This window comes from Colwellia sp. BRX9-1 (assembly GCF_014077195.1).
Lineage (GTDB): Bacteria > Pseudomonadota > Gammaproteobacteria > Enterobacterales > Alteromonadaceae > Colwellia_A.
Map to the genome: position 1 here is coordinate 1 of NZ_JACGVM010000020.1, position 57,671 is coordinate 57,671.

Below are 57,671 nucleotides of genomic sequence, written 5' to 3' on the forward strand. Positions count from 1 at the left end.
CACACGGTAAAGCAAATGCCCAAGCTTGTTTGAATAGCGCGTAAACATAGCTACATTCAAAAACAGCAAGAAAAATACAGCTACCTTGGGGGAGAAGTAAAGCTTGCCTGAAATTCACTCATTTAGTCAACATCTACAAAAATCGATATGCAAAGGCTTACAAGATGAAGTACATGCCTTGTTGCTGACCAATGGATAGCGGTGTTTCAGTGCCTTATTATTGTGCGGCATTATCATGGGTGGCATAGTAATTACTGCGGAAAGTAATTATGGGTGGCATAGTAATTTCTTCAGTGCCGTTTCAAGGTCGCGAGCCACTTGCTGAGAAGCCGCAGAATCAAAGAATTTCAGCCATGAGAATTCATCGGATTTTTTTAAATCTCGAATCAAACCAGCCATTTCAGGGTAAAACAAAAAAGATTTATCATAGCGATATCGACGTATATTTTCAGATAACAACAAATTCCACAGCCCACGAGCATATGAGCCAAACTCTACGAGTTTAACTTCTTGGTCTACTGTTGGCTTGATCCGATAATTGTATCTGAGTGCCCTTTTAATATACTGTATAGCGTACTGTACAAGCAGATGTTGTCAAGAAATTATCGATTCATCTCGGCAGAGTTTTCTCGACGGTGCTGATAAAAAACCACTCAAATGAGTGGCTTTTATCACTATATTTATAACTACTATATTTATAGCTAAAATAACGCATTAAAATATGAGTTAGTTCAAACTACCACTAGGCAGACGCACGGAGTTGACGATAGTCAATGAGTACTTCTAACAACGTGGTAGGAAGAAATAAACATGCTTTAGCTAGGTTATTAAACTAGCCTACTGTCTAAATCAGTTATCCCTAAAAATAAAAAACCACTCAAATGAGTGGTTTTTATCACTATATTTATAACTACTATATTTATAGCAAAAATAACAAATTAAAATATGAGTTAGTTCAAACTACCACTAGGCAGACGCTCGGAGTTGACGATAGTCAATGAGTACTTCTAACAACGTGGTAGGAAGAAATAAACATAGTTTAATCGTTATTGGCCTTTAACTTCTGACAGGCCATTAAATATAGCTTTATCACCAAGGTACTCTTCAATACGTAGTAATTGGTTGTACTTAGAAACACGGTCTGAACGACAAAGTGAACCGGTTTTAATTTGGCCTGCCGCTGTACCTACCGCTAAATCAGCAATCGTTGCATCTTCGGTTTCGCCTGAACGATGAGAGATAACTGCAGTAAAGCCTGCATCTTTCGCCATTTTAATCGCCGCTAATGTTTCAGTTAAGGTACCAATTTGGTTAAACTTAATTAAAATTGAGTTGCCAATACCTTGTTCAATACCACGTGCTAAGATTTTAGTATTCGTTACAAATAAATCATCGCCAACAATTTGTATTTTATCGCCCAATAATTTTGTTTGGTAAGCAAAACCGTCCCAATCAGACTCGTCCAAACCGTCTTCAATAGAAACGATAGGATATTCTTCACATAACGTTGCTAAAAAATCAGAGAATTCGTTAGCTGTAAATTGCTTGCCTTCGCCTTTCAGATCGTAAATGCCTTTCTCGCTGTCATAAAATTCTGAAGCAGCACAATCCATCGCTAACGTAATGTCTTTACCTAATTCATAACCGGCAGCAGAAACTGCTTCCTTAATAACCGCTAAGGCGTCAGCATTCGAGGCTAAATCAGGTGCAAAACCACCTTCATCACCAACGGCAGTATTTAAACCTTTTGCTGATAATACTTTTTTCAAGGCATGAAATATTTCAGCGCCCATACGTAATGCTTCACTGAAATTTTTAGCACTTACCGGTTGGATCATGAATTCTTGAATATCAACATTATTGTCTGCATGTTCACCGCCATTGATAATATTCATCATAGGTAAAGGTAATGAGTATTGACCCGGAGTTCCGTTTAAATCAGCGATATGTTCAAACAATTGTACTTTCTTTTCCATTGCGGCTGCTTTTGCATTTGCTAATGAAACCGCTAAAATAGCATTGGCACCAAATTTTTCTTTATTTTCAGTACCGTCTAAGTCGATCATGATTTGATCAATAGTGGCTTGTTCTAAAGCACTTTGTCCGATCAATGCCGCTTGAATGTCATTGTTTATCGCCGCAACCGCTTTTAATACGCCTTTACCTAAATAACGAGACTTATCACCATCACGTAACTCTAACGCTTCACGTGAACCGGTTGATGCGCCAGAGGGTGCCGCAGCACGGCCCCAAGCACCCGATGCTAAAAAAACGTCAGCTTCAACGGTTGGGTTACCACGAGAGTCCATAATTTCACGGGCGATAATTTTACTGATATTCGACATTATAATTCCTTTAAATTGAGTGCACTACAGCGAATGAACCGCTATTAAGTTGGTAATAGTTTTTAGTTTACATTTTACTGATAAAACATTTTGCCATAAATAATTATGCCAGAAAGCAAAACCGCAGCACTATGCTACGGTTTTATTAATTTTCAGGTTTAACTTGATTGCTGTTTTTGATGCTCAAATGAAGCAGCAATAAAGCTTTCAAACAATGGGTGTCCATCACGTGGAGTTGAATTAAACTCAGGATGAAACTGCCCAGCAATAAACCAAGGATGATCCGGTATTTCAATCATCTCAACTAATGTTTTATCCGTAGATAACCCCGAGAACACCAAACCAGCTTTGCTAATTTGCTCACGGTAGTTATTATTTACCTCATAACGATGACGGTGTCTCTCATAAATTGTTTCACTGCCATATACGTCATATGCCTTGGTACCTTTCACAAGGTGGCACAATTGTGAACCTAAACGCATCGTGCCGCCTAAGTCTGAATTTTCATGACGGTATTCAACTTGGCCTTCTTCATCTAACCATTCATTAATTAAACCAACCACTGGATGTGGGGTTTCAGGGTTAAATTCGGTGCTATGAGCGTCAGTAAGACCAGCAACATTGCGGGCATAATCAATAAGCGCCACTTGCATACCTAAACAAATCCCTAAATAAGGCACTTTGTTTTCACGGGCATATTTCGCCGCTAAAATTTTTCCTTCAACGCCACGAATACCAAAACCACCTGGCACTAATATCGCGTCAACGGTTCCTAAAACATCAGTTCCTTTGCTCTCAAGATCTTGTGAGTCAATGTATTTAATGTTTACCGTTACTTGGTTTTTCAAGCCGGCATGTTTTAATGCTTCGTTAACAGATTTATACGCGTCTGGTAATTCAATATATTTACCTACCATGCCTATGGTAACTTCACCAAAAGGGTTAGCTTCTTGATAGAGTACTTTTTCCCATTCACTTAAATCGGCTGCGGGTACATCAAGACCAAAACGTTTAACCACTAATTCATCTATACCTTGGGCTTTAAGTAACGCCGGAATCTTATAAATGCTATCAACATCACGCATTGATAAAACTGCTTTTTCAGCAACATTGGTAAACAAAGATATTTTTGCTCGCTCATTAGCAGGCACAGTGCGTTCACTTCGACACACTAAAATATCAGGGACGATACCGATTGAGCGTAGCTCTTTCACTGAATGTTGAGTTGGTTTTGTTTTAATTTCGCCGGCTGTTTTAATATAAGGCACTAACGTTAGATGCATATACATCGCACGCTCACGTCCTAATTCGGTACCTAACTGGCGGATAGCTTCTAAGAAAGGTTGTGATTCAATATCACCAACCGTGCCGCCAATTTCAACCATAGCAACGTCATAACCTTCAGCACCCTCGATAACGCGACGCTTAATGTCGTTAGTAATATGAGGAATAACTTGAATAGTGGCACCTAAAAACTCACCTTTGCGCTCACGTGCAAGAATATCTTGATATATTCTGCCGGTGGTGAAGTTATTAAGCTTGGTCATTTTGGTACGAATAAATCGTTCATAATGCCCTAAATCCAAATCAGTTTCCGCGCCGTCTTCGGTAACAAATACTTCACCATGTTGAATAGGACTCATCGTACCCGGGTCAACATTAATATAAGGGTCAAGTTTTAACATTGTGACTTTTAAGCCGCGTGCTTCAAGAATTGCAGCAAGAGAAGCCGCGGCAATACCTTTACCAAGAGACGATACAACGCCGCCGGTTACAAAAATATATCTAGTTGTCATGTGATACCAAAAGTCAGAGTGAGCAGGAATTTTGTGTGTTTTACTTAAGTTGTTTTGCTAGCTTATTATACGAATTAATTAGCGAATAATGAGGTAAGTTTAGTCATGATTTTGAAAAACACACCAACCTAGCAGGACGGGAAAACATTATACTTAAAACTAGCTACCACGACAATATGATCTACAGATCAATTTCTGTTATTTTGACAAAAATATTTAATGACTGTGTTTATTTTATCGATAAAAAGCTAACATATTGTTTTAATTCACCCTAGGCATTGGATACCCCTTATGACTTCATCTCGTTTAACCGCCGTACTTTGTGCTATCGATAAAATAAATAGTGAAGATCCCAATCAAACACTTGTTAATGGGCATCCTCAAGCCAATGAATTACTTTATGGTCAATACATGACCTCTTGTCTTGAGCAGTATTTTCCTCAGTCAAATGAATTATTACAAATAGCTGTGCGGGCACAGCATATTAAACGCTGGGACTTAAAGCGTACCGAATTTGATGAAGGCAAAGCTGGCTATTATCAGTGGCGGATTTCCCAAGGAAAGTTCCACGCTGAGCTCACTAAGTCATTAATGTTAGAAAATGATTATTCTGAGCATGAGGCTGAATTGACCGCTTGTATTTTAAGAAAAGAACAGCTCAAAACAAATGCCAACACGCAAACGTTAGAGGATGTCGCTTGCTTAGTCTTTTTACAATATTACTTTGACGCTTTTGCCGCTAAATATACCGAAGCAGACAACGAAGCTAAAATCATAAGGATAGTAAAGAAAACTTGGGGAAAAATGTCAGCGCGTGGCCACGAAATAGCACTTTCATTAACACTACCTAACCATTTAGCGACCTTAGTGGGTAAAGCACTCGCTGATTAATAATTAACAGTTAAGTTTGCTGTTCCTCTGCTGAAAGAGGTAAACGCCATAGAAAAATAAAGGGCCCTGCAACTAAAACGATGACCAACACTCGCAGTAGGTTATTGTCTAATTGATAGCAAGAACCCATGGTGGCTAAGATAATAGTACTTAAAGCGATTGTTTTAGCCCTTTTAGGAATACTGCCTGATGTTTGCCAATGGCAAATCAAGGGGCCAAAAACTTTATGTCTAAGTAATATTTTATTCATACGTGGCGAAGACTTAGCAAAACAACTCGCCGCAACTAACAGAAAAGGTGTGGTAGGAAGAATCGGCAGTACCACACCCAGTAGAGCAAGACCTACAAAGAACAAACCAGTAAGTTTTAAGAGCCTCTGTGCTAGCAGTTCGTTCATTCTATTTGCCAATCATTATAGATAAAGTCAACTGAGGATAATAACTGCTGTAGCTCTCCTGACAAGCGCATTTCATTAACAATTACACTAAGTGCTTTATTAAGACTTTGTCCTTTCTCTGTCTTTGGAAAAACCATTTTAACTTCAAACTTTTTATAAAGTTGACGTTTAACAGCAGCTAACAACGGCAAATTTTCACGTAAAAGAGGATCGGTGGAAGAATCAGCAAAAATATAACCGTCGGTCATTTTGTGCTGCACTTTCTTTAAACTACAAAGGATACAACTAGAACCCATCTTTAATTCACTAAAAAAAGGCAGGTGAGCAGCATCAGTTTCAATCTTATAATTTACCAGTTTAGTGAGATCAACAAACCTATCTTTATGGGTATAAAGTACAAAGTTGACATGAAAAATAGTTTCGTCTGAGTAAATAAAGTTATCTTGAGGCGAATTCTCAGCTTTGGGCTTAATAAAGGGTAAATGAAAATCAACTTGATTAGTAATAACATAATAGATAGAACGCGAAAAAGGCACTATCTGGATTTCTATATTTTGGTCTAGTTTCTTGGCAAGCACTTTAACAAAATCGACCAAAATCCCTTCATCTTTACTTACCGCATGAACTGGCATTTGAGGAATACTGACACGTAATATATCTGTCGCAATACTGGTATTACAGTAAAACAACACACTTAAAAGGCAAATAAACTTAATAAACACACGATTGGTAATCACTAATAACTATCCTTAACTGCTATGAATTAAGCATAATATATTTTATCTAATAAAAAAATATTTTTTAAGCACTTTAAATTTCACTGATTTATAACAAGGTTATCTTTGCTCAACAGCGAGGTATTATCGATAAAACTCCTAACGATGAGGGGTGTTATCGATGGTTTTTGTCACGCAACGAGACCTAGTATAATTATTGATAGGTCTCGCTATAAAACAGCAACCGCTATTATCGCTCGGTATTCCAACTAAATAAGTAAGAGCCTAACGCTAAAAAAATAGTACTCATAATCAAAAGTGCGCTCAGGTGATAACTGATATCAGCTAGGGTTGCACCTTCGGTGATCACTTTTCTCGCTCCAGCCACTAAATGAGTTAAAGGTAAAAAGTCAGCAAAAACTTTTACCGCATTGGGTGCACCTTCTAGACTAAACCAAACACCTGATAACAACATCATTGGCCATGAGGTCAAATTAAGTAAACCGCCAATAAGCTCTTCACTCTTACTTCTGCTCGCGACCAGCAAACCTAAAGATATTAAGCTAATAGCACCTAAAACGGCGATGATAAATAGATCAAAATAGCTGCCCAGCATGTAAAAATCAAAAAAGAAATTACAGCCAATATAAACAACACTCGACATAAACATCACAATAAAAATACGTGACACTAATTGTGCTGATACAAATTCAAACGCTGAAAGCGGTGTCGCTTTTAAACGTTTTAATACCGCATTTTTCCGATAACGTACTATCACGTAGCCAACACCAAATAGGCAACTAAACATCATGTTCATTCCAAGGATCCCAGGCAGAACCCAGTCGACATAACGAATTTTCTTCCCATAGGTTTCTAAGCGTTGAAAGTTATTGTGTTGTCCTAAAAAGATTTTTTCAACCAGGTAACTGTTTGGCGAACCTTGGTTAACCCAATAGCTTTTTTGGCTAAAGTCGACTAAAAAATCAATAGCATGCTGTTCTAATTTTACGGTTGCTAACGCCTTATCTTGATAGTCAATAAAGTCAACGTAACGTGTTTCCATAAAACTCGATTGAACGGTTTTACTGTCGATAACCCCCACTTTATAAACAGCTTTTCCGTCACCAGAAAAAACAAAAGATAAACCCGCTAACATGAGAATAGGGAAAAATAAATTCCACCCTAACGATGAACGATCGCGAAAAAATTCAATATTACGGGCTTTGACTACCGCAAAAAAACGTTTGAAATTCATATGTTTTACTCTCTCAACGAATGGCCGGTTAATTTTAGAAAAAGATCATCAAGATTTGGAGACTTTACTTGTAAACCTTCTAATGGAATTTTCTCAGCAATTAACAAGCTAATAGTTTCTTCCACATGTTGCGTCGTTATTTCGACCCGCTCGTGTTCGATAGTCCACTGATGTTTTTCAATTAATGGCTGCGGTACTTGCTCTTGAGGTAAATAAATAAAAACCTCTTGAAAATGCTTGGCAAGTAATCGATTAGGTGTGCCACTTTCAATAATTTTACCATTGTCCATAATAACTACTTCATCACAAAGTTGTTCCGCTTCGTCCATGTAATGAGTGGTTAAAATAACCGTCTTATTTTGGGCTTTAATATTTTTTATTAACTGCCAAAAATTACGTCTCGCCTGTGGATCAAGCCCAGTGGTGGGTTCATCAAGAAAAATAATATCGGGGTCATTAATTAACGCCAGTGCTAATAATAACCGTTGGCGTTGTCCACCCGACAACAAACGATTATCTCTATCTAAAAAATCTTTTAAGCCACAGAGCTCAATTAATTGCTGATGAGGTACAGTGTTGTCATAAAATGCGGTGAATAAATTTAAGGTCTCTTGTACCGTTAAAAAATCTTGCAAAGCAGTACTTTGAAATTGAATGCCAATTTGCTGACTTATATCCTTACCTATGCTTTTTCCTGAGTAAAGCACTTCACCACTGGTCGCTGGAATTATCCCTTCCATTATTTCAATGGTCGTCGTTTTTCCTGCACCATTTGGTCCTAACAAACCAAAACAGTGCCCTTTAGTAATGGTGAAACTAATATCATCAACCGCTTGCACGCCTTTATAACTTTTAACTAAATGATTAACTTCAATAACATCGTTTTTTGTTTGACCAACCCGTTGCTGACTCTGTGTCATAACTTTCCTAATAATACCTAATGCTTGCTCATTATTGTAATGGGATCTGTGTAAAGATCACATCACTAAAAACAATAAAATACCGCCACAATGCAAATGATAATAATTATCATTTGCATTGTGGTAACTATTACATTAAATTAAATCTAACGTTATCGACAAAGCAAAGGAGTTTCATCATGGGTGCGCAACAATATTCTATCAATAGAAAAAATATTCAAGACAATTATCACCACATACACACTGAAAAGGCAAAAGTTGAATTACCCATCATATTATTAGAAAAGTTAATCTTGTCTGGCGCTTTGCCCGGTAATGAGTGCAGGTGCTTAGATGATGCTGCGCGTAAAACATTGTGGCAATCACTCTTACTAAGCAGCTTACAGGGAGAGCAATCAAGATGCCGTTAACTTATTCCGCGGGTTCTCACAAAGATAGTATTCATTGCGCTATTGCATATTCAAGTGAGCTTTATCAAATAGAAGATTGGTTGAGCGTATTGACCAAGACTTATGCGCAGCATCCCAGTAATGGATTAGCAAAGGTGATCAGCTATTATTTAACTCGCCTTATCAAACATGACGACTTCACCGCTTTCGCCAGTCAGCCTTGTCATTATTTTACTATGCTTAAATTTTGGCAACAACAGATTGCCTAGGCGATTGAATAGCTAGTGCGCTTGAGCCTGCGCAATGTAGTCAATTAATGCCTGATTTAGCATTTTTTTACCGGTTAACTGATGATTTTTACATACTTCATCAACGGGCTTTTTCTGCAAAATACGCTCGATTAACACGAGTATACTTGCTTGATAATTTTCTTTACAGTGTAAAAGACACCAATAATGTAACGCTTTTACGCAATGACTAAACTGCCGTTTTTGTTGAATAAAATCGCTAATGCTGCTCAGCTGATGGGCGCTTAACTGCGGTAAACTTTTATCAGGGCAATGATGTAATATTTGCCACACTAACTTAGGCGATAAACCTTTGTATTCATCGGTGAGTAAATAATCGAATGAACTATAAAATTCACTGGCAATTTTTCGTTCAAAAAATTGCCCCCGGTCGCTCATTGCAGAAACCACCAGCGCGGAATGCTCACCACTGGCTTGGTCTTTAGTAAAACCTATTCGAGCAACTTGATAATCAGCATCTTGCCAAAACTTAAGTAACTGCGCATTGGCACCAAAACTCGCGCCAATAAAATCAACGTGCTGCTTTTTTGCAAAATTTTCTAGCGCTTTAACAAAACAACGGCCAAAACCATATCCTTGATATTGTGGATGAATAGCTATGCGTAAAACCCGCAGATATTGATAACTAAAGCTTTCACTAAAACCACAATGAGTTAATAAAGATTGGGGAATAAACTGATTTTTTAGTCGACGTTGATTTGTTGCTATCGCTTGAATATCGGCTGCTTTATTACACCCTTCTTCAAGAAGTAAGGCAACACCGACAATATCATCACCTAATTTGGCGACAAATAATTGTAGCGCTTTATTGTCAAGTAATAGCGTAATATCGTTCGGTGACGTTTGGTAATGAGCGGTGACCAGCACAGCAAAAACTTGCTTTAATAACGCTGTGTCTTCAATCAACGAAGTTGATGACACTTGGCTAAAAGATAACGATTCTTTAGCCAACTGCACTGTTGATGATTGGCTTAAGGTTGCTTTATCCAAAGAAATTTCGCTTACAGGCTGAGTTAGTAACGGCAACTCTGTTAACTTGGCGTTGAGTAAACAACTTTCAAAAACAAAGACTTCTAGCGGATCGTCTTGACGCCAGCGAATAGGCTGATGCATATGAAAGCTTCGCCACTGCGGCACTTGCTTTGTTAACGCTTGTTGAAACTTTACCGTAAAGCCCCGCCCTGCTCCTTCATAACCATGAACCGTACTTGAAAAAACAACACGAGAAAAAAGAGCCGTTAAGCTTGTTAATAAAGGCACAGGAATGGCAGCTGCCTCGTCAACCAGTAATAGCGAAACATTCAATAAATCATCGCGGCGAATGAGTTGATCGACCGCAACAAAAGTTATCGAACCCAAGGGGTGAACCAAAGCGGTTTTGCTGGTATTAGCATAGTCAAATTTTTCGCCAAGTGCCGCTAATGAACAAGCAAGTTGGCGGTAAAAAACCGATAAAGAACGAACATGGGGTGCGGTAATAACTATATTAATTTTTTCATGGCCCATAGCGGTGTTATTTGCAATGAGCTCAACACAAGCAATAGCAAGCGCTGATGATTTTCCACGACCACGATCAGCGGTTAACACTAATGGGCGGTTTCGATGACCTCGGCTGACCTTAATAATATGTTCAACGGCTATTTGTTGTTCTTTGGTTTTACATTGATATAAAAAATCACTAGAGACGGTCGATATTACTGGTGCAATACCATCTAACAACGGAAACGTTTGCTCGTCATTTTGTGTAATCGTCATTAAGGCTTTATTGTCGAGTAGTTGTCGATAAAAATACTTAAGTGAAGCTGCCTTTGTTTGCTCAATCGCTTGTATTAATGGTTTTTCAAGCCATAAACACATAACACCGCCAGCGACTAGCGTGCCAGAGAGCGCCGCAAAAGCATCCAAATTGATACTATTAAGCGCAGAACAGTCGCTATTTTCAACACCTGAAAATAATATTCGACTATGCTCACTACCGAGTTGCTGAGCAAAGTGTTTGTTGTTGATCGTGGCAGAAATTTCGGGGTGGTGACTAAACACCAGCCAAGCGTCTTTACTCTGGTTTTGTTCATTAAGTTGCAGTAACTGTTTGACCCAGCAAGCATCACCGACCAGTAACACCAGTTGTCGCTGAAATTTGGTCGAAGCCTGACATTGCATTTCTTCAAGCCATTCGACGAAATTATGGTTAGACATAAGCAGGCGCTAAATTCAGTAAAACTAAAGTGAAAGCAGTTTATCAATGTGCTCCCGCAATTCAAATAGTTTATTTTTATCTGCGGTTATTTACTAAAAATAATGCCATTAATAGTAGGCGATTAAGCTAATTTATTGAAATTTTCTCAGTTGTTGCCTATCTTGAAATTAATCCTTATTAATAAAAATACTTAACCGTGAGAAAAACACGATAATGGCAGATGAATATAAAGCAAATGACGAGTCTGATAACTACGACAAAGATCTCGCCACCGGTAAAAAAGCAGATAAAAATAGCAAGGTGCGTAAACGTATCGATGATTTGCTTGAAAAAAAACGCCTTCGTGAAGCATTAGACTTCAGTGATGATTGGGAAATATAGTCATCACTGCATTAACTTTTGATTGCATTAAGCCGATAATCTCTTATTGTCAGATAAAACATTCATGCTACTATCTAACGAACCTATTCTCCCTACATCATTTAAATTTACCGTTATGACATTATTTGAAAAATTACGCTGCTTATTAACATTTGGTCAAGGTGTTGCCTTACCACTGCCCGATATTTCTGAACAAACAACACCCATCGAATTGTTTGGCCAATGGTTTGATGACGCAAAAAAATCAGGCATTTTATTACCTGAAGCGATGTCTGTCAGCAGTTGCGATCAAAACGGTCAACCTAGCTCACGTATGGTGTTGTTAAAAGAGTTTAATGACGATGGTTTCGTTTTTTATACTAATTACGGCAGCCGAAAAAGCCAAGATTTAAATGAAAATAATAAGATAGCCTTATTATTTCATTGGAATGTACTGCAACGCCAAGTCAGGATAGAAGGCAGAGTCGAAAAAGTAACGGCTGAACAATCAGAACAGTATTTTCATAGCAGAGACCGCGGTAGCCAAATTGGCGCATGGGCGTCAAAGCAAAGCTCACCACTGGCGAGTAAAGAAGCACTAAAGCAGAGCGAAGCTTATTACACTAAAAAGTTTGCTGGCCAAGAAGTTCCCTTACCTGAATTTTGGGGCGGTTGGCGAATAAAACCTCATTATCTTGAATTTTGGCAAGGTCGAGCTAATCGTTTACATGACCGTATTTGCTTTGAACAAGAGCAAAATCAAGATGACAAAAAGGTACTATGGCATCAATTTAAATTGAATCCTTAATGGCTATATTTAAATATTCAAACAGTATTTATAAGATGTCTATTTCAAACAACATATCAGTGTTATATAAAGTTGTCGGTGTTGCTGTTTTATGTGCTTTATTTAGCGTTAAATCATTAGCCAACCCTACTAATATTTTAGTTGGGTTGGAGCCATTTCCTCCTTTAGTAAACGAAGACGGCAGTGGTTTTGTTATTGATATGCTTAATGGCCTGCAAGAAAATTCGACACTAACGTTTAATTATCAAATAATGACCTATGCTCGGGCGAAGCTGGAATTAAAAAGTTACCGTATCGACATGGTAGGTTTAACGCCCAAAGATAGTGAAACAGAAAGCTTTTACCAATACGCACAAGAGTTATCTTGGCACTTTGACACTACCGTTGATCTTTATTCAACATCCCCCGCTAACTTTGACATCAAAAATTTGCCCGAAGGGAGTATAGGTACACTAATTGGCAATGCTGATTTTTTCGCTGAATTAGCGCAAGTTCCCAGAGAAAAGTTTGTTGAAGTAAGCAGTTTAGCGCAATTAATTATGATGATGGCACGCGGGAGACTTAAAGTGATACTCTTCGAGCGGGTGGCTATGATGTCAACGATTAAAGAATTACAAGACGACCTCTCCACCAAAGTTCCAACAGAATTCAACTCCCCAGAAAGCCCACAAAAAATTTATTATCAAAAGTTTAAAGTTATTGCAGCAAGTCTTGCTGTTGCAAACGATTCAGTAGGAGCAAAGCTAAAAAAACAATTAGATGCCTTGCTGTCTGACGATACCGCTCACTACTTTAAAAAAATAGCCCCTTACGCCAAATTGCCAGATAACGGTATAATTGAGTAAAAGATAGCTAAGCTAGCAAAGATGTCATTTGTTGTCGTACCTGGGCATTAGCGCAGCTAAAATGAAAAAAACGGGAAGCAAAGCTTCCCGTTTTTGTTAGTTAACGCGTTAAGCGTACCGCAATTCCTATCCCACTAATGCCAGTAAGATACCTGCCGCAACCGCTGAACCAAGCACACCGGCAACGTTAGGCCCCATCGCATGCATTAATAAGAAGTTGTGTGGATTAGCTTCCAGACCCACTTTATTAGCAACACGTGCCGCCATAGGTACTGCTGAAACACCGGCTGCGCCAATGAGAGGATTAATAGGTGTTGATGAAAGTTTATTCATTAACTTAGCCATTAATACCCCAGAAGCAGTACCAATTGAGAATGCCACGGCACCTAAACCTAAAATACCTAAGGTTTCTATATTCAAAAAGGCTTCGGCACTTAATTTAGAGCCAACCCCTAAACCTAAGAATATGGTGGTGATATTAATTAACTCGTTCTGCGCTGTTGAGCTTAATCGTTCAACCACGCCACATTCACGCATCAAATTACCCAAACAGAACATGCCAACTAAAGGTGTTGCTGATGGTAAAAAGAAAATAGTCATCATGAGAACACCTAACGGGAATACTATTTTTTCAATTTTTGTTACTGGGCGTAATTGCTCCATTTCAATTTTACGTTCAGCATCAGTGGTTAAAGCGCGCATAATAGGTGGCTGAATAATTGGCACTAAAGCCATATAAGAATAAGCAGCAACGGCAATGGCACCTAATAATTCTGGCGCTAGTTTTGATGCTAAAAATATCGCTGTCGGACCATCTGCACCACCAATAATAGCAATAGCTGATGCATCTTTAAGCGTAAATTCAATACCCGGTATTGCGTTTAAAGCAATAGCACCAAATAAGGTGGCAAAGATACCGAATTGGGCAGCAGCACCAAGCAATAAGGTTTTAGGGTTAGCGATTAATGCGCCAAAGTCGGTCATTGCACCCACCCCCATAAAGATAATCAACGGGAATATCCCCGTATCAATACCCGCATAGTAGATGAAATGTAATAAACCACCAACTTCTGAAAATCCAGCTAATGGTATATTGGTTAATATCGCACCAAAGCCCATAGGTAATAACAATAACGGTTCAAAGTTACGTGCTATTGCAAGATAAAGTAGCAAACAGCCAACTATCATCATGATCACCTGACCTGACTCGAAGTTAGCTAAGCCAGTAGACAACCAAAGTTTATTTAACGAATCCATTATTATCTATCCTAAACTCAATAAAGCTTGACCAACAGTTACAGAATCGCCTTCTTTAATATCCACTGAAGTGACGGTACCTGAGTTAACTGCACGAATTTCAGTTTCCATTTTCATTGCTTCCATAATGATAACAACTTCACCGGCTGCAACTTCATCACCTTCATTAACTAACACTTTAAATATATTGCCAGCAAGTGGTGCATTTAACGCTTCAGAAGTTGATGAAGACGGTTTTGATGACTGACTGCTACTAGGCTGAGTAATTTGGCTAATATCGCCTCCAGGGCCTACAACGACGTCAAACACCTGACCATCAACACTAACGGCATAACTTTCTGGCGCAGTTGAACTTTTAGCGGGTGCAGAGGCTGCTACCGCATCTTCAATCGTAGGTACAGGTTCGAATGCATCTGGGTTATTTCTATTTTCTAGAAATTTCAGTCCTATTTGCGGGAACAATGCATACGTTAAAACGTCATCAATCACTTCATCGGCTAAATCAATCTGTTTCTCTTTAGCAAGTTCTTCTAATTCTGCAGTAAGATTATCAAGTTCAGGTTTAATTAAATCAGCGGGACGACAAGTTATCGCTTCAGCGCCATCTAAAACACGCGCTTGCAATTCGGCATTAACTTTATCGGCAGTTGCGCCATATTCACCCTTTAAAACACCGGCTGTTTCTTTAGTGATTGACTTATAACGCTCACCCGTCAATACATTTAATACCGCTTGCGTACCAACAATTTGCGAGGTTGGTGTCACTAATGGGATATAACCTAAATCTTTTCTTACTTTTGGAATTTCAATTAACACTTCATCAAGCTTGTCTGCAGCGCCTTGTTCTCTTAACTGCATTTCCATATTTGTTAACATGCCACCAGGAACTTGAGCAAGTAAAATACGCGCATCGATACCTTTTAAGCTACCTTCAAATTTGGCATACTTTTTACGAACTTCACGAAAGTAAGTGGCAACTTCAGCAAGCTTAACCATGTCTAAACCGGTATCTCGTTTGGTACCTTCAACTATCGAAACAATCGTTTCTGTCGGTGAATGACCATAAGTCATACTCATTGAAGAAATAGATGTATCGATAACATCTACATCGGCATCAATAGCCTTCATGTGAGTAGCAATACTTAAACCTGTGGTCGCATGACAATGTAAAGCAATAGGTAAAGAGACCGTTTCTTTTAGACGACCAATCAATTCTTCAGCGTCGTAAGGTTTTAATAGACCAGACATGTCTTTGATACATAAAGAATGCGCGCCCATATCTTCAATTTGCTTAGCCATCGTCAGCCAACCTTCAAGAGTATGCACTGGACTCTCGGTATAGCTTAATGTGCCTTGCGCATGAGCGCCGACTTTTACTGCTGATTTAATCGCTGTTTGTAAATTACGTACATCATTCATTGCATCGAAAATGCGAAACACGTCAATACCGTTAACATGAGCACGCTCAACAAACTTCTCGACCACATCATCAGCATAATGACGGTAGCCTAAAATATTCTGACCGCGAAATAACATTTGTTGTTTAGTTTTTGGCATCGCTTTTTTTAATGCGCGTAAACGTTCCCAAGGATCTTCACCTAAATAGCGAATACAAGAGTCAAACGTAGCACCACCCCAAGACTCAATTGACCAAAAACCAATTTCATCAAGTTTTGGCGCAATGGGTAACATATCCTCAAGGCGTAAACGAGTGGCGAGCAATGATTGATGACCATCTCTTAAAACAACTTCAGTGATACCTAATGGCTTTGTCATGAGTTTATTCCTATTTAGTTTTATGGGTGCTTGAGCTTTGATTATGTTGTTTGCGGTATTGCGATACAGCAGAAGTAATTGCTGCCACCACTTTAGGTGAAACACCATCAACATTTTGTTTTGTTTTTTGATTTGAGCGGGTAGATCTTGTTTGGACAACGGCATCTGGAAATTTGATAGCGAGGCGTTTTAAAACGACATTAATAAAAACAATCATTAATCCCAAAAAGATAAAAACGAAGACCATGCCAGCAAACATTAACGTGCCCGCTTCTACAAATAATTGGTTTAGGTGTTCCATGAAAAGTCTCATTCAAACAAAAAGTTTTATTAGAATAATCACTCCAATGCCTAAAAAGCAAACTAATTATTGCAGTTTCATAAAAATAATTTCGTGTCAATCTAGATTAGAGTAAATATTCAGTATTTTTAGCGTTTTATTAAGAAAAAACTGTATATTTACCATATTGTATACAATATAGTATTCTTATATTGCTGAGCTAGCGAGATAAAAGTCAGTATAATATACAATATACACATAGCTTTGATTTATTCTAAATATGTGCATAAATATATAAAGGGGGTTTAATTAACAAATAATCAACTGCTTTAGCATGTGTATGAGATAGCTATTTTGAACAAAGCAAACATAAGATACCACAGTCAAAAATCCTGAATGTTACTCCGTCATCCAGAACACATCTCCGTCATCCTGAACTTGTTTCAGGATCTGAACTTAGAACCAAAAAAGCAGATACTGAAATAAATTCAGCATGACGACAAGAGTGTTAAGCGAACACCGTTATCCTAAACACAACACCATCATCCTAAACACAAAACCGTTATCCTGAATAATCTCCGTCATCCTGAACTTGTTTCAGGATCTGTACTTAGAACCAAAAACGCAGATACTGAAATTAATTCAGCATGACGACAAGAGAAATAAATTCAGCATGATGAAAATTGTGCTAATAATTATAATTCGGTCTATTTTTCATCGTAAGTTTAGTTGTTTTCTTGTCTAACGCCAAAAATAAAACCTTTATAATTCATTCAATTTTTTAGCAAGTTTGGTCGCTTGTTTACAAACTAAACTATAAATAGAAAGTTGCGGGTTAGTACCAATAGATGTGGGAAAAACAGAACCATCAAATACCCATAAATTATCTAAATAATGGTACTTACAATCACTATCGACTAAGCATAGTGCTTTGTTTTCACCCATCGCTAAGCCTCCCATAACGTGAGCGCTACCAATTAAGTTGTTGCTGACTTTATGCTCAAGTTCATTAAAACCGGCTTTAAAAGACTCAAAGCTTTCAAACCATTGTCCGTGTTGATGTGCGGGGCGAACTCTTTTAGCACCAGCAGCAAACTGCACTTCAGCCATAGATAAATAAGCGCGTTTAACCCCATCAAATAAATAATCATTCATCGGATAATCAACAATCGGGCTACCGTCATCAGAAAGCGTTATTTCAGCGCCTTCACTATCAGCGTCAAAGCCATCACGTAACAAGGCTAACATTGCATGGGTATTATTCAGCTTTGCCATATCCTCAACATGTTTAGTGCCGTGGCCCATTAACATAATTGAAGACATAGCCGGATGTAATGGCGGTACCTCTAACTTATAACTTAACGGCCCGGTAGCACCATTTTGCCATTGATAATGATCACTATAAATAGTTTGTGGCGCACCATAAAAAGGCGATATTTCTTTATCAAATTGAGCAAAGGAGAAAACAGTTGGATGCAAGAAGGTTCTTTTACCAATACGATTATTCGGATCTGGCGCTTTAGAGCGTAACATCAGTGCTGGGCCGTTAATCGCGCCAGCTGCTAAAATAATATAAGGTGCTTTGGCGATGATTTTTTTCGCTGTCTTTTTCTTATTATCATCGAGCGCAAAACATTCTACGGCTGTTATTTTTTTATTCTCAATAATTAACCGTTCGACACGAGCTTGATAAAGTAATGTGGCACCATGTTCAAGCGCATCTGGGATAGTGGTAACTAGCATCGATTGTTTTGCGTTGGTCGGACAGCCCATACCGCAGTAACCTAAGTTCCAGCAGCCTTTGACATTGCGCGGAATAACTTTCCATGGAATATTGAGTTGCTCACAACCTTCTTTTAGCACCGCATTATTTTCATTCGCTCCACCTTGCCATGGCGTGACATTTAGGCGCTTTTCCATTTGTTCAAACCAAGGGACCATATCGCTGCTGCTACAGCCTTTTACCTGAAATGTTTTTTGCCAATAATCTAGGGTTGGTGACGGTGTTCTGAAGCTTGAGGTCCAGTTGATTACCGTAGTTCCACCAACACAGCGCCCTTGCAAGATACCAATGCCACCATCTTTTGTGGCTCGCCCAGCATTTTCTTGATACAAATCGGCATAGGCAGTTCGTTCATCCATTTTAAAGTCACGGGTCGACTTTAATGGCCCTTCTTCTATCATCAACACCTTTAGCCCTGCCTGTGCCAATATTTCAGCACTTGTACCACCACCAGCCCCAGTGCCAATAATAATGACATCGGCGCTAATAATATTGGTATCTAGCTGATTAGCATTTACCGTTTGCTTGGTGATCGCTTTATTTGCTGAGTACGGATCGCTAATACCACGAATTTCAGAGACTATTTTCACGTTTTATTCCTGCGATGGATATATTTTAGGAGGGCCTGGGTATCCCGCTTGTAAATAATTTTCTGACTGAGCATACCAACTCATAATAATCAGCTTACCTAAAGAAGCGTAGCCAGTACGTTTTAATGAAAATAGGCTATTTTTCCAACCTTGTAGGAAGCTTTCAATTTCTTTCGCTGAGGTTACGTTCCAATCACTGGTCGGTGCACCAACAAGATAACGAAATGTCGTCGATGACATTAAATCAAACAGCTGCCGTAATTGCTTTTGGGAGTGTTCACCTAAAGTAATTATTTGTTGGTCAACAGCCATTAATAAGCGCATTCCAGCGTCTTCAGCTAATACACCAGGATAGTTACTCTTTAACATAACAGGGGCAAGTGCTAATAAAAAATCAGCATCAGATGCCTGAAGAAAATCAAATTTTTGTAGGTTTTCTGTACCTGGGTTGGCAAGTGCTATAGCAGACAAGCTACTGCCAACCAACAAGATGGCACTGCCAAGCAGACTAACTTTAAAGAATTCTCTACGACTTGTATTCACACAGCCACCAAAATTATAAAAGATAATACCAACTGGTATTACCTGTTAATTAATCATCAAAAGATAAAGGATAATAGCGACAAAGTCTAGTGGCTTAAATTGAGTGCTGTTTTTGATGTGTTTATGTTAGCGTGACTTTCTGCCCGATCATCACGGTCTCATTCGCTTGGACAACTTGCCTGTCAGTATTAGCTGCCTCTAAACAAACAAATTCTTTTTCAGCGCCAACATGAAGATCTTTCATTCTCTGAGCAACCTCAACGCCGGGATTCCATAAAACCCACTGCTGACAATTTGTGGACGATACATTAAGCGTTCTTTGCCATTGTTTATCTTCGATTAAGCATTGTTGGTTAGTGTAATAAATACGATCAACTTCACCCAGACAATTTTCTAAAGCAGCAAGCTGCTGTTCTTTACCCGTAACTTTGTCATCAAAGGGAAACTCAGCTAACGGTGCTACCGTAATATTTTCTGGTGCACTAACGGCAAAGTAACTGTGTAATGCCGCTGAATATTCAAACGCCTTGGATGATAAATTACTAATAAATAATTTTTGTTCAAATTGATCAGAAAAAATTAACTGCTGCTTCAATTGGTATTGATGAGGCCATAATGGGTGCTCATTTTCTCCAGACAAAGATAAAGTTACCGTAACCCTGTCTTTAGCAACGATCACGTCATCAAGTTGCCAATTTCGTTGACGAGCAAAACCATGATTACCCGCTTTTTCACCGCTAGGTGCTTGATATGGACCAAACCATGGCCAACATAAAGGGATCCCACCTCTAATAGGCGTTCCCTGTTCAAAAATAACGTCATCACTAAGCCAAAATACCGGCTTTTGGTTAGCCGGTTGCCAAGCGAGAACGTGACCACCATATAAACTTATTTTTGCTGTACAAGTATTATGGATAATTTCTAGTGCATTTATCTGATCGGTAAGCGAAACTTGCTTAATTTGACCAAATTCATTTTCAGCAATAATTGATGACATACAACCCCAAGCGGTATTTAGACAGTAATAAATAAATCATTATAACGATAATACAAATAACCGTCATCTTGAATACTACTTCGTCATCCTGATACCAACTCCGTCATCCTGAACTTGTTTCAGGATCTGTACTTGATCTACAAAGACCAGATACTGAAATAAATTCAGCATGACGACTAGAGAAATAAATTCAGCATGACGACAAAAAGGCTACACGATTACCTACTCCCTGATACCAACACCGTCATCCTGAACTCGTTTCAGGATCCGTACTTACAACAACAAAGACCAGATACTGAAATAAATTCAGCATGACGACAAAAAGGCTACACGATTACCTACTCCCTGATACCAACACCGTCATCCTGATACCAACACCGTCATCCTGAACTGGTTTCAGGATCTGTACTTATAACCACAAAGACCAGATACTGAAATAAATTCAGTATGACGGCATGGGAGTGAGACAATGCGAATAATAAACAAACCACTCTCCGTCATCCTGAACTCGTTTCAGGATCTGTACTTATAACCACAAAGACCAGATACTGAAATAAATTCAGTATGACGACTAGAGAAATAAATTCAGCATGACGACTAGAGAAATAAATTCAGTATGACGACTAGATAAATAAACTCAGCATGACGGCAATGGTGCTAAACAACAAAGCGCAAAAAAAAGGCATTAAACGAATTATCGTTTAATGCCTTTCGCTATCGAATAGCAAACTGCCAATAAGGGTTACTTCGTGTAACCTCTTGGCATATCACTCTCAGTGGTATAGCGTTTACGCAGTTTGTCTTGGCGACTCTGCGTTGAGGTCTCTTTGCCATTAATCCACATTTTATCTACTTTCGTACTAAGCTCGAAAGGGTCAGCACTCCATAAAACTAAATCGGCTTTTTTACCAACGGCAATACGACCCGCATTAATGTTAAAAGCATCGGCAACATTGGCAGTAACAGCGGCAAGTGCTTGGTCTTTAGTTAAACCATTAGCAATTGCATTACCCGCTTCAAAACGCAGCTGATACAAGTTATGTGCATCGCTTATGGCTAAAGCAACATTGATACCTGCTTGGGTTAATTTCGCCGTATTGTCTAGTGAAGAATGTAGCGAATCAAAACTACTCGGTAAGTTATCTAAAGCGCCAAATATAACAGGGACTTTCGCTGCAGCTAATTGCTCGGTAATTAATATCGCATCAGCACCGCCAGCAATCACTAAATCAAGATTAAACTCAGCTTTTAATTTCAGTAATTCGAGTAAGTCTGTGGCGCGGTCAGCATAAGCTACAAGCGGTTTATCACCGGCTAATAAGGCGTTGATAATTTTTTCATCACGCTTTAGTTCTTTTGGTTCTTTTTGCTTCTCGTCAGCCTTTTTGTCTTTTTTCGCTGTTTTAGCGTCTTCAGCAGCTTTGGTTAAGGCTTTTTGGGCGTCTTCAAGCGTGTAACGCAGTTTTTGTAAGTTTAGAGCGCGTGAACCACTGCTTTTAGCACCAAGATCTATGATGACGGCATTTTCTTTAATGTAAACACTGTCAAACTCGCCTGAGAGGTCTGTTACAAAGGTTTGCCCTTTGAACATACTATCACCACCGCTAGGCACTGAAACGTTACTGGTGATACCACCTTTGCGTGTATAAGGCACAACCGTTGAGCGTGGGTTAAAAGCGATTGATGCATCAAAAGTGATGTCTGCTTTTTTATCACTAGCATCACGGGTTCTTGATACTGCATTTACCTCAACCAAACCTAATGAATTCATAGAACCAATTAAACCCGGTGTCAGTATTTTCCCCATCGCATCGAAGGTTACATCAGCAACAATTTTTTCAGGGTTAATCGCAATAATTTTTCCGTCATCAATAACAACCGTGGCATTTGTTAAAACACCCTGTTCAGTAACCGTATGAATAGTGGCATTGGTTATTGCTAAACTTTCTGCGTTAGCATGGCTTATTGCCGCTAAAGCAAGTGCAACTAACGAGGCTTTAAATAATTTAATATTTTTCATGATTACTGCCCTCCCTTTTTAGGTAAAGCAGGAACTTCAGCTTGCCCTAACATAAAGTCACTTGTTGCTTGGTATTTATCATCAAAACGGTCATACACTTTTGCACCATCAACAAATACTTGTTCAGCTTGTGCATAAACGCTGAAAGGACTTTGGTTCCAAAGCACTACATCCGCATTTTTACCCGCTTCTAAACTACCGGTTTTATCATCAATACCTAAAGATTTAGCTGCATTTAAAGTGATCCAACGAATAGCTTCTGCTGGTTTTAAGGCAAAACCATTCTCGTTAGCACGGTACATGACTTTACCTGCTTCTTGATTTAAACGCTGAATAGTACTGTTTGAGTCTGAGTGAACAATCGCACAAGAGTTTTTCACCGCGTTAACAACCGCAACGTTTTCGTGGATCATGTCGTAAGCTTCCATTTTGAAACCCCACCAATCAGGCCACATGGCTGCACAGTTTCCATTTTCAGCTAATAAGTCAGCAATTTTGTAACCTTCAATCGCATGATGAAAAGTCCCTGACTGGTAATTAAACTCTTTACCCAGATCAATCATCATCGCCATTTCTTCAGCTTTGTAACAATGATTGTGAATTAAAATTTCACCGTCGAGCACGCCACGAAGGGTATCAAGCTCTAAATCTCGTGCTGGCGCTAAAGGATTTTTCCCCGCTTCATAGTCACGGTCGTATTTTTCCCAGGCATGTTTATACTCAGTCGCTTCTGCCCAAGCCATGCGGTAACCTGCCATGTTGCCCATACGAGTTGAGGGTAATATTTTACGGCTACCGTAAACACGCTTAGGGTTTTCACCACAAGCCATTTTTAAACCATAAGGCGCTTCTGGAAACTTCATGCCTTGCATCGTGTGGCTTGATACATTACGAAGCGTTACACCACGACCACCAAATAAATTAGCAGAGCCAGGTAAAATTTGCATTGTAGTAACACCGCCAGCACGGGCAGCATTAAAACCAGGATCTTGTGGCCAAATACTATGTTCAGACCAAACTTCAGAGGTATTGGGCGAACTCATTTCATTACCGTCTGAATGTGACTCAGCCGACGGGCTTGGATAAACCCCTAAATGCGAATGCACATCGATAACACCAGGCGTAACCCATTTATCTGTTCCATCAATTTCGACAGCACCCGCAGCGGACAAATTTTTGCCCACTTGAGATATTTTTCCATCAGTCATCAACACATCAGCATTATCAAAACGCTCACCATTACCAATTAATACCGTGGTATTTTTGATTAATGTCGTTTGCTTAGGTAGAGGTTGATAAGTACTCGGATAAGGGTTTTTATTAATAGACACTTTTGGGTCTTGCTGCTCAGACTCTAAACAGCCAGATAACGCGAGTGATACGCTAAGCGCCAACAACGTAGGCGCGATGCTTTGCTTGATATGCATTTAATGCTTCCTGTGCGGATTATTATTTTGGGGTTTAATAGTCAACAATAAAATGATTTGAACAATACGGCAAGTGAACCTGAGCCAATTACGTCCAATGGTTATACATTCACGGTGAATGGAGAATGAAGCAAATAAATAAGAGTATTTCAGATACTAAAAGCACATAGTAAATTTGCCTTCTGGTTTTTGCTCACTCCCATGCCGTCATACAGAATTTATTTCAGTATCTAGCATCTACTCACTTCCATGCCGTCATGCTGAATTTATTTCAATAGCTCGTCTTTGTAGATCAAGTACAGATCCTGAAACAAGTTCAGGATGACGGTGTAGGTATCAGGGAGTCGGTGATCGTGTAGCCTTTTTGCCGTCATACTGAATTTATTTCAGTATCTGCTCTTTGTAGAGCAAGTACAGGTCCTGAAACGAGTTCAGGATGACGGAGAGTGGTTTGTTTATTATTCGTATTATCTAACTCCCATGCCGTCATGCTGAATTTATTTCAGTATCTGGTCTTTGTAGAGCAAGCACAGATCCTGAAACAAGTTCAGGATGACGGAGAGTGGTTTGTTGATGATTCGTATTATCTCACTCCCGTGTCGTCATGCTGAATTTATTTCAGTATCTGGTCTTTGTAGAGCAAGCACAGATCCTGAAACAAGTTCAGGATGACGGAGAGTGGTTTGTTGATGAATCGTATTGTTTCACTCCCATGTCGTCATGCTGAATTTATTTCAGTATCTGGTCTTTGCAGAACAAGGACAGATCCTGAAACGAGTTCAGGATGACGGTAGTGGTTTGTTTATTATTCGTATTGTCTCACTCTCATGCCGTCATACTGAATTTATTTCAGTATCTGGTTTTTGTAGAACAAGTACAGATCCTGAAACGAGTTCAGGATGACGGAAAGTGGTTTTTTATGATTCACATTTTCTCACTCCCGTGCCGTCATGCTGAATTTATTTCAGTATCTGGTCTTTGTAGAACAAGTACAGATCCTGAAACGAGTTCAGGATGACGGAAAGTGGTTTGTTGATGATTCGCATTTCTCACTCCCATGCCGTCATGCTGAATTTATTTCAGTATCTCGTCTTTGTAGAGCAAGTACAGATCCTGAAACGAGTTCAGGATGACGGAGAGTGGTTTGTTGATGATTCGTATTATCTCACTCCCATGCCGTCATGCTGAATTTATTTCAGTATCTGGTCTTTGTAGAGCAAGCACAGATCCTGAAACAAGTTCAGGATGACGGAAAGTGGTTTGTTCACGATTCGCATTGTCTCACTCCCGTGTCGTCATGCTGAATTTATTTCAGTATCTGGTCTTTGTAGAACAAGTACAGATCCTGAAACGAGTTCAGGATGACGGAAAGTGGTTTGTTCACGATTCGTATTGTCTCACTCCCATGCCGTCATGCTGAATTTATTTCAGTATCTGGTCTTTGTAGAGCAAGTACATATCCTGAAACGAGTTCAGGATGACGGTGTTGGTATCAGGGAGTCGGTAATCGTGTAGCCTTTTTGTCGTCATACTGAATTTATTTCAGTATCTACTCACTCCCATGCCGTCATACTGAATTTATTTCAGTATCTGGTTTTTGTAGAAAAAGGACAGATCCTGAAACGAGTTCAGGATGACGGAGAGTGGTTTGTTTATGGTTCGCATTTTCTCACTCTCATGCCGTCATGCTGAATTTATTTCAGTATCTCGTCTTTGTAGAACAAGAACAGATCCTGAAACGAGTTCAGGATGACGGAGAGTGGTTTGTTTATGGTTCGCATTTTCTCACTCTCATGCCGTCATGCTGAATTTATTTCAGTATCTGGTCTTTGTAGATCAAGGACAGATCCTGAAACAAGTTCAGGATGACGGTATTCGTTCATGGCTGAATTATTCGTGAAAAGTGACGGTATTCGTTCAGGACTGAATTATTCATAAAAAGTGACGTATTCGTTCAGGATGACAGAGTATTTTCTAGGCTCAAGAGTCTGTTCAGAATGATAGTCTTAGAGTTCAAAATCACCAAAATCGAGATCTGTTGAGGGATCTAGCTTTGCTTTTGATTGGGGATCAAGTAACGAAGGTTGCTGTGTTTCTATCTGGGTTGGAATAACTTTAACTTTCGGTTTGGCATTTTTACGTTTTTTGCGTTGCAAGCAGCGCTTAACTACTTTTTGTTTGTTATCAGACGTTAAGTTTATCCACGTTTGGCGTTCTTCACGCGTACGGTAGCAGCCAAGACAATTGCCTTTTTCATCAGACTGACACACACCCATACAAGGGCTGGGAACATCAAAAAACTCTAATTGCATAAAAACCTTCGGCCAAACTTAAAAAGCCTATACATAATGTATAGGCTTGTATCATATTAGTCTAATTTATCAGTAGCAATATGATAGTCAGGGTCTTCAATCACGTTTATTTCAACTAGACTACCCGCTTTGGTTAATAACTTTGTACATTCACTGCTTAAGTGTCTTAAGTGCATGGTTTTGCCGCGCGACAAATAACGGTCAGCTAAGGTATCAATCGCTTCGATAGCCGAATGGTCAACAACGCGTGAATTTTTAAATTCAACGATAATGTCGCTACTTGCTTCATCCATATCAAACTGCTCTAAAAAGTTTGCAACCGAACCAAAAAATAACGGTCCCTTAACATCATAAACGGTTGAGCCATGCTCGTTAGTAGAGCGATGCACAGTAACGTGTTTTGCATGTTCCCAAGCAAACACTAGCGCTGAGACAATAACACCAACAACAACAGCAATAGCAAGATCTGAATAAACAGTCACACCTGAGACAAGAATTATCACAAAGGCATCAGCCTTAGGCACTTTGCCTAAAATGCGGAAACTCGACCATTCAAAGGTACCAATAACAACAATAAACATAACGCCGACTAAGGCCGCTAGAGGGATTTGTTCAATTAAACCTGAGGCAAATAAAATAAAGCCAAGTAATGCTAGTGCTGCAGTAATGCCTGATGCTCGACCTCGACCACCTGAGTTCACGTTGATCATTGATTGACCAATCATTGCACAACCACCCATGCCACCAAAGAAACCCGTAACAGTATTTGCTGCACCCTGTGCAATACATTCCTGGTTACCACGGCCACGAGTACCGGTTAACTCATCAATAAGGGTTAACGTTAATAATGATTCAATTAAACCAATCGCTGCTAATACGATAGCGAATGGAAAGATGATTTTTAACATTTCTAAATCAAATGGTACGCTAGGTATGCTAAATGTTGGTAATCCGCCGGCTATAGAGGCAACATCACCCACTAACTTAGTATCTAGGTTAAGGCCGAAAACTAAGAATGACACAGCAACTATCGCAACCAATGTTGAAGGTACCGCTTTAGTTAACTTAGGGAAAAAATGAATAATTGCCATGGTTAAAACAATTAAGCCTGCCATGGTATAAAGAGGTGCTCCTTGCATCCATTCTAATTCACCCGCGTCATTAGTAAATTTGAATTGACCAAGCTGAGCTAAAAATATAACGATAGCTAAACCATTAACAAAGCCAAGCATAACCGGATGGGGTACTAAGCGGATAAACTTACCCAGTTTAAAGATACCAGCAAGAATTTGCAGTAAGCCAGTTAATACCACCGTAGCGAATAAATACTCAACACCATGAATAGCCACTAGACTCACCATGACAACAGCCATAGCGCCGGTTGCACCAGAAATCATGCCAGGGCGTCCACCGAAAACAGAGGTAATTAAACCCACCATAAAAGCAGCATATAAACCAACAAGAGGGTCAACACCAGCAACAAATGCAAAAGCAACAGCTTCGGGCACTAGCGCTAAGGCGACGGTAAGTCCTGAAAGAACATCGTTCTTCAGGTTAGAAACTTTACTGGCATGTAATTCGAACATTGCACTCTCATTTTATGGATAGTGGGGTGTAACCTGACGACGTCCTAATAATAGGAAAACTTAACAAGAAGCGTTAATTGACTTATTTGAGGGTATATCAAGGTAAAAGCGCGGGAATACTATAGATTTGCCGTGAAAAAGTCAATAACTAGCCACTTTTATGACTAGTTATTGTTCATATTTGAATGCTATTTATTAGTAGAACTATTAAAACGTTTGATTAGGTTTTGGCTTGAAGCTGACAGCATTGACATTTCGCCACCATTGATTGCTGATAAAATACTGTTGCCTAATTGTTTACCTAATTCAACACCCCATTGGTCAAAAGAATTTAACTGCCAAATAACACCTTGCACAAAAATTTTATGCTCATAAAGTGCAAGCAACGCCCCTAAATTTTCGGGTGTCATTTCTTCAAGTAATAACGTGTTACTAGGCGTATTACCTTTCATGGTTTTATGTGGCGCAAGTGTAGAAATTTCGTCAGGTGTTAAGCCAGCAGCGTCAAGTTCACCTTCAACTTCATTTAAGGTTTTACCGCGCATTAACGCTTCACTTTGCGCAAAACAATTAGCCACTAATACTTGATGATGCTCAGGCAAATTGCTCGCGCCTTTTAAACAGACAATAAAGTCGGTAGGAATAATATCATCACTTTGATGCATTAATTGCATAAAAGCATGCTGACCATTTGTCCCCTCTTGACCAAAAACAGTGGGGGCGGTTTGCCACGCTAACTTCTCGCCAGTATTAGATACTGACTTACCATTACTTTCCATATCTGTTTGTTGTAGATAACCGGGTAAAGCCCGCAAAGAATGGTCGTACGGTAAAATAGCAAGGCTTGAATACTGCAAAGCATTACGATTCCAAATACCAAGCAGTGCCATTAACACCGGCATATTCTGCTCAAAGGGAGCATTTTGAAAATGCTGGTCCATTTGATAAGCGCCCTGCTTCAGCTTATTGAAATTTTCATTGCCAATCACTAAAGCCAGCGGTAAACCAACAGCAGACCAAAGCGAAAATCGTCCGCCTACCCAATCCCACATCGGAAGAATGTTTTTTTCTAAAACACCAAACTCAGTCGCTTTAACGATATTAGTACTAACCGCAAACCACTGTTTTTCAATAATATCAGCATCACAAGAATGCTTAAGCATCCAGTTTTTAACCGCAAGCGCATTTAATAATGTTTCTTGGGTGGTAAAGGTTTTAGAGATAACAACAACCAAGGTGGTACCAACATTCAGCTTAGCGAGTTTCTCTTCAACTGCAGCGCCGTCAACATTGGCAATAACATGCGCATTCAAGCCGGTGGTATGAAAAGTACTTAATGCAGAAAGCGCCACTTTAATACCGTAATAAGAGCCACCAATACCAATAGCGATAATATCAGTAAACTTTTCACCAGAAGCTGAAAGTAACGTTCCCGAACTAATATCATTAACGATGTCGGCCATGTGCTGCTCAGTGGCAATAACTTCGTCAGCTTGTGCACCTAATATTGCTTGTTTTGTTTCGTCAGGGGCACGAAGAACGGTATGAAGCACGGCACGTTTTTCAGTGTTATTGATAACTTCACCACAGAACTGCGCGTTGATTTTTTCAGCTAAACTAGACTTTTCTGCTAATTCAAAAAGCTGATTAAGTTCTGTTGCGTTAATGTTTTGTTTAGAGAAGTCGAGGTATAGACCGGCATTGCTAGTTGAGTATTGATCAACACGGGTTTGGTCAGTGGAGAACAATGAAATAATTGCCCGAGACTTAGCCGCTTTCGAAAGCGCTGATAAAGAAGATATATCCATATTTATACTTTTCTTATAGTAAATTTAAAATAGGTGAAGGCTAGTCATGCTGGTACTAATACCGTTATTCTGTGAGATAACCGTTATCCTGATACCAATAACGTCATCCTGTGGGATAACCATCATCTTGAACACTACTCCGTCATCCTGAACTTGTTTCAGGATCTGTACTTATAACAACAAAGACCAGATACTGAAATGAATTCAGCATGACGACAAGAGGACTAAACAATCACCGACTCTCTGATACCAATACCGCCATCCTGTTGGATAACCGTCATCTTGAACACTACTCCGTTATCCTGAACTTGTTTCAGGATCTGTACTTACAACAACAAAAACCAGATACTGAAATGAATTCAGCATGACGACAAAAGTTCAAAGTTCAAAGTTCAAAAGTACAAAAAATAGTTGTTACTTCATCAAGTCGGTTAAATATGCTCTGAAATCATCAGCTAATTCTGGGTGGCGTAAACCGTATTCAACATTCGCTTTCATATAGCCCAGTTTAGAACCACAGTCATGTGACTTACCTGTCATATGGAAAGCTTCAACCGTTTCTTTTTCCATTAACATCGCAATAGCGTCAGTTAATTGAATTTCATCGCCAGCACCTGGAGGTGTTAGCTTTAATAAATCCCAAATTTTTTCAGAAAGGACATAGCGACCAACAACGGCTAAGTTTGATGGCGCGTCTTCCATCGCTGGTTTTTCAACAATAGCCGTCATAGTTTTTGACTCGCCGGGGGCAAGCTCAACACCACCACAATCAACCACACCATAACTACTTACTTGCTCCATTGGTACAGGTTCAACCATAATTTGGCTGTAACCACCCACTTCATCATAACGCGTTAACATCGCCGCTAAATTTTCGGTTTTCAAATCGGCCGTAGCATCATCTAAAATAACATCAGGAAGTACCACAACAAAAGGTTCGTTACCAATAATAGGACGAGCCTTCAATACAGCATGACCCAAGCCTTTCGCTTCACCTTGACGAACATGCAGTATGGTAACGTCTTTCGGGCAGATCGCTTGAATCTCTTCAAGCAACTGACGCTTTACGCGATTTTCTAAAGTCGTTTCAAGTTCAAAAGATTTATCAAAATGATTTTCAATGGCGTTTTTTGAAGAATGGGTAACTAGCACAATTTCTTTAATACCCGCCGCAACACATTCATTAACGATGTATTGGATCATCGGCTTGTCTACAATTGGCAGCATTTCTTTGGGAATTGCTTTAGTTGCTGGCAACATACGAGTACCAAGACCCGCTACTGGAATTACCGCTTTTGTTATTTTATTTGTCATTTTCGTCCCTAAATTTTTACGATAACTAATATTAAAGGGACTTTTAGCAATTGTCACGGTGAAATAAACATTTCCCCCCAACAAATAAAAAATGACATCAATTGATGTCATTTTTATCGTGAAAAAATTTTAGCCTGATATTATTTATTTTTTGTAGAACTCTCTATACCAGCTAATAAATTCAGCAACACCTTTGGCGACAGACACTTGTGATTTGTAACCTGCAGCGTCAAATAAGTCATCAACTTCTGCATAGGTTTGATAAACATCACCCGCTTGCATTTCACGAAAGTTTTTCGTAGCTTCAATGCCCAGTTCATCTTCAATGGCCTTAACAAAACCCATCAAATTAATAGGTGAACCATGGCCTATGTTATAAATAGCATAAGGTGCAGAACTAGAAGCAGCAGAACCACTTTCCACTTTCCAAGTAGGATCACGAACAGGAACAACATCAGCGATGCGAACAATACCTTCAACAATATCGTCTACATGGGTAAAGTCACGCCACATATCACCATTATTGTTAATATCAATCGTATCGCCATCTAAAATTTTCTTAGTGAATATATAGGGCGCCATATCAGGTCGTCCCCATGATCCGTAAACCGTGAAAAATCTTAACCCCGTAGTTGGTACGTCATAAAGATGTGAATAACTATGCGCCATCAACTCATTAGATTTTTTGGTTGCAGCATAAAGCGATACTGGGTGGTCAACTGAGTCGCTCGTCGAAAATGGCGTTTTATTATTCAAACCATAAACCGAACTAGAAGAAGCATAGATCAAATGTTTAATATTATTGTTTCTACACCCCTCAAGAATGGTTAAGTGACCAATTAAATTTGAGTCAGCATAAGCCATAGGATTCTCGATTGAATACCTAACACCCGCTTGTGCCGCTAAGTGAACAACACGATCAAACTTTTCATCGGTAAATAATGTCGCTATCCCTTCACGTTCGGTGAGGTCTAACTTTATAAATCGAAAAACACCATTATCATTTGTGGTATTTTTAACAGTAAACTTATCTAATTCCGCTAAACGAGCGAGTTTAAGGTTTACATCATAATAATCATTTAAATTATCAATACCAACAACGTCATGCCCTTGTTCACATAATCGTTTCGTTAGATGAAAACCTATAAATCCGGCTGCACCGGTTACTAAATACTTCATAATTATCCCTTAATCCGAAGCAAACTAATCATTACCAAAAAGGTCACGTGTGTAAACTTTGTCAGCAACAAAGTCTAATTCTATACACATTCGATTAGAAACAATAACATCAGAAATTGCAGCAAACTCATTTAAATCAGTAATAACTTTTGAGTGAAAGAATTCAGCTTCGGTTAATTCAGGTTCAAAAATAACAACTTCAATACCTTTCGCTTTTATGCGTTTCATAATACCTTGAATAGAAGACGACCTAAAATTATCAGAACCACTCTTCATAATAAGGCGATATACACCTACTACCTTCGGGTTACGCTTGATAATAGAGTCAGCAATAAAATCTTTTCGGGTGCTGTTAGAATCAACAATAGCGCTGATAATACAGTTAGGTACATCTTTATAATTAGCACGTAGTTGCTTGGTATCTTTGGGTAAACAATAACCACCGTAACCAAAAGAAGGGTTATTATAATGGTTACCAATGCGTGGGTCTAAACTAACACCTTCAATGACTTGTTTAGAATCTAAGCCATGTGCTTCTGCGTAGCTGTCTAACTCATTAAAATAGGCAACACGCATAGCAAGGTAAGTATTTGAAAACAGTTTAACAGCTTCAGCTTCTGTTGAATCCGTGAACAGAATATCAATATTTTCTTTTATAGCACCTTGAGCAAGTAAATTAGCAAAAACTTTTGCGCGTTCACTATTTTCACCAACAATGATTCTTGACGGGTGTAAATTGTCATACAGCGCCTTACCTTCGCGAAGAAACTCAGGAGAGAATATTATATTTTGACAATTAAACTTTTCTCTTACGCTTTGTGTATAACCAACCGGTACAGTCGATTTTATAACCATAACCGCATTTGGGTTAATGGCTAAAACATCTTTAATAACAGCTTCAACTGATGACGTATTGAAATAATTAGTTTCAACGTCATAATCTGTTGGTGTTGCTATGATTACAAAATCAGCATTTTTATATCCGAATTCTTTATCTAAAGTCGCGGTAAAGTTTAAGTCTTTATTTAATAAAAAATCTTCAATCTCAACATCAGAAATTGGCGATCTTTTATCATTTAACAGCTTAATTTTTTCTTCAATAATATCAACCGCAACCACTTCATTGTGTTGTGCTAATAACATAGCATTTGATAATCCTACGTAACCTGTTCCTGCAATAGCTATTTTCATAACATTTCCATTTTATTTTGAATACATACATCAACAGCAGCTAAATACTTATTGATCACTATTTTTTCGTCAAATTCTTTTTGAATCTTTTCTCGGCTCTTTAGGCCCATTTCAAGTCGTTGTTCATGAGACATCTCAATGATCAACGATAATTTTTCAGTCAAACTTTCACTTGAACGGGGTTCACAAAGATAGCCATTAATTCCGTCATCTACAGTTTCACGGCACCCAACACTGTCAGTTGTTACAATAGGCTTGCCCATGGATCCCGCTTCGAGTAACGATTTTGGCACGCCCTCACGATAATAAGAAGGCAACACCATACAATCGACTTTTGCTATTTCTTGTTCTACATTATCAGATACACCAAGGTAGTTAATGATCCCCTCCTCGACCCAGGAATTCATATCAACAGTAGATACGGCCGAAGGATTATTGACATCTAAAAAGCCTAATAAACATAATTCTACATTCGTGCCATATTTTTGTTTTAAGTTACGCGCCGCATCAACATATTGTTGAATGCCTTTGTCATATAACATACGTGCAATAAGCAAGAATCTAACTTTGTTATCATCCGGTGCAGGAGTGAGTGTGAAACGTGACAAATCAACACCTGAACCAGGTAACCTATCAGTTGGCACCATTGTGGTTATCTTGTTTTCTAAAAAAAGCTGGCGGTCCTCTTCATTCTGAAAAAATAATTTAGAGGCTTTAGATTGGCTAATCTTATACAAAAACTTTGCTATTTTAGAAGTAATACTTTCATTGATAAACAAAATACCTAATCCAGCAATATTATTAATAGCTTTAGTGTTATTAAAATGAGCCGCTAAAGTACTGTAAATATTATTTTTAGGTGTAAAGTTTAAAACAACATCAATATTTGTGGTTTTATAAATATGATAAAAATCGAAAAAGGTTTTGATATCACGGACAGGATTTGTACCACCTTGATCGATTTTAATATCAATAAACTTACAACCTAATGCAGATAATTTAGCTGAATACTCATCTTCAGGTGCTATTGCGATAACTTGGTAGCCCTGTTGTAACAAAGCCGTTATTGTGTTTTTTCTAAAGTTATATAAATACCAACTGGTGTTAGCACTGATAGCGATAGTCGCCATAAAAATTAAACCTTATAAATTGATCTATTAAGGAGCATGATTTAATGCAAATTGTTTGTAAAAAGAAATTCGCTTAATTAGTATCAATTTCTTATCGTATTCCTTTGCCTTCTGTAGACAACTGATTGATTGGACCTGATAGTTATTCTCATCCTGTATTGTCATTAATAAAGAACTTGAAAGTGAGCCAGAATTACCAGGTTTAAATACATATTTTTTCGATAATAATTCAGGAATTCCTCCAACATCAGACCCAAAACAGGGTAACCCTCTGCTCATAGCCTCAACCAAAGCACGCGGAAGACCTTCCGTAAAGCTAGGTTGAACATAAATGTCTAAATCATCTAACCAAACATTGACTTTACTTTCTCCGATTAAGACATTAGTAAAAGAGCACCATGACGGTAAGTTACCATTGTCCAGTATGAAATTTTTTCCTTCTCCACCCAAAACTTTTAAAATAATATTTAAACCCGATATTTTTCTTGCTTGGGATACAGCATCTAAAGCAATTTTTATTCCCTTAAGTTTTACATCAGGGTTACCAATAACACCTATTGTAAATGTATCAGACGTAGGAAATTTCCGAGCAGGTAAGACTTCATTAATACCAGCGTCAGAAATTGCCGCTTGCATTCCATTTGAAGGATATTTTTTCTGTAAATATTTACTAGTTACATATGTAATAACGTCTGCATTGAGGCAAGCCTTACGCATACGCCACTCTAAAAATGGTGCATATATTTTTGCTAATAAATCGCCTCGATATTTTAAGCAATCATAAGCATTAGCAACGACCTCAACCAACACCGGCTTATTGGTTTTTTGTGCTATATCTAACGCCATAAGACCAATTTCACTGGGCAAACGAACAATTACAGCATCATGTAATAAGATTGACTGTGCAAGCCGTTCTCTTATTTTCCCTCGGTGAATTAAACCGGTAACACTAGCCAAATTAGGCAACGTTTCAACATCTAAATTAGGTCCATTAACAATGGATACTCCTAGATCAAGCTTGCTGACTGATTTCCCACGAGTAACGAGAGTTAGGTTTTTAAAAATGTCCAAATAAAATTTAAATTTAGAATAATCCAGCTTGCCCGCTGAGTAATATTTACCTTCAAATTCTGAAAGTAGATGGTCATGGCAAAAAAGTACATTTTTTAACATATTTTTTTTATTTTCTTAGCAGGTACACCTGCATAAATAATACCTGGAGACTTTTCTACACTTTTTGATGTTACAACACTACCCGCTGCAACAATACTACGAGATGGGATTGATACTCCTGACAAAATACGGGCACCACAACCCACCCAAACGTCTTGTGCAATATGAATTGGAGAAAGTAGAAGTTTATTATACTTTATAGGTTTATCAATTTCTCCCCAAGAGTGTTCAAAACTAATCAGGGAACAATTGTGCGCTAAAGAGGTGTCATCTCCTATCGATATACCTCCTTTGGCATCAATATAGCTAAACTCATGAATACTAACATTATTGCCAATCTCAAGTTTACTTGGACTTTTAATCACTACCCAACGAGCAATATAAACATTATCCCCTATTTTTGGGGATATTGACTTTAATAAAACATACCTTATACCCACACCGATTAAAGTCGGCATTGATGATGCAATGGAAAACAGTGTATTCAATAATGAGCTAGGTAATACAGACAATACCTTTGCTAATATCAGTAATATAAAGTTAAAATATTTAAAAATAAATCTTCCCATCAATCCCCCTTTAATTTAATCGATGACTTTCGCGGTTTTATTATTTTATATTTTTTAAATATAACTAAGCAAACACCAATACTAAACAAAACAAAAAGAACGTTGCCAAAGTAATTAGCCCCATACCATTGGATCCTAAATTGTTGTACAAAAAAAGCAATAAATACTACTGAAAAATAAGATTTAAGCAAAAAGAGTTTTTTAAATAGGTAACCATATAAAAAACCTAAGATAATTACTCCGATTGGACCAGATACCATCATACCAACCGAGTAAAAAAGTCCCCCTCCAACATTGTGGATATGCTTCTTTGTTACCAAAGAAAAATTGAACTCAGAGCTGGCACCGCCCATGGGAGACATAGGGATATATGAAAGAATAAGGTTAACCAGTGGCATAAGGTCTAAAGGTTTATTGTAAAAGAACCAAACAGAAGATAAGTATACATGCACAACATCCACCGCAGTTCCAAAATTTGTGATTGCAAAAGAAACCGAGAGTAACAGTTTTTCAAAAGTAATATCTCCACCTGCACGCGATAGTCCGCCATAAACCCCAACAAACATAAAGATAGTGACGACAAAAACTAAACGTGTGATAGAGAACACTGTCTGTTTCTTATTAATCATAAATAAGGCTAATAATGCCAGGATAAAATCGACTCTTTCCCCTTTCGATAACATAAATAAAATGATAATAAACATAATGATGTTTATAGCATCGACTTTATATTTAAAATTACGTGAAAGTGTGGTCAAAGCAAATAAGACTATTACCAAACTACCAGCAGATCCAAAGCGACCTTCAGTGAACCCAAATGCACCTGGATAAGCTACAAATAATGATAAAATAAATAGAAAAAGGCAAATCGTTCTTAAGAGAAAAGAAAAAGGCACCCGAAAGAAGGTAAATTCATTGTTACGAATATTCCAAATCATAATAATGAAGGCAATATATGAGCCTAAGCTAGAATAAAAACCAATTCGTATATAGTCAGAGTAGTAGCTCATTCCTACATTACCAATTATCCTCGTTGCAGGGAGCCCTAGGTAAAGCCCTGCCATTATCCAAATAGGATAAGCATATATTAGTATAGGTAGCCTTAATAGAAAGCTTTTGAAAAAAAATAGTGGAGCAAAAACTGCCAAACCAATAGCAAAAAAAACAACTTGCAAAAGCAAAATACATCCCTCACATTAAACCTAAGTACTAACGTCTAGTAAATAGTAGATAAGCTTTTAACAATAACCGAGGGTAATTGCGAAAATTACAAAAAAAACTGTATACAATGCCAAATTTTTCTTCTGAGTTTTTACACTTTGAAATTAAAGATTGAAATAATACATAATTTTTCGAAAAAAGAGCTATACGCGCTCCTACATAATACTCATGCATTAGAGCATACTCCAAATCTCGCTTGTGTTCCGCTGGTATAAAGTCAGCTAGCTCTTTAATCGAAGATTTATGCTGTCCAAGCAGCTTAAGGATTTTTTTCTCTGTTGAATGGCTCATAGATTCGCTCCAAGATCCCTCATTACCTTTTCTATAAGCAGATTCCAGCCCTGATATATATAGTGCCCCATTAGCCGCTGAACCTAATACTTGCATGTAAAAATCACCTACTGGTGCATTAGCAAGTACCTGATTAAAACTCTCCAACAATTCTTTTTTAAACATTAATGACGCTGTTGGCATGTAAGCACCACCGCCACGAATTACAGTAGATAACAAACAAATTTTATTTAAATCACCTAATGATACACCGACTTGAAAGCTTCCATTAGGATAAATATTTTGTGATGAGTGAAAACTAATACATAGGGATTTATGTTCTTGCATTGCCAAATATTGGCACTTTAATTTATTTGTGCTGATCCAGTAATCGTCGCCTTCGCAAAGAGCAATATACTCGGCCTTTGTATTGTTAAGTGCTATCAAGGTAGGCAATGTTGGTTTTTGAGAGTATTTATTATCTACTTGTTGAATTACTCGAATTATCGATGGATAGTTTTCTGCATACTCTTTAATTATTTCTGTCGTTGTATCTGTTGAAGCATCATCATGGATTATTATTTCAAATTTATAATCACATTCTTGTTGTAGAAATGAGTTGATTGCCGTTTTGATGTATTGCTCTTGATTATATGTCATACATACAACGGAAATATAAACTTTATCAATATATTTCCAGCTATTAATGATTTCTTGTTCAGATCTTAATTGCAACTTATCTATTACCTAATTTAAATTTTTTATTCAATACTAACTTATAACTGAAAAATGTAATGACCAATATTGTCATATAAAATCCAACAAGTTGAACTAGCAGTGTTACTTTATTTTCAATAATATCTTCATCATATTCTTTTAGTAACGCATAAGCGACTATAGACACTAATAGGGACGGAAGTACTGCTTGAAACAACCAGTGTGAATATTTTATCGTTTTCATTTTCCCATGTATATATGGTACCCAAAATATAAAAGCGATCACTCGAAAAAACAACCATATAATAGCTACGGCGATTACCCCGTATTCGCTACCAAAAAACATGATTAATGGTAATGAACAGAGCAGTAGGGCCATGCTATACCTTACATGATATTTTAAGTCGCCTTTGGCAACTTGCTGATAATATTGAAAACCAGCCACAATTAAAAACGCATTACCGAGCGTGTAATAACTTAAAATATCTTTTCCCCAGTTTGCTGCTTCTGTACTTCCTGTGAATAAGTAAATAATATTTTGCGAAAAGCCTGCTAATACAATTGCACCTGGAACAATAAAAATACAAACGAATTTTGTGAATTTTATATATATCTGTCTAAATTCATCTAGTTTACCATCAGCGTATAACGCTGTTAACCTAGGAATTAACACTGTGCCTATAGGAAACCCTAATAGTAAAATACCGTTCGCTAACATAATACACACGGTAAAATACCCATATTCAGATAAGGTTAATAATTTTGACATTAACACTTTGTCAGCTTGTGCAATAACAACCGAAATAACAGCAGTAATCGCAACCGCTTTGGCAAAACGACCTAACTTTTTAACATTATAAAAACTAAAATGATCTGGTAACCAAAAATTAATCCCCAGTAACTTTCCTATTCGATATCGCATAACAAGTAGTTCAACCATTGCTATAATAAGGTGAAAACCGAAGTAAAGTTTTAAACTTGGGTAATAGATAACTAGAAGCAAACTGATGGGAAAGCGTAAAGTATTTATAATAATGCTTACGCTGTTTATCCATAAAAAGTCTTCAGAGCCCCTAAGTGCAGAGAGATAAAGCACCGATTGAAACCGTACAGCACAAACAATAAAAATAAGTAATACAATACTCGAAAGTAATTCAACAGGTAGATCAGATTCAAACCACTCAATTGCAAACCAATTATTTGCAAATAATGCAACAATAAGAATAAGTAAGAGGAAACAGAAAAAAATCAACTCAAAGGACTTGATTACGGATATAAGGTAAGTATTTTGATACTGTATTTTTTCTTTCGCTATTTCTCTTGATAAAGTAGGATTAAAACCAGAACCGAGCAAATTAATAATGACTTGAGCTACGGTAAAAAAACCTATGAGTCCAAAAGCATCACTGCCTAATGTAGAAAATAAAAAGGGCATCACCGCAATGCCAATTATTGCCGCGTATCCTTGCGAGAGATACGAAGTAATGGTGTTTGTTTTTAAACTCGCCATTTCCTAGTCTTTTAACTTTTCTGTAATAGCATAAGTCTCTTCATAGTGTATCCATGACTCTTTTTCTTCTTCTGATGGAATCCTTTCCCAATCACCATATCTAGTTGATAAAATTTGTTTACTCTCTTTTGGAATTTGAACATCTAAGTGTTCAAATTTAGCAGGGACTTTATCACTAATTTCTTTGAACGAATAAAACGTATTATAATCTGCCTTAGTAAAAACGGTATCCCCTTTCACTCGAGCAAGATTTATATCAAGAAAGTTAACTATAAATTTCCCAAACATACTTCGTCTAGAAATAGAACGGCCACGGATCTTAGAGCTTACTTTATGTATAAAAAGAACAATTTTCTTTAAACTTTCAGACTTAGGTAGGTGATATATAGGATATATATCAAGGCATAAACCTAATTCATTAACATCAAAATCTTCATGATTAGCCTGCAGACAATCATCATTTATTTTTACTATTGTCGTTGGATCTGCAATTCTAACAACCCAATCAAAATAAGATTTATGGTATGAATCATAATATTTGGCCTTTTTTGATTTAAACACAGTTCTCAGTTTTTTGATATCCTTAGCATCAACGATGATATCAATATCATCGTCCCATGGAATAAAACCTTTATGCCTAACTGACCCTAATAAGCTTCCATAAAAAATGGTATAGTCGATTTTGTTTGCTTCTAAGACATCAATAATAACTGTAGTTAGCTTAAGTAATCGCTCTTTTACATCTGAAGAATTTAGTAGCTCAAGATTTTTTTTATTCATATTAATCCATTCTTATTTAAACTAACATTCAACTAAGGAGATTTCCCTTAACAAGTCAAATTTTCATGTTAGCTAACTTATTTTAACGAGAGACTTTTTACTATACTAATAAAATCATGTAGAGAATTTTCAATTCAGTCTCATTCGTTATGATCTATGTTTGCTAAAGCACTCTTAATATATGTGGTAGAGACGTCTTTTGTGCGAGGTAAATACACGACTTCACAACTATCGGCGAGATCATCAACCCCCCTTTCCAATCATCTCCCATGGCAAAACGTTGGCCAGATATTTATTGATATCATCTCTTTTTGTTCCTAATTATACTCAGGGAAGACCTTCGATACATACTTACAACTTCTGAGGTTCTCGACTCTTTCCTCGTATGAGAAAAAGGACTCTACACCTTTTAAAATATTGAATTCATCTGATAAAACACCAACAATGAATTTATCTCCAAGCAGAGATAGAAGCTTTAACAACCGAATATGGCCAACATGAAACAGATCAAATGTTCCATAAGTTAGGACTACTTTCATTTGTGTCCTACTTCAAATACCATAGTTATAAAAGAGCTTCTACACAATCCACTGAAAATGATGGGATCCCTTTAGATATAACATCTTCTCTTTCTCTAAAAGAGTCATCAATAAAAATAGCATCGGTGTGAGTCATTATTGCAGATTTTGGTGATTTATCAGTGATATGAAAAATTTCATCAAATAAACCAGTCAATCGATATTTTTTCAGTGATACCGATAAATTATATTCATGACGAGTAACTAAATAAATTGAACAATTGTTATTAATTGCCTTATATAAAAAAGCGACTAGCTCTTCATTTACCTTATCATCAATTATCAAGCAATCATCAAAATCAACATACACATGCTTATATTCTATATTTAATTTATATTTATTAGATAAAGCTCTTTCTTGCTTAACTTGAAAAGTATTGATAGCTAACTCAACCGATGTAGCATTATGAACATATAGTGATAGCTCCGCAAAGTTAACACCTCTAACCCTATTGGTTGACATAGAGCCCGCTATTCTGGTTGCAGCTTCCATTAAAACGAGTTCACCCGCATTATTTTCTTTAACTTGAAAGAACCACATACCTTTAAAGGATAATTTTTTACTGATATTTTTAGCAAAATTTAAAAATAGCCCATCAACATCCTTAATGGTGGAAGTACTTACAGAAATGCCATTTAAAACCCTACTTCTGATTCTAGGTCCTGCATATAATAATTCACCCTTGTGATCTGTAAAACAATCAACCGTGTATTCATTACCAGGTAAGTACTCCGTAATAATATTTTCTTGAAAGTCTGCATGAGAAAGCTCTGAAATTTCTTTAATTATACGAGCTCCTTTACTTCCTTGACCTACGTCCGGTTTTAGGAACAATGGAAAATTCACATTTTCAACATCTTTAATACTGTTATAAATATAAGGTGTTGCTACAACATTATTTAAACAATCATATGTTAATTTTTTTGAACGACAAATACGATTAGTTTCAGCACTAGATGTAATAACCTTTACATTTTCCCCAAAGCACTCCGCGTTTTCAGACAATAGCAAAGCTGCAGAATCATGTGCAGGAAAAACATGAGTCACTGAATGCTTGGAGATAAATGATTTTAAGTAATCTAAAAATTCAGGTTCATCAATGAAAGGGGCATCTGAATAAAATTCTTTATACACAGTAGAGGAGTAATCGATAAGAGAGTTTAATCCAATTAACTCTATGTTTTTAACACCTTTTAACGATCTAGCAATTTCAAGTCCAATTTCTGTTCCACAAGGAACAACTAATACTTTCATATTTCCCCCACCACTTTTTTAACTACTTTAACAACTGCATCAACATCAGAAATTGTCATATAAAAATGCAATGGTAAACAAAGTACACTTTCAACTATCTGCCTGCTATTTTCAACACCATAATCTTTCGATTTGTTAAAAATACTTTCTAAAGATGGAGAGAAATAACTACGACTTTGTATATTGTGTATTTTGAGTTCATTGACCAGTAACTCTTTTATGTCTTTATTCTTTAAAGAAATGGCCATATAAGCACCATTAAAACTTGAAGAGTCAAACCATAATGGCATGTCTACGTAATGCTTTAATTCGTCACGATAATACTCAAAAAGTGTAGCTCTATGCTCAACTATATTATCTATTTCGTCCAAAAGGCTTAAACCAACTGCACATTGATACTCATTTAATTTTGCATTAATTCCTGCTTCAGTGATATTGCCATTATCATCTATACCAAAATTAATTAAGCGTTTAGCTCGTTCAAAATCAGCTTTACGTTTAAAGACGATAGCTCCACCTTCAACGGTATGAAACACTTTAGTCGCGTGAAAGCTTAGCGTACTAGCATCACCAAAACTAAGCACGGATTTACCGTCAACATTGACAGCAAAAGCATGAGAAGCATCATAAATGATATTTATATTATATTTTTTTCCAATATCATCAAAACGATTAATATCACAAGGGTTACCATAAACATGGGTTGCTACAATCGTGTCGACATTCGAATCATTATCTAATACTTTCTGTACTTGTTTAGGACATAGGTTATAAGATTTTTTATCAATGTCACTAAAGGAAGTTTCTATACCCTGCCAAATTAATGAACTGGCGGTAGCAACAAAACTAAAAGGGGTTGTTAAAGCACTTTTGACGTTAAGGGCTTTATATGCAACCTGTAATGCCAATGTGCCATTAGAAACTAGCAATAAATTTTCAACCCCTAAGTAAGCCTCTAATCTTTGAGTTAGTTGCTGATGTAGGGGACCAAAATTAGTATACCATCCGCTATCATTAACTTGTTCTATGTATTTAGTTAGCTTTTCTAAATTGGGTTTAATCGGCTGATTTAATTTAATTGTCATTTTACTAAGCTCATTAAATACTTACCATAACTATTTTTCATCATTGGTTTAGCGAGTTCTGTTAACTCTTCTCCTGACAACCAATTATTATTAAAAGCAATTTCTTCTAAACAAGCGATTTTAAAACCTTGCCTGTGCTCAATCGTTTGAACAAACTGCCCGGCTTCTAGCAGCGATTCATGAGTCCCTGTATCTAACCAAGCAAAGCCACGGCCCAATATTTCTACACTTAATTCTTTTCTTTCAAGGTAAGCATTATTTATACACGTGATTTCTAATTCCCCTCGCTCAGAAGGTGTGATAGATTTTGCAATTTCAATTACATTATTGTCATAAAAATAAAGGCCAGTGACGGCATAATTTGACTTGGGCTTATCTGGTTTTTCTTCAATTGAAAGTACAGTCATATTATCGTCAAAATCGACTACTCCAAAACGTTCAGGATCTTTTACTTGATATCCAAATACTGTAGCGCCTAATTGCTTTTGTGCTGCATTAAGTAACTTAGGAGAAAACCCTTGTCCATAGAAAATGTTATCTCCCAATACTAGGCAAACATTATCATCACCAATGAATTTTTCACCAATAATAAAAGCTTGTGCTAAACCATCTGGGCTTGGCTGTATTTCGTAGCTAATATTAATACCAAACTGAGATCCATCTTTTAATAAACGTTGATATCCACCAATATCATCAGGAGTTGATATAATTAATATATCCCTGATTCCCGCAAGCATTAATACTGATATAGGATAAAAAATCATTGGCTTATCATAAATAGGTAATAACTGCTTTGATACACCTTGAGTAATTGGATATAGGCGTGTACCTGACCCTCCAGCTAAAACTATTCCTTTCATTTTATCTATGCTCCTAAGCGCTCTCGTTGATAAGAGCCGTCTTGAACTCGTTTACACCATTTAGCATTAGCTAAGTACCATTCAACCGTTTTTCTTAAACCAGTTTCAAATGTTTCTTTTGGTGTCCAGTTTAATTCCTTTTCTATTTTACTTGCATCAATGGCATAACGAATGTCATGACCTGGACGATCTTTAACAAAAGAAATTAGTTCTTTATAGTCACTTTTCTGTGGCACCAGTTCATTTAATATGTCACAAATAGTTTCAACGACTTCAATATTTTTCTTTTCGTTATGACCACCTATATTATAGGTTTCACCAACAATTCCTTCAGTAACCACTTTAACTAATGCTCGCGCATGATCTTCAACGTAAAGCCAATCGCGAATTTGATCACCTTTACCGTAAATAGGTAAAGGCTTCCCTTCTAAGGCATTTAAAATGACTAATGGAATTAGCTTTTCTGGGAAGTGGTAAGGGCCGTAATTGTTTGAACAGTTGGTAATAATCGTAGGTAGACCATAAGTACGGAGCCACGCCCGAACTAAATGATCACTTGAGGCTTTAGAAGCAGAATATGGTGAGCTTGGATCATATGATGTTTCTTCAGTGAATAAATCATTCGTTCCGCCTAAATCACCATAAACTTCATCAGTTGAGATGTGGTGAAAGCGGAAATTAGATTTGCAATCATCATCTAATCCTAACCAATACTGTCGTGTTGCTTCTAATAAGGTGTAAGTACCTACAATATTGGTTTCAATAAATGCAGCAGGACCATCAATAGAACGATCGACATGAGATTCTGCAGCTAAATGCATAACTGCATCGGGCTGATGTTCAGAAAAAACTCTATCAAGTTCAGCTCTATTACAAATATCAACTTGTTCAAAGACATATCTTGCAGAGTCAGATATGTCTGACAATGATTCTAAATTACCCGCATAGGTGAGTTTATCTAAATTGATCACACTATCATTGGTATTATTAATGATGTTTCGAATAACGGCTGAGCCAATAAAACCAGCACCACCTGTAATTAAAATCTTAAACATAAATCTCTACTTATAAATTAATGATGTTGATTATTTTCAACATCAAAACTCAGTTATTTTAACACCCTGAGACAAGACGGTCATCATTGAGACACATATTGATTGTCTCAATCAACATCAACCTATTAAAAAAGCCCTTATCAATAAGGGCTTAATTATTAAAACCTTCTTTCATACCAATAGGTTTGCCTATTTAACTTTTTCAAATTTTGTTATTTTTCGAATAACGAATACATAACATGCAAAGACAAAAATAAACCCTGTCAGCATAATTACATCTGGTGTAGCAAAATATTCACCCGCTAAACCAATTATCGACATTACTACTGCAAATATAGAGATAATAAGCAAAGTTTGACGAGAGCTATAACCAACACGTTGAAGTATATGATGAAGGTGGTCTCTGTCAGGCTTGAAAGGTGATTTACCATTTTTATAACGTCGTACCACTATTGCTAACATATCCATTAATGGTACGGCGCAAATCCACAGTGCGGTTACAGGCCTAAATGAGGCGTTTTCATTTTGAGTCCCCATAGTAAGCAACCAAATAACACTCAAGCCAATGAACATGCTTCCTGCGTCACCCATAAATATTTTTCTTGCTTTGGACGCTAAACCTAAATTAAAAATTAAATAGGGAATAGTCGCCGTAGCAAGTATTAACGGGTAACTCACGTAATCGTTTTGTCCACTCATGATAAATAGAATAGCGATAGCAGTAAAAGTATTAATGCTTAAACTACCGATCAACCCATCAATACCGTCAACCATATTAAAAGCATTGATAACAACAATAATACCTACATAGGTAAATATAATACCTACAGGGCCTAGTGTTACATCACCTAAACCAAACAAGTTACCTAAGTTTGAAATATAACCACCTACACCATAAATCATTAGACTAGCAACAATAAGCTGGCCAATAATTCTAATACGTACTTTCAAGTCAAATTTGTCGTCTACCGCACCAATGAAAACCATCATTGCTGAGGCAATGAGGTACATACGAAGTTCTAAAGTATTAGGAAGCCATAAAAGACTAGCCATAAGTACCGCTATAAAGATTGAAATTCCGCCAATAAGCGGAATATGTCCGGCATGCAATTTTCGTTCGCTTGGTTTGTCAACTAAGCCAACTTCTATTGCTACCGGTTTAAAGAACTTAATTGCGATAAAGGCAAAGCAAAAAGCGGTAAGTGCAGAGATAAATACTTCCATCATAATTTCATATTAGCTTACGCTAAATTTTCGTCCTTTGGTTTAGTCGATTTATTATTCTTAGTAAAGTGTCTGATTAATACGATAAGTACCGACAATATACCACCCAGCATTGTACCTAGTACTACAATTAATGCACGCTTAGGGCCAGACTTTTTTTCTGGTACTTGAGCAGGGTCAATCGTTTTTAAAACATATTCTGCTGAAACCTTAGTTAGCATCATATTTTTTGTTTGCTCTTCAATCAATTGATAAAAAACAGTTTCCATGGCACTTACTTCTGTGTTCTCAAGTTGTTTCGTTAAATAATCAATAGAAGATTGAGCTTCTTTTTCATCTTTTTCACGCATAAAGTCATTAACGTCTTCAACTAACCAAATTAGCCATTGTTTTGCTACTTCAGGTGAATAGAATGCAACATCGATTGTTACTAGCGAAGTTGCTTTATCTTGTGTAATGGAAAGTAATTTTAAAAGTTCTTGATAGGCTTCCCAAGAAGACGGTTCAGACTTTTTGGGGTATGAGGCTTCTCTTAACCATTTTTTATTTTTACTATCATAAAGTTCTTTATTAATAACGAGAGAGTCTGTTGCTCTATCCCAATTTTCACTTGCCATTAATGGCACTAACAATTCGTGTTTAATAATAAAGGTTTCAAGGAATGCACGTGACTTTATAATTTCAAGAGCTAAAGCCGTTTTATCAGTACCACCGCCACCTAAGCTAATTCCAGCAAGACTAGCTAAGCCACCAAACTGTCCAGCAAGAGCCCCCATTCCACCGGCAGAATCTGATGAGGCTGGCGCTAATAAAATTGATGCTTTATAAATATCAGGTTTTGATAAGGCAAAAGCTATAGATGAAACAGCAAATATAAATGAAATAACGATGATAATATATTTCCCTGACCATATAGCACGCCATAATTCTGCTAAGTCAATATCTTCATCTGAGTTATTATTTTCGGCAAGTTGCTGAGCAAGCAAAAGCGCTTCTGGAGAAAACGGTGTAGTGGATTGCTGAGTACTATTATGATCCGGTTGATTCTGATTTGGCACTTGCAGATTTTCCATTCTTAACTATTTGAATAACAATAGGACACTTTCCTATTAAAGGTTGCGAATTATACGGTATTAAATGTTGTTAAGCCACTGTTTTGCTGATATTCAATGATGGTTTGCCATTGCTCTTCGCTGCGTATAATTCTCATGGTTATCTCGGAATTGAACTATGCTGCTATAGATATCGGAGCTAGAGAATTAGAGAAAGGTATCGTTAACTATAAGTTTAAGTTTAAGTTTAAGTTTAATGAAATCATATAAGGTACTCAGATCTAGCACGAAAAAGAGTAATGATAATTCAAATTATTGATTGCCAAAAAAAACGGCTACATAGCCGTTTTTATCTGTATTTACAACTTCATCTCGCTCCCAGCAACTCAAATTGTCACTGGGTTTTATTAAAAATGGTAAACATATTAACGCGCTTGATAATACACCTCTTTTAAGCGATTCGAATTTTCATAAACATACTCACTGCCTAAACGGTCATGATTATAGAAGGCACTATCAAGATTATAAAACTGCTTAGTGTTATCGCCAGTTCCTGGTGTTAGTCTATTCTTGCTTTCCCCAACGAGCGTACTCACTGAATAATTCCACTTAGGCTTACCTCTTACTTGAAAGTATTTATTATTGTAATCTTTACGTGGTGTTAGCGGTATTGAAAAGCCAAGACCAATAAATTGATTAGCTTCTTCACCATCAATTTTTGTATTTTTATAGGTTAAATTTAACGACACATCACCAAACATTCTCTCTACTTTAAAGATTAAACCTTTATCGCGTTGCCAGTACTTCCCTACCTGTAGTTCAGCGGTCGCATTAAGATGAGCGTTATAATATTTATACGTACCAACAAGAACCTCTCTTGGTTCAGGTTCTTTTGGCGACCTACAACGCAAAGCTAAAATATTACACCCCGCGTAAGCCCTGCCTGTTGGTACTAATTGGTTTTCATATCTTGCAGTGAACAGGTTTAATTTATGAGCACCACCAACACTTTGCCAACGAGCTTCATTCGCTACATAGCTATAAGTATCACGATAGCGACCAAAAAAAGTCATGTTTTTTACCGAATACGGTAATGAAAAGGTCTGATGAAAGCTATATTCTTTTAGTCCAGTTGTTTGCTTATCATCAGCGAAATATTGACCATCTTCAAAGTTCTTGGTTTCAGCAAACTGTGCAACATGTGCGGCGGTTAAAGCAGCACCAGGCCATAAGGGTAATTCAACGTGGCTAATTAAGGCTACAGACGCATCAAAGGCGCCAAGCTCTGTACCCACTCTAGAGGCTATACCAGGCCAAAAGGTAAAGCGTGGTTTTAGCCAAAAATTATTACTATTATCAGCATCTTCCGATGTCAACCGCTCAGTGGCAAAAGTATCGGTTGATATATCAATTTTTAAAGGCTTATCATCTCTTAAGAAGGCATCATATTCAGCAATACTACCTTTTACGACTAAAGTTGATATTTCTCGCTCTTTCAGCACTAACGTAAAGTGCGAGTAATTATGATGTATGTTTTTACTTATAATCCCTAGAATAACGCCAAGCCCATCTATTTGGTTACGATTATAAATGTGATCTTCAAGTTCTACATAGACCGTATTTACATCAGCTTCAGCGACCCTGATTGATTCAAAACCTTCTTTAACCAGTAATTTTCTTAACCGTAATCGTTCAAGTGCTCCTGAGCGATAAGCATCATCTAACTCAACATCATTTATAGCTAATGCTACATATTCACCCGTTCGTTCTAATTCACCATCACCTTTACCATGGTTTATCGGCTTACTTTTTTGGTGCGATGAATGAGTACCTGCGTCATAATCAAGCGGTATAGTTAACCCTATGCCATAATAAACATCATCTTTTAATGCTTCGTTACTACTAGAAATAAGTAGTTCAGTAGTTAATTGGATACCGCTGCTCAACCACTGTTTAGGTGAAGATAAATGCATACCTAATTGAGTATCGGCTGCATCATATTCTGCTGAAAGCTTTACCCATTGATAAGGCTGCCATTCAACACCCGCAAAAACACCATCAAGGCGCCCTTGGTTTGAGTCGCTTTGTCCGATACCCAGTGAAATATTAACGTCTTCTAGGATATTTTTTGTCGCCACAGCATACTTAGCATCAAAATAGTTAGCTGCGCCACCCAGATCCTGAATACCTACCGCTAAACTAAACCAGTCCTTTGGGATAAAAGGAATACCTATTTTAATGTTGGCCGATAGATCTGTCGGGCTATTGCCACCATTGGGGGCTTGATAATCAGCTAACCGGGCTGATACTTCAACATACTTCCATAAACCGACACCAAAGTTATAATTATCACCGTTTCGATAACCATCAATTGTTTCAACTTGGTTACTGTATTTCAGGTAAAGCGTACCTTCATCAAACAATGTTGCTGTAGGGGTATTTATTAGTCCGCTATACCCTTGAAAAGACATAGTTGCCTCAGGTTCAGCGGCAGTAATAAAACAAGGCAGTAAAGCCAAGACAAACAAAATACGGTGCTTCATTTTAATAAATCCTAACAAGGTTAATTCTAACTATTGATAATAAGAGGTCGTAGAGCAAAATAGTTCCAGGTGCTGTGTAACTTGGCTCGACAAAAATCATAGGGTTTGTGTTGCTATAACTAGAAAAAACCATTCTGAGCATTCAACCCCGAATGGCTTTTAAATCACAATAACGAAAAACATCCACATGTTAATGACCACTTAAACAGCAAGTCACTAGTTTTCAAGTATTGGCATATTAAGTAACTTTTTTCAACGCGATAATTTCAGCTGTTTTCAACGACCCTTTTTCTTTTTGTAGCCACACTAAATCACATATTCCAACGGTGGGGTTAAATCCTGTTGGGGCCTTAAGCAATATCTCACGAATTAACTCATGGTCAAACGCATGACAGGCATTATCGAGTTTTTTTAGCAAAGGTTCTAGTTCATGCCAATCAAGCATGACTTCTTGCGCACTCATTATACGCTCATGAATAGTCCCAGAAACGTTATTCCCTATAAGAAGTTCTTCATAGAGCTTCTCACCCGGCCTTAACCCTGTACATTTAATAACAATGTCACCGTTAGGCTTGTTATCAGATTTAACCGAAAAACCACTCAAGTGAATAATTTTACAGGCTAGGTCATAAATTTTTACTGGCTCGCCCATATCAAGTACAAATACATCTCCACCTGTGCCCATAGCACCGGCTTGTATAACAAGTTGAGAGGCTTCAGGTATCGTCATAAAATAACGAGTAATGTCGGGGTGTGTTAACGTTACCGGGCCACCGTCCTTAATTTGCTTTCTAAACAAAGGAACCACTGATCCAGACGAACCTAAAACATTACCAAAGCGAACCATACAAAAACGTGTGGTATCTTGTGTTTTAGACAACGCCTGTAGTACCAATTCAGCCAGACGTTTAGTCGTACCCATTATATTCGTGGGTCTAACGGCTTTATCGGTAGAGATTAATACAAACGTTTCAACATTGGCATTTATGGCAGCACGCGCTGCATGGTAAGTACCAAAAACATTATTTCTAACACCTTCAACAACATTATGCTCAACCAATGGTACATGCTTGTATGCGGCAGCATGGTAAACAGTTTGTACGGCAAAACTTTTCATAACAGTTTCAATGCGATTAACGCGTTGCACTGAGCCCATAATAGGCAACACTTCTACGATTAAACCATGTGTTAATTTATATTCATTAAGCTCTTTATCAATAGTATATAAACCAAACTCAGACGACTCAAATAAAACCAGTTTAGCTGGCTGTAGCCGAATAATTTGACGACATAATTCAGAGCCAATAGAGCCACCAGCGCCAGTAACCATGACAATTTTACCCGCGATATTAGCATTCATTAACTCAGGTTTAGGTTTTACTGGGTCTCGGCCTAATAAATCTTCAACACCAACATCTTTAAATTCTTCAAGCTTAGCCTTTCCATCCAAAACATCAGCCATACCAGGAATAGTTAATATCTGCACGCCAAGTGAATCAATTTTACTCAACACTTCTTTGCGACGTGATCTTGAAGCACTTGGCATTGCTAATAATATTTTTTCTATCTTTTTACTTTTAATAAGGCTTGGTATTTCTTCGGGGGCATAAACATGGATACCTTGAATAACGGTTCTTTGCAATGCAACATCATCGTCAACAAAAGCAACAGCATGATATTCAGGCCCCTGTGATAAAGCGGTTGATAACTGACGTCCTGCAGAGCCCGCACCATAAATTAAGACTGAGTTTTTTTTATGCCAACGTGGGTGGCTAATGACCGCCCTTACGCCAACTCTTGAACCACCAATCAATATCAAACATAAACTAAAGAAAATAAAAGGAACTGTACGAGGCATAGCAACGGTAAATAAGAATGAAAAACCAATGATTAATACCGCAGAAAAAACACTGCCTAGGCCAATAGCCCAAATAGCTTGCATATTCATATAGCGTAGAACTGCACGATACAGACCTAATTTTACAAAAACGAGTAAACTAAGCGGCAACACACAGAAAAAAACTAACCAGTAGTCTTGCTTAAATAGAGGAGAGAAACTTTCAAGACGCATAAACAAGGCGAACCAAAAGGCTAAAAATAAAAATACTGAATCTATTAATAGTGAAATGGCACGCTTATAAGTGCGTGGTAATTTCAAAACTGATTGAATCAAAGTCATTAACTAATTCCTTTTATAAATTAAAATACATTTTCCTTTTACAGAATGATTTAGTATAAACTAAAAAAAACAAACTTTAACTGAAAATAAATGTACATGTGTGCATTTATTATAATAATTAACCTTCTGTATTAATGGAATGCAAGGGTCTCCTCGGTAAATTTTTTACTCTGAAGTTTCACTTACTGTTTCGGGTAATATAGTTCAATCACGACTTTTACCTGCAAAATTACAAACTGTCATATTCGAAGTACCTGGTCGAAGATGACAGTTTTTTAGCTTTAGCTGTTCAGGCTATCACTTAAACCGGAATCAAGTTTATTCTCATTTAGGCTGAATCTTAGGCCTGAAACCACAGATTCAGAACTTGAGAACAGTAATCACTGACTATTAACAATATCCTGTAAATAAGCTTTAAAGATCATCGCCTAGTTCAGCATGACGTAAGCCATACTCAACATTAGCTTTCATAAAACCAAGCTTAGAGCCACAATCGTGAGACTTACTTGTCATATAAAAAGCCTTAACTGTTTCAAGCTTCACTAGCATTGCAATAACGTCAGTCTACTGAATTTAATCACCTGCACCAGGGGGCGTAAACTCAAGTAAATCCCGAGATTTATTTGATAATACATTGCGTCCAACCACAGCTAAGTTTGAAGGCGCTTCATCAATAGATGGTTTTTCAATAATAGCAGACATTGCTTTAGATATACCTGATTCTAATTCATAGCCAGCACAATGGTTCAGGTATCGTATTATCAAACACACTAATGATAAAGAAAATAACTTGCTAGGGAATACAGACTTGGTAAAGATGCCACATATTAGAGAATGCAATGTGCACTTTTCTTGAATCTGAACCTGTAGGCGGGAATTTATTCGTGATTCTTTTACGGAAATTTATCCACACTTTGGTCATACCGTCATTCCCGAAATCTCTTGTCGGGAATCCAGCTATACCTATTTTCAGCACTATCAAATACCTGAAATCAAGCCCCCTTCACTCTATCACCAGACCCTTTACCCGTTACTGTCTGCAATATAAATTTAAAGTAATTCTTCAAGTTTAGTTCTCGAATCATTTTAGCATCTGTGTTTGCAAGCAATACAGGAGTAGACATATCTATGTTATTGACTTGTGCCTCGCCTGTAATACCAGGACGAACCGAATAAACATTTTTAGCTTCTCTAGCTTCAGTCAACTCTTGCTGATTAAACAAACCAGGACGAGGACCAACTAAGCTCATTTCACCTTTTAACACGTTCCATAATTGCGGCAATTCATCCAACTTAGTTTTACGTAAAAAATTACCAAGTGGCGTAATTGAAGCCGAACTAGCTAAGTGACTAGCCACTGACTTAGTATCAACAGTCATAGTTCTAAACTTAATAAGAATAAAAAGTTTTTTATTACGCCCAACACGCTCTTGTCTAAATATAGGAGAGCCAGTATCAAACAAACCCAAGATAAATAATATCAATAGAAATGGCAAAGCAAAAAGCAAACCAAAAAATGAAAAAAACAAATCTAATAAACGAATCATCAATATACCTTAATTTCTAAAATTCTAATTTTACTATTTCTTAACTGATAACTTAAAACCATGTTCAACACTATAAGCTGGCTGAAAGTTTAATGTTTTTTTTGTGTATTCAATATCCAACTGTAATGAGCCTGTTAATCGATCCACAACATCTTGCTTATTGAGCAATTTGGCTGCCAAATTAAATAACCAAACAGGTACCGGTAAAGCAAAGTTAGGTTTACCTTGTACTTTAGCCATTAAAGCAACAATTTCTGCGGTTGATAAATCATTATCATCAGAAGCTAAAAACACCTGATTAGCTGCATTAGGATGCTCAATACAAATCTGAATCAGATCACACAAATTATAAACAGAGACTAAACTGCGCTTATTTTTATTGATCCATCGAAAAGGTAGAGGCACACCTTTTTTAACTAACTTCATCAAGAATGCAAAGTTAGCTTTAACACCTTCGCCATAAACAAGTGGAGATCTAATGATGACAAAATCCATATCAGATTTATCACATATACCTTTCAACGAATTCTCAGCTGCAAGTTTAGTTTTAGCCGCCAAAGAAGTAGGGGCAGCACTAGAGTTAGAATCAATATTTCCAACATCACCGTTAACCAATACCGTACTTAAGAATATAAACCTTTTCACTCCAGATTCTTTAGCTTTTCCCGCAAGTTCTGACGTTAATTGATGATTAATTTCTTTATAAGATTTTTTCGAAAAACTATCATGAGCACAACCAGCTAAATGGATTATAGTATCAAAGCCATTTAAATCTTGAATAGTTAAATCAGAGATTTTTTCAATTAACCGTAGTTTAATATCATCTTCATTGAAATTAAACTTACACCTTGATACACAAGTCAAATTCAACGCATGTTTTAAGGTAAGTTTATTTATTAAATGACCACCGACAAAACCGCTTGCACCTGTTAGAAGTATATTCACGTTTTTAAAGAACAATGGAACTTGAAGAGTCGACTCTTCTCAATACTAATCGATACAACGATGGATATTTTTTCTTTATTATTGATAAAAGTGAAAATCTCACCGTATAACAAATAGAAGTGATTTTATTAATTCCTTCTATGTTATGTAGAATATAAAAGTAAGATTGAAAAGCATCTTTTTTGTTTGAAGATAAGGAATTACCATGCACTCGATAATTAGCTAGTGACTCATCAACATTATAGGCGTAATCAAATTGTTTCAGCATAGACAACCAAAGAGCAAAATCATGGCGTTTTTTAGTAAGAGGAAAATAAAATTTACCAAATTCCAGTACATCATATACCACGGTCAAACAACCTATGTAATTGGCTTTAACAAGTTGAGAGTAAGTAAGCTTCTTCGGAGCGAGTATATTAACATTTGAATTTACGACATCACCAAATTGAGAGTAATTTGTATAGGTAAAACCTACAGCGTTTATTTTCATATACTTTATTTGCTTTTCTAATTTATCTTTAGCCCATATATCATCACTATCTAGAAAAGCGATAAAGCGACCTTCTGCTATTTCAATACCGGAGTTTCTTGCTTTAGCAGCACCACCACTTACTTTGTTATTGATAATTTTAAAACGTGAATCTAATGCCACAAATTTATTTGCAATATTTAATGATTTATCTGTCGAGTTGTCATTAATCAGAATAGACTCCCAATGGCTGTAACTTTGATCGAGAATAGACTGCAGTGTTTCTTCTAAGAATTCTTCTGCATTATAGATGGGGGTGATGATTGTTGTTTCGGGTATCATTTTATAAAGCCTAATAGAAAATAAGTTGATGTAATCGGTGTACTATACTCTGAATTCAAATAATCTTTATCCTGAAGCTATGTTCAATTTATTAAACGGCTAAAAATGCTTTTATCTTACACTATAGTTAAACAGCCTATAAAATTTGACTTTAACATTGCTATATAATTAACTTTAGTAAGGGCAATTATTAACGTATTATTTTTATTGTTATATACAGCAGGGCGCGCCACCTAAATTTGTCTTATTATTAACGTAATACGCTCTTCATTTAGGTAAAGTGTTAAATATCAAGAATGAAACCATTAGAGTTGTCATTAACTATTGTAGGTTCCCTATCCAACCAGCTCTGTCTTTTAACTCTTTCTATTTATTCTTCAATTAGTCAGCTGCATTGTAATAGTAACAAATTGTTTATTGGATCTCATATACTTACTCTAATTAGGTGAGGTGGGGGTATTTTATTTAGTAAATACTGTATTAATATCTATAAATTTACCCAAAAAAACTACTGTGAAAAATAAAATAAAAATAGGGTCTAACAAATAAAAAATATTTATTGGAGATTCAAATAAATTAAGTAATAAAAAGGGTAAAACTATACAGCTTAAAAGATTTAATTTGATATCCTGATTCATATGATATGCAAGAGATCTATACAAAATAAAAACATAAACAGGGATAATAACTAATGTCAATGGAAATAAAGGTGTATAAAAAACTGATGATATTATTCCAGGAGAAGCTCCTGCTCTTTCAGCGTGGTTTGCAAAAACCACCATATAGTTCAAACGATTTACAGTATTAATAAGTGACGAGTCAAAATTGTCCAAAGGGAGTATTAATGAGAACCTATTATACAATGTTGATGTAATTGCATCAAATATATCATTTGAATAAGAAATACCATCGAATGAATGTTGCAACATTATTACTGAGGAAAATAAAGAGGTAGACATTCTAGGAAATAATATATCTCCATATCCCTTCAAGAAAACTATACCTTCAGCCGAAATAAGGTAAGCATAACCCACTTTATTACCTATACCTATAAAAATGACTAAAGAAGCAACAACTGGCACAAAAAACATAGCTACTAACATATTACGCCAATTAATATCTTTTGAGGTTAATAAAAAGACTTTTGGTTTGAACAACATGCATAGAAGAATTGGAATAGCTAAAAAATGCAATGATGAGTTTAAGGATAATACAGACGCAATTAGTATCAAAAACAAAGCGAACCTACTTTTACCTCCTAATTGACTACCATTAAGTATATGGATTAGCATTAAAGCTACTATAAAAAACATCATGGGCTTCATAAGAAAAAGTAATGATACTAATGGCCCTGCATTAGATAATCTGTTTATATGTCGGAAACTTGATGTAAAATTAAGACTAAAATTTACACTAAGCAGAAAATAGCAGAATGATACAACAAATATTAAAAATAAAGATAGGTTAGAGTTTAACCTTGAAAATCTTATAATTGGTATTTTCCCCAGATAATAAAAACAAAGAAATACAATTAAATTAAACAAAGGAAATAAAATAATAAAAGCAGAATACAACCCCCCATCAAAATTATAGTATTTCATATATCCTTTTTCAAAACCAAGAAAAAACAGTAAGCCAGGTAAGTAAATAATACATACAAAAATAAAAAAAGATTTAAAGCAAGCATAGTTTAGCGTTGTCATCAGTAGCTCACTCGCCTTTAATAAAAATAAAAATCATCAGATTACCGCAACATTATAATCTTTAATTACAACGGCAGGACAACCAGCCGCAACGGTATTACTGGGGATGGATTTAGAGACTACACTATTGGCACCGATTAAAACATTATTGCCTATATTTACACCTGGACAAAT

The 57,671-nt window shown here is 37.1% G+C and carries 50 protein-coding genes and 1 pseudogene (1 of these 51 running past the window's edge); 7 read left to right on the forward strand and 44 right to left on the reverse strand.

Annotation, left to right across the window (positions count from 1 at the left end; translation table 11 throughout):
* Window positions 1-267: 267 nt before the first annotated feature.
* From H4J76_RS15910 to H4J76_RS15920, 3 genes are all read right to left on the reverse strand, one after another.
* Entirely contained in the window at window positions 268-588 is a 321-nt protein-coding gene (locus H4J76_RS15910) for a helix-turn-helix domain-containing protein (protein ID WP_220466047.1), read from the reverse strand.
* Between the two features lie 458 nt (window positions 589-1,046).
* Window positions 1,047-2,345 carry a phosphopyruvate hydratase gene (gene eno / locus H4J76_RS15915; RefSeq protein ID WP_146800278.1) on the reverse strand — a complete coding sequence of 433 codons (1,299 nt, stop codon included), beginning with the start codon at window positions 2,343-2,345 and terminating at the stop codon, window positions 1,047-1,049.
* Window positions 2,346-2,503: 158 nt separating this feature from the next.
* A complete protein-coding gene (locus H4J76_RS15920; RefSeq protein ID WP_070374523.1) occupies window positions 2,504-4,141 on the reverse strand; it encodes a CTP synthase in 1,638 nt (545 codons plus the stop codon).
* 291 nt (window positions 4,142-4,432) lie between these two features.
* Between H4J76_RS15920 and H4J76_RS15925 the strand changes: the two genes are divergently transcribed.
* Window positions 4,433-5,032 carry a DUF4202 domain-containing protein gene (locus H4J76_RS15925; protein ID WP_070374524.1) on the forward strand — a complete coding sequence of 200 codons (600 nt, stop codon included), beginning with the start codon at window positions 4,433-4,435 and terminating at the stop codon, window positions 5,030-5,032.
* A gap of 10 nt (window positions 5,033-5,042) precedes the next feature.
* Here the strand turns inward: H4J76_RS15925 and H4J76_RS15930 are convergent, their stop codons facing one another.
* From H4J76_RS15930 to H4J76_RS15945, 4 genes are all read right to left on the reverse strand, one after another.
* Window positions 5,043-5,429 carry a YbaN family protein gene (locus H4J76_RS15930; RefSeq protein ID WP_182230921.1) on the reverse strand — a complete coding sequence of 129 codons (387 nt, stop codon included), beginning with the start codon at window positions 5,427-5,429 and terminating at the stop codon, window positions 5,043-5,045.
* Window positions 5,426-6,166 carry a transporter substrate-binding domain-containing protein gene (locus H4J76_RS15935; RefSeq protein ID WP_182230922.1) on the reverse strand — a complete coding sequence of 247 codons (741 nt, stop codon included), beginning with the start codon at window positions 6,164-6,166 and terminating at the stop codon, window positions 5,426-5,428. Before H4J76_RS15935 ends, H4J76_RS15930 begins: the two co-directional genes overlap by 4 nt.
* A 229-nt stretch (window positions 6,167-6,395) precedes the next feature.
* Window positions 6,396-7,400, reverse strand: coding sequence for an ABC transporter permease (locus tag H4J76_RS15940; RefSeq protein ID WP_182217357.1), 1,005 nt, complete (start codon window positions 7,398-7,400; stop codon window positions 6,396-6,398).
* A 5-nt stretch (window positions 7,401-7,405) separates the two neighbouring features.
* Complete coding sequence (locus H4J76_RS15945) at window positions 7,406-8,320, reverse strand: ABC transporter ATP-binding protein (RefSeq protein ID WP_182176050.1); 915 nt, start codon at window positions 8,318-8,320, stop codon at window positions 7,406-7,408.
* Window positions 8,321-8,499: 179 nt separating this feature from the next.
* On the opposite strand from H4J76_RS15945, the gene H4J76_RS15950 reads away from it, so the two are divergent.
* Both H4J76_RS15950 and H4J76_RS15955 read left to right on the forward strand, forming a co-directional pair.
* Window positions 8,500-8,730: a hypothetical protein gene (locus tag H4J76_RS15950; RefSeq protein WP_182217353.1), complete on the forward strand. Its 231-nt coding sequence runs from the start codon at window positions 8,500-8,502 to the stop codon at window positions 8,728-8,730.
* Window positions 8,721-8,978 carry a hypothetical protein gene (locus H4J76_RS15955; RefSeq protein ID WP_182230923.1) on the forward strand — a complete coding sequence of 86 codons (258 nt, stop codon included), beginning with the start codon at window positions 8,721-8,723 and terminating at the stop codon, window positions 8,976-8,978. The genes H4J76_RS15950 and H4J76_RS15955 overlap by 10 nt, the downstream gene beginning before the upstream one ends.
* Window positions 8,979-8,990: 12 nt before the next feature.
* On the opposite strand, the gene H4J76_RS15960 is transcribed toward H4J76_RS15955, so the two are convergent.
* Entirely contained in the window at window positions 8,991-11,213 is a 2,223-nt protein-coding gene (locus tag H4J76_RS15960; protein ID WP_182230924.1) for a GNAT family N-acetyltransferase, read from the reverse strand.
* Between the two features lie 214 nt (window positions 11,214-11,427).
* Between H4J76_RS15960 and H4J76_RS15965 the strand changes: the two genes are divergently transcribed.
* The 3 genes from H4J76_RS15965 (at window position 11,428) to H4J76_RS15975 (ending at window position 13,227) form a co-directional block, all read left to right on the forward strand.
* Complete coding sequence (locus tag H4J76_RS15965) at window positions 11,428-11,595, forward strand: PA3496 family putative envelope integrity protein (protein ID WP_157470838.1); 168 nt, start codon at window positions 11,428-11,430, stop codon at window positions 11,593-11,595.
* 115 nt (window positions 11,596-11,710) lie between these two features.
* Window positions 11,711-12,382, forward strand: coding sequence for a pyridoxamine 5'-phosphate oxidase (pdxH, locus tag H4J76_RS15970; protein ID WP_182230966.1), 672 nt, complete (start codon window positions 11,711-11,713; stop codon window positions 12,380-12,382).
* Complete coding sequence (locus H4J76_RS15975; RefSeq protein ID WP_182230925.1) at window positions 12,382-13,227, forward strand: transporter substrate-binding domain-containing protein; 846 nt, start codon at window positions 12,382-12,384, stop codon at window positions 13,225-13,227. The genes pdxH and H4J76_RS15975 overlap by 1 nt, the downstream gene beginning before the upstream one ends.
* A 126-nt stretch (window positions 13,228-13,353) precedes the next feature.
* Here H4J76_RS15975 and H4J76_RS15980 read toward each other — a convergent pair whose 3' ends face one another.
* From H4J76_RS15980 to H4J76_RS16015, 8 genes are all read right to left on the reverse strand, one after another.
* Window positions 13,354-14,484, reverse strand: a complete 1,131-nt coding sequence (locus H4J76_RS15980; RefSeq protein WP_182217347.1) for a sodium ion-translocating decarboxylase subunit beta — start codon at window positions 14,482-14,484, stop codon at window positions 13,354-13,356.
* A gap of 6 nt (window positions 14,485-14,490) precedes the next feature.
* Window positions 14,491-16,260: a sodium-extruding oxaloacetate decarboxylase subunit alpha gene (oadA, locus tag H4J76_RS15985; protein WP_182217346.1), complete on the reverse strand. Its 1,770-nt coding sequence runs from the start codon at window positions 16,258-16,260 to the stop codon at window positions 14,491-14,493.
* A 10-nt stretch (window positions 16,261-16,270) separates the two neighbouring features.
* Complete coding sequence (locus H4J76_RS15990; protein WP_182176059.1) at window positions 16,271-16,561, reverse strand: OadG family protein; 291 nt, start codon at window positions 16,559-16,561, stop codon at window positions 16,271-16,273.
* Between the two features lie 741 nt (window positions 16,562-17,302).
* The gene (locus H4J76_RS15995; protein ID WP_182222857.1) at window positions 17,303-18,913 is read right to left on the reverse strand and encodes a GMC family oxidoreductase; all 1,611 of its coding nucleotides are present in this window, start codon (window positions 18,911-18,913) and stop codon (window positions 17,303-17,305) included.
* A gap of 3 nt (window positions 18,914-18,916) precedes the next feature.
* A complete protein-coding gene (locus H4J76_RS16000) occupies window positions 18,917-19,456 on the reverse strand; it encodes a hypothetical protein (RefSeq protein WP_182230926.1) in 540 nt (179 codons plus the stop codon).
* A gap of 121 nt (window positions 19,457-19,577) precedes the next feature.
* Window positions 19,578-20,453 carry a D-hexose-6-phosphate mutarotase gene (locus H4J76_RS16005; protein ID WP_182230927.1) on the reverse strand — a complete coding sequence of 292 codons (876 nt, stop codon included), beginning with the start codon at window positions 20,451-20,453 and terminating at the stop codon, window positions 19,578-19,580.
* 742 nt (window positions 20,454-21,195) lie between these two features.
* Complete coding sequence (locus tag H4J76_RS16010) at window positions 21,196-22,464, reverse strand: amidohydrolase family protein (RefSeq protein ID WP_182230967.1); 1,269 nt, start codon at window positions 22,462-22,464, stop codon at window positions 21,196-21,198.
* An 11-nt stretch (window positions 22,465-22,475) separates the two neighbouring features.
* Window positions 22,476-23,900: an amidohydrolase gene (locus H4J76_RS16015; protein ID WP_182217337.1), complete on the reverse strand. Its 1,425-nt coding sequence runs from the start codon at window positions 23,898-23,900 to the stop codon at window positions 22,476-22,478.
* A gap of 699 nt (window positions 23,901-24,599) precedes the next feature.
* Here H4J76_RS16015 and H4J76_RS16020 point away from each other — a divergent pair.
* Window positions 24,600-24,803: a hypothetical protein gene (locus tag H4J76_RS16020; RefSeq protein ID WP_182230928.1), complete on the forward strand. Its 204-nt coding sequence runs from the start codon at window positions 24,600-24,602 to the stop codon at window positions 24,801-24,803.
* A 1,103-nt stretch (window positions 24,804-25,906) separates the two neighbouring features.
* On the opposite strand, the gene H4J76_RS16025 is transcribed toward H4J76_RS16020, so the two are convergent.
* From H4J76_RS16025 to H4J76_RS16160, 28 genes and pseudogenes are all read right to left on the reverse strand, one after another.
* Window positions 25,907-26,212 carry a DUF1289 domain-containing protein gene (locus tag H4J76_RS16025; protein WP_182230929.1) on the reverse strand — a complete coding sequence of 102 codons (306 nt, stop codon included), beginning with the start codon at window positions 26,210-26,212 and terminating at the stop codon, window positions 25,907-25,909.
* A gap of 56 nt (window positions 26,213-26,268) precedes the next feature.
* A complete protein-coding gene (locus H4J76_RS16030) occupies window positions 26,269-27,798 on the reverse strand; it encodes a SulP family inorganic anion transporter (protein ID WP_182230930.1) in 1,530 nt (509 codons plus the stop codon).
* 188 nt (window positions 27,799-27,986) lie between these two features.
* Window positions 27,987-29,606 (reverse strand): glucose-6-phosphate isomerase, encoded by a 1,620-nt coding sequence (gene pgi, locus H4J76_RS16035; RefSeq protein WP_182230931.1) that lies wholly within the window; start codon window positions 29,604-29,606, stop codon window positions 27,987-27,989.
* A gap of 414 nt (window positions 29,607-30,020) precedes the next feature.
* Window positions 30,021-30,920: a UTP--glucose-1-phosphate uridylyltransferase GalU gene (gene galU, locus H4J76_RS16040; protein WP_182221000.1), complete on the reverse strand. Its 900-nt coding sequence runs from the start codon at window positions 30,918-30,920 to the stop codon at window positions 30,021-30,023.
* Window positions 30,921-31,064: 144 nt separating this feature from the next.
* Window positions 31,065-32,099, reverse strand: a complete 1,035-nt coding sequence (locus tag H4J76_RS16045) for an NAD-dependent epimerase (RefSeq protein WP_182221001.1) — start codon at window positions 32,097-32,099, stop codon at window positions 31,065-31,067.
* A 24-nt stretch (window positions 32,100-32,123) separates the two neighbouring features.
* The gene (locus H4J76_RS16050; protein WP_182230932.1) at window positions 32,124-33,290 is read right to left on the reverse strand and encodes a nucleotide sugar dehydrogenase; all 1,167 of its coding nucleotides are present in this window, start codon (window positions 33,288-33,290) and stop codon (window positions 32,124-32,126) included.
* Complete coding sequence (locus H4J76_RS16055) at window positions 33,287-34,420, reverse strand: glycosyltransferase family 4 protein (RefSeq protein ID WP_182230933.1); 1,134 nt, start codon at window positions 34,418-34,420, stop codon at window positions 33,287-33,289. Before H4J76_RS16055 ends, H4J76_RS16050 begins: the two co-directional genes overlap by 4 nt.
* Before the next feature lie 27 nt (window positions 34,421-34,447).
* Window positions 34,448-35,593, reverse strand: coding sequence for a glycosyltransferase (locus H4J76_RS16060; RefSeq protein WP_182230934.1), 1,146 nt, complete (start codon window positions 35,591-35,593; stop codon window positions 34,448-34,450).
* The gene (locus tag H4J76_RS16065) at window positions 35,587-36,162 is read right to left on the reverse strand and encodes an acyltransferase (protein ID WP_220466044.1); all 576 of its coding nucleotides are present in this window, start codon (window positions 36,160-36,162) and stop codon (window positions 35,587-35,589) included. The genes H4J76_RS16060 and H4J76_RS16065 overlap by 7 nt, the downstream gene beginning before the upstream one ends.
* Window positions 36,162-37,343, reverse strand: a complete 1,182-nt coding sequence (locus tag H4J76_RS16070; RefSeq protein ID WP_182230935.1) for a hypothetical protein — start codon at window positions 37,341-37,343, stop codon at window positions 36,162-36,164. Before H4J76_RS16070 ends, H4J76_RS16065 begins: the two co-directional genes overlap by 1 nt.
* A gap of 28 nt (window positions 37,344-37,371) precedes the next feature.
* Window positions 37,372-38,388: a glycosyltransferase gene (locus H4J76_RS16075; RefSeq protein ID WP_182230936.1), complete on the reverse strand. Its 1,017-nt coding sequence runs from the start codon at window positions 38,386-38,388 to the stop codon at window positions 37,372-37,374.
* A 1-nt stretch (window position 38,389) separates the two neighbouring features.
* Entirely contained in the window at window positions 38,390-39,880 is a 1,491-nt protein-coding gene (locus tag H4J76_RS16080; RefSeq protein WP_259377154.1) for a lipopolysaccharide biosynthesis protein, read from the reverse strand.
* Between the two features lie 3 nt (window positions 39,881-39,883).
* Window positions 39,884-40,660, reverse strand: coding sequence for a LicD family protein (locus tag H4J76_RS16085; protein ID WP_182230938.1), 777 nt, complete (start codon window positions 40,658-40,660; stop codon window positions 39,884-39,886).
* A 317-nt stretch (window positions 40,661-40,977) separates the two neighbouring features.
* Window positions 40,978-41,199 carry an adenylyltransferase/cytidyltransferase family protein gene (locus H4J76_RS20045; protein ID WP_259377155.1) on the reverse strand — a complete coding sequence of 74 codons (222 nt, stop codon included), beginning with the start codon at window positions 41,197-41,199 and terminating at the stop codon, window positions 40,978-40,980.
* Window positions 41,200-41,224: 25 nt separating this feature from the next.
* The gene (locus H4J76_RS16095) at window positions 41,225-42,493 is read right to left on the reverse strand and encodes an ATP-grasp domain-containing protein (protein WP_182230939.1); all 1,269 of its coding nucleotides are present in this window, start codon (window positions 42,491-42,493) and stop codon (window positions 41,225-41,227) included.
* Window positions 42,490-43,578 carry a DegT/DnrJ/EryC1/StrS family aminotransferase gene (locus tag H4J76_RS16100; RefSeq protein WP_182230940.1) on the reverse strand — a complete coding sequence of 363 codons (1,089 nt, stop codon included), beginning with the start codon at window positions 43,576-43,578 and terminating at the stop codon, window positions 42,490-42,492. The genes H4J76_RS16095 and H4J76_RS16100 overlap by 4 nt, the downstream gene beginning before the upstream one ends.
* Complete coding sequence (rfbA, locus tag H4J76_RS16105) at window positions 43,575-44,438, reverse strand: glucose-1-phosphate thymidylyltransferase RfbA (protein WP_182230941.1); 864 nt, start codon at window positions 44,436-44,438, stop codon at window positions 43,575-43,577. Before rfbA ends, H4J76_RS16100 begins: the two co-directional genes overlap by 4 nt.
* A 5-nt stretch (window positions 44,439-44,443) precedes the next feature.
* Window positions 44,444-45,493, reverse strand: a complete 1,050-nt coding sequence (gene rfbB, locus H4J76_RS16110; protein WP_182230942.1) for a dTDP-glucose 4,6-dehydratase — start codon at window positions 45,491-45,493, stop codon at window positions 44,444-44,446.
* A 189-nt stretch (window positions 45,494-45,682) separates the two neighbouring features.
* The gene (gene wecA, locus H4J76_RS16115) at window positions 45,683-46,720 is read right to left on the reverse strand and encodes a UDP-N-acetylglucosamine--undecaprenyl-phosphate N-acetylglucosaminephosphotransferase (RefSeq protein ID WP_259377156.1); all 1,038 of its coding nucleotides are present in this window, start codon (window positions 46,718-46,720) and stop codon (window positions 45,683-45,685) included.
* A gap of 14 nt (window positions 46,721-46,734) precedes the next feature.
* A complete protein-coding gene (locus H4J76_RS16120) occupies window positions 46,735-47,775 on the reverse strand; it encodes a Wzz/FepE/Etk N-terminal domain-containing protein (RefSeq protein WP_310734079.1) in 1,041 nt (346 codons plus the stop codon).
* 419 nt (window positions 47,776-48,194) lie between these two features.
* Window positions 48,195-50,312: a YjbH domain-containing protein gene (locus H4J76_RS16125; RefSeq protein WP_182230944.1), complete on the reverse strand. Its 2,118-nt coding sequence runs from the start codon at window positions 50,310-50,312 to the stop codon at window positions 48,195-48,197.
* 238 nt (window positions 50,313-50,550) lie between these two features.
* Complete coding sequence (locus tag H4J76_RS16130; RefSeq protein WP_182230945.1) at window positions 50,551-52,491, reverse strand: nucleoside-diphosphate sugar epimerase/dehydratase; 1,941 nt, start codon at window positions 52,489-52,491, stop codon at window positions 50,551-50,553.
* 380 nt (window positions 52,492-52,871) lie between these two features.
* Window positions 52,872-53,226 (reverse strand): annotated as a pseudogene (locus H4J76_RS16135) (UTP--glucose-1-phosphate uridylyltransferase); the annotation flags it as partial.
* Window positions 53,227-53,483: 257 nt separating this feature from the next.
* Complete coding sequence (locus tag H4J76_RS16140) at window positions 53,484-54,038, reverse strand: sugar transferase (RefSeq protein WP_182230946.1); 555 nt, start codon at window positions 54,036-54,038, stop codon at window positions 53,484-53,486.
* A gap of 33 nt (window positions 54,039-54,071) precedes the next feature.
* Window positions 54,072-54,998, reverse strand: coding sequence for an NAD-dependent epimerase/dehydratase family protein (locus H4J76_RS16145; protein ID WP_220466045.1), 927 nt, complete (start codon window positions 54,996-54,998; stop codon window positions 54,072-54,074).
* Complete coding sequence (locus H4J76_RS16150; RefSeq protein ID WP_182230947.1) at window positions 54,988-55,794, reverse strand: glycosyltransferase family 2 protein; 807 nt, start codon at window positions 55,792-55,794, stop codon at window positions 54,988-54,990. Before H4J76_RS16150 ends, H4J76_RS16145 begins: the two co-directional genes overlap by 11 nt.
* A 461-nt stretch (window positions 55,795-56,255) precedes the next feature.
* Window positions 56,256-57,497 (reverse strand): hypothetical protein, encoded by a 1,242-nt coding sequence (locus tag H4J76_RS16155; RefSeq protein ID WP_182230948.1) that lies wholly within the window; start codon window positions 57,495-57,497, stop codon window positions 56,256-56,258.
* 36 nt (window positions 57,498-57,533) lie between these two features.
* Window positions 57,534-57,671, reverse strand: the 3' portion of a protein-coding gene (locus H4J76_RS16160; protein ID WP_182230949.1) for a DapH/DapD/GlmU-related protein. Its footprint extends 345 nt past the window's final position; only the last 138 of its 483 coding nucleotides appear in the window; the start codon falls outside the window, past its right edge; its stop codon occupies window positions 57,534-57,536.

Bases quoted from the DNA above. Each gene is read 5' to 3' on its own strand.
- eno (WP_146800278.1), bottom strand. From the start codon at position 2,345: ATGTCGAATATCAGTAAAATTATCGCCCGTGAAATTATGGACTCTCGT.
- H4J76_RS15920 (WP_070374523.1), bottom strand. From the start codon at position 4,141: ATGACAACTAGATATATTTTTGTAACCGGCGGCGTTGTATCGTCTCTT.
- H4J76_RS15925 (WP_070374524.1), top strand. From the start codon at position 4,433: ATGACTTCATCTCGTTTAACCGCCGTACTTTGTGCTATCGATAAAATA.
- H4J76_RS15930 (WP_182230921.1), bottom strand. From the start codon at position 5,429: ATGAACGAACTGCTAGCACAGAGGCTCTTAAAACTTACTGGTTTGTTC.
- H4J76_RS15940 (WP_182217357.1), bottom strand. From the start codon at position 7,400: ATGAATTTCAAACGTTTTTTTGCGGTAGTCAAAGCCCGTAATATTGAA.
- H4J76_RS15945 (WP_182176050.1), bottom strand. From the start codon at position 8,320: ATGACACAGAGTCAGCAACGGGTTGGTCAAACAAAAAACGATGTTATT.
- H4J76_RS15950 (WP_182217353.1), top strand. From the start codon at position 8,500: ATGGGTGCGCAACAATATTCTATCAATAGAAAAAATATTCAAGACAAT.
- H4J76_RS15955 (WP_182230923.1), top strand. From the start codon at position 8,721: ATGCCGTTAACTTATTCCGCGGGTTCTCACAAAGATAGTATTCATTGC.
- H4J76_RS15960 (WP_182230924.1), bottom strand. From the start codon at position 11,213: ATGTCTAACCATAATTTCGTCGAATGGCTTGAAGAAATGCAATGTCAG.
- H4J76_RS15965 (WP_157470838.1), top strand. From the start codon at position 11,428: ATGGCAGATGAATATAAAGCAAATGACGAGTCTGATAACTACGACAAA.
- pdxH (WP_182230966.1), top strand. From the start codon at position 11,711: ATGACATTATTTGAAAAATTACGCTGCTTATTAACATTTGGTCAAGGT.
- H4J76_RS15975 (WP_182230925.1), top strand. From the start codon at position 12,382: ATGGCTATATTTAAATATTCAAACAGTATTTATAAGATGTCTATTTCA.
- H4J76_RS15980 (WP_182217347.1), bottom strand. From the start codon at position 14,484: ATGGATTCGTTAAATAAACTTTGGTTGTCTACTGGCTTAGCTAACTTC.
- oadA (WP_182217346.1), bottom strand. From the start codon at position 16,260: ATGACAAAGCCATTAGGTATCACTGAAGTTGTTTTAAGAGATGGTCAT.
- H4J76_RS15990 (WP_182176059.1), bottom strand. From the start codon at position 16,561: ATGGAACACCTAAACCAATTATTTGTAGAAGCGGGCACGTTAATGTTT.
- H4J76_RS16005 (WP_182230927.1), bottom strand. From the start codon at position 20,453: ATGTCATCAATTATTGCTGAAAATGAATTTGGTCAAATTAAGCAAGTT.
- H4J76_RS16015 (WP_182217337.1), bottom strand. From the start codon at position 23,900: ATGCATATCAAGCAAAGCATCGCGCCTACGTTGTTGGCGCTTAGCGTA.
- H4J76_RS16025 (WP_182230929.1), bottom strand. From the start codon at position 26,212: ATGCAATTAGAGTTTTTTGATGTTCCCAGCCCTTGTATGGGTGTGTGT.
- H4J76_RS16030 (WP_182230930.1), bottom strand. From the start codon at position 27,798: ATGTTCGAATTACATGCCAGTAAAGTTTCTAACCTGAAGAACGATGTT.
- pgi (WP_182230931.1), bottom strand. From the start codon at position 29,606: ATGGATATATCTTCTTTATCAGCGCTTTCGAAAGCGGCTAAGTCTCGG.
- galU (WP_182221000.1), bottom strand. From the start codon at position 30,920: ATGACAAATAAAATAACAAAAGCGGTAATTCCAGTAGCGGGTCTTGGT.
- H4J76_RS16045 (WP_182221001.1), bottom strand. From the start codon at position 32,099: ATGAAGTATTTAGTAACCGGTGCAGCCGGATTTATAGGTTTTCATCTA.
- H4J76_RS16050 (WP_182230932.1), bottom strand. From the start codon at position 33,290: ATGAAAATAGCTATTGCAGGAACAGGTTACGTAGGATTATCAAATGCT.
- H4J76_RS16055 (WP_182230933.1), bottom strand. From the start codon at position 34,420: ATGGCGACTATCGCTATCAGTGCTAACACCAGTTGGTATTTATATAAC.
- H4J76_RS16060 (WP_182230934.1), bottom strand. From the start codon at position 35,593: ATGTTAAAAAATGTACTTTTTTGCCATGACCATCTACTTTCAGAATTT.
- H4J76_RS16065 (WP_220466044.1), bottom strand. From the start codon at position 36,162: ATGGGAAGATTTATTTTTAAATATTTTAACTTTATATTACTGATATTA.
- H4J76_RS16080 (WP_259377154.1), bottom strand. From the start codon at position 39,880: ATGGCGAGTTTAAAAACAAACACCATTACTTCGTATCTCTCGCAAGGA.
- H4J76_RS16085 (WP_182230938.1), bottom strand. From the start codon at position 40,660: ATGAATAAAAAAAATCTTGAGCTACTAAATTCTTCAGATGTAAAAGAG.
- H4J76_RS20045 (WP_259377155.1), bottom strand. From the start codon at position 41,199: ATGAAAGTAGTCCTAACTTATGGAACATTTGATCTGTTTCATGTTGGC.
- H4J76_RS16095 (WP_182230939.1), bottom strand. From the start codon at position 42,493: ATGAAAGTATTAGTTGTTCCTTGTGGAACAGAAATTGGACTTGAAATT.
- H4J76_RS16100 (WP_182230940.1), bottom strand. From the start codon at position 43,578: ATGACAATTAAATTAAATCAGCCGATTAAACCCAATTTAGAAAAGCTA.
- rfbA (WP_182230941.1), bottom strand. From the start codon at position 44,438: ATGAAAGGAATAGTTTTAGCTGGAGGGTCAGGTACACGCCTATATCCA.
- rfbB (WP_182230942.1), bottom strand. From the start codon at position 45,493: ATGTTTAAGATTTTAATTACAGGTGGTGCTGGTTTTATTGGCTCAGCC.
- wecA (WP_259377156.1), bottom strand. From the start codon at position 46,720: ATGATGGAAGTATTTATCTCTGCACTTACCGCTTTTTGCTTTGCCTTT.
- H4J76_RS16125 (WP_182230944.1), bottom strand. From the start codon at position 50,312: ATGAAGCACCGTATTTTGTTTGTCTTGGCTTTACTGCCTTGTTTTATT.
- H4J76_RS16130 (WP_182230945.1), bottom strand. From the start codon at position 52,491: ATGACTTTGATTCAATCAGTTTTGAAATTACCACGCACTTATAAGCGT.
- H4J76_RS16140 (WP_182230946.1), bottom strand. From the start codon at position 54,038: ATGATTCGTTTATTAGATTTGTTTTTTTCATTTTTTGGTTTGCTTTTT.
- H4J76_RS16150 (WP_182230947.1), bottom strand. From the start codon at position 55,794: ATGATACCCGAAACAACAATCATCACCCCCATCTATAATGCAGAAGAA.
- H4J76_RS16155 (WP_182230948.1), bottom strand. From the start codon at position 57,497: ATGACAACGCTAAACTATGCTTGCTTTAAATCTTTTTTTATTTTTGTA.